This is a genomic window from Microbulbifer sp. SH-1 (genome assembly GCF_011326135.1).
Lineage (GTDB): Bacteria > Pseudomonadota > Gammaproteobacteria > Pseudomonadales > Cellvibrionaceae > Microbulbifer > Microbulbifer harenosus.
Window position 1 is genome coordinate 2412778 of record NZ_CP046948.1, and the last position, 57671, is coordinate 2470448.

The 57671-nt window shown below is 59.1% G+C and carries 37 protein-coding genes (1 of these 37 running past the window's edge); 17 read left to right on the top strand and 20 right to left on the bottom strand.

The genetic code is table 11. The features are described from left to right. Positions 1-141: 141 nt before the first annotated feature. From GNX18_RS10215 to GNX18_RS10225, 3 genes are all read left to right on the top strand, one after another. Positions 142-1656: an ethylbenzene dehydrogenase-related protein gene (locus tag GNX18_RS10215; RefSeq protein WP_205827851.1), complete on the top strand. Its 1515-nt coding sequence runs from the start codon at positions 142-144 to the stop codon at positions 1654-1656. Next, complete coding sequence (locus GNX18_RS10220) at positions 1653-2342, top strand: DUF1566 domain-containing protein (protein WP_166217675.1); 690 nt, start codon at positions 1653-1655, stop codon at positions 2340-2342. The genes GNX18_RS10215 and GNX18_RS10220 overlap by 4 nt, the downstream gene beginning before the upstream one ends. A gap of 78 nt (positions 2343-2420) precedes the next feature. Beyond that, a complete protein-coding gene (locus GNX18_RS10225; RefSeq protein ID WP_166217678.1) occupies positions 2421-4337 on the top strand; it encodes a DNRLRE domain-containing protein in 1917 nt (638 codons plus the stop codon). 76 nt (positions 4338-4413) lie between these two features. Here the strand turns inward: GNX18_RS10225 and GNX18_RS10230 are convergent, their stop codons facing one another. The 5 genes from GNX18_RS10230 to GNX18_RS10250 form a co-directional block, all read right to left on the bottom strand. Further along, positions 4414-6621: a S9 family peptidase gene (locus GNX18_RS10230; RefSeq protein ID WP_166217681.1), complete on the bottom strand. Its 2208-nt coding sequence runs from the start codon at positions 6619-6621 to the stop codon at positions 4414-4416. 117 nt (positions 6622-6738) lie between these two features. Continuing rightward, the gene (locus tag GNX18_RS10235) at positions 6739-8136 is read right to left on the bottom strand and encodes a sodium:solute symporter (RefSeq protein ID WP_166217684.1); all 1398 of its coding nucleotides are present in this window, start codon (positions 8134-8136) and stop codon (positions 6739-6741) included. A gap of 171 nt (positions 8137-8307) precedes the next feature. Beyond that, positions 8308-8691, bottom strand: a complete 384-nt coding sequence (locus tag GNX18_RS10240; RefSeq protein ID WP_240913959.1) for a RidA family protein — start codon at positions 8689-8691, stop codon at positions 8308-8310. 401 nt (positions 8692-9092) lie between these two features. After that, a complete protein-coding gene (locus GNX18_RS10245) occupies positions 9093-10532 on the bottom strand; it encodes an amidohydrolase family protein (protein ID WP_166217687.1) in 1440 nt (479 codons plus the stop codon). 23 nt (positions 10533-10555) lie between these two features. Beyond that, positions 10556-11422 carry a MurR/RpiR family transcriptional regulator gene (locus GNX18_RS10250; RefSeq protein WP_138237040.1) on the bottom strand — a complete coding sequence of 289 codons (867 nt, stop codon included), beginning with the start codon at positions 11420-11422 and terminating at the stop codon, positions 10556-10558. A gap of 199 nt (positions 11423-11621) precedes the next feature. Between GNX18_RS10250 and GNX18_RS10255 the strand changes: the two genes are divergently transcribed. The 3 genes from GNX18_RS10255 to GNX18_RS10265 are packed head-to-tail and all read left to right on the top strand — an operon-like array spanning position 11622 to position 16241. Further along, on the top strand, positions 11622-12836 hold the full coding sequence (locus GNX18_RS10255; protein WP_166217690.1) for an amino acid deaminase: 1215 nt from the start codon (positions 11622-11624) through the stop codon (positions 12834-12836). 56 nt (positions 12837-12892) lie between these two features. Continuing rightward, the gene (locus GNX18_RS10260; RefSeq protein WP_166217693.1) at positions 12893-15400 is read left to right on the top strand and encodes a beta-N-acetylhexosaminidase; all 2508 of its coding nucleotides are present in this window, start codon (positions 12893-12895) and stop codon (positions 15398-15400) included. Beyond that, entirely contained in the window at positions 15393-16241 is an 849-nt protein-coding gene (locus GNX18_RS10265; protein ID WP_166217696.1) for an SMP-30/gluconolactonase/LRE family protein, read from the top strand. Before GNX18_RS10260 ends, GNX18_RS10265 begins: the two co-directional genes overlap by 8 nt. A 229-nt stretch (positions 16242-16470) precedes the next feature. On the opposite strand, the gene GNX18_RS10270 is transcribed toward GNX18_RS10265, so the two are convergent. Continuing rightward, positions 16471-16671, bottom strand: a complete 201-nt coding sequence (locus tag GNX18_RS10270; protein WP_166217699.1) for a hypothetical protein — start codon at positions 16669-16671, stop codon at positions 16471-16473. 5 nt (positions 16672-16676) lie between these two features. Next, positions 16677-17231 (bottom strand): hypothetical protein, encoded by a 555-nt coding sequence (locus tag GNX18_RS10275; protein ID WP_166217702.1) that lies wholly within the window; start codon positions 17229-17231, stop codon positions 16677-16679. A 511-nt stretch (positions 17232-17742) separates the two neighbouring features. Between GNX18_RS10275 and GNX18_RS10280 the strand changes: the two genes are divergently transcribed. Continuing rightward, on the top strand, positions 17743-20370 hold the full coding sequence (locus GNX18_RS10280) for a glycoside hydrolase family 9 protein (RefSeq protein ID WP_240913960.1): 2628 nt from the start codon (positions 17743-17745) through the stop codon (positions 20368-20370). Between the two features lie 114 nt (positions 20371-20484). On the opposite strand, the gene GNX18_RS10285 is transcribed toward GNX18_RS10280, so the two are convergent. Next, entirely contained in the window at positions 20485-23643 is a 3159-nt protein-coding gene (locus GNX18_RS10285) for a TonB-dependent receptor (RefSeq protein WP_166217705.1), read from the bottom strand. 575 nt (positions 23644-24218) lie between these two features. Here GNX18_RS10285 and GNX18_RS10290 point away from each other — a divergent pair. Beyond that, entirely contained in the window at positions 24219-24875 is a 657-nt protein-coding gene (locus tag GNX18_RS10290; protein ID WP_166217708.1) for a DsbA family oxidoreductase, read from the top strand. A 60-nt stretch (positions 24876-24935) separates the two neighbouring features. Here the strand turns inward: GNX18_RS10290 and GNX18_RS10295 are convergent, their stop codons facing one another. The 3 genes from GNX18_RS10295 to GNX18_RS10305 are packed head-to-tail and all read right to left on the bottom strand — an operon-like array spanning position 24936 to position 38090. Beyond that, positions 24936-29090 carry a DUF11 domain-containing protein gene (locus tag GNX18_RS10295; RefSeq protein WP_166217711.1) on the bottom strand — a complete coding sequence of 1385 codons (4155 nt, stop codon included), beginning with the start codon at positions 29088-29090 and terminating at the stop codon, positions 24936-24938. A gap of 46 nt (positions 29091-29136) precedes the next feature. Then, positions 29137-32715 carry a hypothetical protein gene (locus GNX18_RS10300; protein WP_166217714.1) on the bottom strand — a complete coding sequence of 1193 codons (3579 nt, stop codon included), beginning with the start codon at positions 32713-32715 and terminating at the stop codon, positions 29137-29139. Next, entirely contained in the window at positions 32712-38090 is a 5379-nt protein-coding gene (locus tag GNX18_RS10305; protein ID WP_166217718.1) for an isopeptide-forming domain-containing fimbrial protein, read from the bottom strand. Before GNX18_RS10305 ends, GNX18_RS10300 begins: the two co-directional genes overlap by 4 nt. Positions 38091-38505: 415 nt before the next feature. Here GNX18_RS10305 and GNX18_RS19440 point away from each other — a divergent pair, with 415 nt between their 5' ends. Further along, positions 38506-38985, top strand: coding sequence for a hypothetical protein (locus GNX18_RS19440; protein ID WP_205827853.1), 480 nt, complete (start codon positions 38506-38508; stop codon positions 38983-38985). Between the two features lie 207 nt (positions 38986-39192). Here GNX18_RS19440 and fghA read toward each other — a convergent pair whose 3' ends face one another. Further along, on the bottom strand, positions 39193-40038 hold the full coding sequence (fghA, locus tag GNX18_RS10315; RefSeq protein WP_166217721.1) for an S-formylglutathione hydrolase: 846 nt from the start codon (positions 40036-40038) through the stop codon (positions 39193-39195). Positions 40039-40049: 11 nt separating this feature from the next. Beyond that, positions 40050-41177, bottom strand: a complete 1128-nt coding sequence (locus tag GNX18_RS10320; protein WP_166217724.1) for an S-(hydroxymethyl)glutathione dehydrogenase/class III alcohol dehydrogenase — start codon at positions 41175-41177, stop codon at positions 40050-40052. A 237-nt stretch (positions 41178-41414) separates the two neighbouring features. Here GNX18_RS10320 and GNX18_RS10325 point away from each other — a divergent pair, with 237 nt between their 5' ends. Continuing rightward, the gene (locus tag GNX18_RS10325) at positions 41415-41795 is read left to right on the top strand and encodes a hypothetical protein (protein ID WP_166217727.1); all 381 of its coding nucleotides are present in this window, start codon (positions 41415-41417) and stop codon (positions 41793-41795) included. Between the two features lie 31 nt (positions 41796-41826). Here GNX18_RS10325 and GNX18_RS10330 read toward each other — a convergent pair whose 3' ends face one another. After that, entirely contained in the window at positions 41827-42546 is a 720-nt protein-coding gene (locus GNX18_RS10330; protein ID WP_166217730.1) for a hypothetical protein, read from the bottom strand. A gap of 334 nt (positions 42547-42880) precedes the next feature. Between GNX18_RS10330 and GNX18_RS19635 the strand changes: the two genes are divergently transcribed. After that, complete coding sequence (locus GNX18_RS19635) at positions 42881-44914, top strand: hypothetical protein (protein WP_240913961.1); 2034 nt, start codon at positions 42881-42883, stop codon at positions 44912-44914. Continuing rightward, positions 44915-45466 (top strand): hypothetical protein, encoded by a 552-nt coding sequence (locus GNX18_RS10340; RefSeq protein ID WP_166217732.1) that lies wholly within the window; start codon positions 44915-44917, stop codon positions 45464-45466. A 328-nt stretch (positions 45467-45794) separates the two neighbouring features. Here GNX18_RS10340 and GNX18_RS10345 read toward each other — a convergent pair whose 3' ends face one another. The 5 genes from GNX18_RS10345 to GNX18_RS10365 all read right to left on the bottom strand — a co-directional run bounded on the left by GNX18_RS10345 (position 45795) and on the right by GNX18_RS10365 (position 52534). Then, a complete protein-coding gene (locus GNX18_RS10345; protein WP_166217735.1) occupies positions 45795-46730 on the bottom strand; it encodes a tyrosine-protein phosphatase in 936 nt (311 codons plus the stop codon). Positions 46731-46756: 26 nt separating this feature from the next. Further along, complete coding sequence (locus GNX18_RS10350; protein WP_166217738.1) at positions 46757-49273, bottom strand: TonB-dependent receptor; 2517 nt, start codon at positions 49271-49273, stop codon at positions 46757-46759. Positions 49274-49513: 240 nt separating this feature from the next. Then, positions 49514-50527: a hypothetical protein gene (locus tag GNX18_RS10355; RefSeq protein ID WP_205827855.1), complete on the bottom strand. Its 1014-nt coding sequence runs from the start codon at positions 50525-50527 to the stop codon at positions 49514-49516. Positions 50528-50579: 52 nt separating this feature from the next. After that, on the bottom strand, positions 50580-51428 hold the full coding sequence (locus GNX18_RS10360) for a hypothetical protein (RefSeq protein ID WP_166217744.1): 849 nt from the start codon (positions 51426-51428) through the stop codon (positions 50580-50582). 83 nt (positions 51429-51511) lie between these two features. Next, positions 51512-52534: an AraC family transcriptional regulator gene (locus GNX18_RS10365; RefSeq protein WP_166217747.1), complete on the bottom strand. Its 1023-nt coding sequence runs from the start codon at positions 52532-52534 to the stop codon at positions 51512-51514. Between the two features lie 504 nt (positions 52535-53038). On the opposite strand from GNX18_RS10365, the gene GNX18_RS10370 reads away from it, so the two are divergent. The 5 genes from GNX18_RS10370 (at position 53039) to GNX18_RS10390 (ending at position 56749) form a co-directional block, all read left to right on the top strand. After that, the gene (locus GNX18_RS10370) at positions 53039-53476 is read left to right on the top strand and encodes a host attachment protein (RefSeq protein ID WP_166217750.1); all 438 of its coding nucleotides are present in this window, start codon (positions 53039-53041) and stop codon (positions 53474-53476) included. Positions 53477-53617: 141 nt separating this feature from the next. Continuing rightward, complete coding sequence (corA, locus tag GNX18_RS10375; RefSeq protein ID WP_138237021.1) at positions 53618-54571, top strand: magnesium/cobalt transporter CorA; 954 nt, start codon at positions 53618-53620, stop codon at positions 54569-54571. A 133-nt stretch (positions 54572-54704) separates the two neighbouring features. Beyond that, positions 54705-55352: a hypothetical protein gene (locus GNX18_RS10380; protein ID WP_240913962.1), complete on the top strand. Its 648-nt coding sequence runs from the start codon at positions 54705-54707 to the stop codon at positions 55350-55352. Positions 55353-55533: 181 nt separating this feature from the next. Next, positions 55534-56097 carry a cytochrome b gene (locus GNX18_RS10385; protein ID WP_166217753.1) on the top strand — a complete coding sequence of 188 codons (564 nt, stop codon included), beginning with the start codon at positions 55534-55536 and terminating at the stop codon, positions 56095-56097. A gap of 85 nt (positions 56098-56182) precedes the next feature. Further along, positions 56183-56749, top strand: a complete 567-nt coding sequence (locus tag GNX18_RS10390) for a YceI family protein (protein WP_138237018.1) — start codon at positions 56183-56185, stop codon at positions 56747-56749. Positions 56750-57280: 531 nt separating this feature from the next. Here the strand turns inward: GNX18_RS10390 and GNX18_RS10395 are convergent. Further along, positions 57281-57671 carry the final stretch of a sodium/proline symporter gene (locus GNX18_RS10395; RefSeq protein WP_166217756.1) on the bottom strand. Its footprint extends 1028 nt past the window's final position, so the window shows 391 of its 1419 coding nt (coding positions 1029-1419); the start codon falls outside the window, past its right edge; its stop codon occupies positions 57281-57283.

The following is a 57671-nucleotide window of genomic DNA, read 5'->3' on the forward strand; positions in this document are numbered from 1 at the left end:
CCATTTATCCGGTCATCAAACTGCCACTCGCGCCATTTACCCTGCCCTATTTTTGAGGCCACCACCTTGCCCCCTAGTCATTCCAGCCGGCAGAAGAGCCCTCTCTGGGTACTGACCCACTGCGCTGCGGTGTTCGCTGTCTTGATTTGCCTGCTTACTGGACTGCGCATCGCCACTCTGTCGCAGCCTGCGTTGATACAAATCGAAGAACTGCTTCCCCAAGGCAAGGTACATCAGCTCCATTTTTTCAGCGCGCTGCTGCTTTCCTTTATTGCTCTCGGCTTTGTCGTGCACCGTCTGCGCATCCCATCGGCGACTGGCACTCCTTTCCGCCGTTGGCCAGGCTGGCATCGAGCGATCATTCGTGCCGGCTACCCGCTGCTCGCCGTCGCCATCATCAGTGGCTGGCTGCTGTTCAGCGGTACCAACCTGCGGCAGGTGCATCTGGCCTGCGCCTTCGGCGTGCTGCTGTACCTATTCCTTCACGGCGGCCTTTACGGTATCCGCTGGGGTAGGCAGGCACTCGTCGCTACACTCGTGCCGCAACTCTCGCGCACCTCTTTAGTAGCAGGCGTTGTCGTGATCGGACTCGGCTCGTTGTTGGTGTCCCTGGGCTGGGTAAACCTCCGCCAGCAGAGCCATTTCACCCTCACCGTCAACGCCATACCTTTGCGTATTCCTATACATATCGATGGCGAAGGCAGCGAACCACCATGGCAGAGCGCCCGCACCCTGTATGTTTTTACAGATGGCGGTGCCAACTTCGACAACGGCGCGACCGAGGTGGAACTGCGCGCGCTGCATAACCGCGAGGAGTTTTACCTGCAGGCACGCTGGCGCGATGCCGATGAGAGCCTGGCACACCTGCCCCTTGTGAAAAGCGCCCACGGCTGGGAGGTTCAACAACACGGCTTCCATCAGTTCAACGAAACCCGTCATTACGAGGACAAGTTCGCGGTGCTGCTCTCTCCCGATTGCGACTTTGCCGCAGCCGGCACCGCGCACCTTGGCAGGAAGCCCTTGAAAAACGCACCAGCCAACTGGCACGGCAAAGGTTATCACTACAGCGACGACGGCCAACTGCACGACCTCTGGCACTGGAAGGTGGTGCGCACCAACGACATGTATCTGGCCGATGACAACTACATCTCCAGCCCGGATATTCCGCGCCCCGGTGCGCGGCGCTACACCGCCGGATACCAGCAGGACGGCAAGGAGTCCGGTGCCTATGTGATGAACTGGCAGTGGTATCGCCCGGGCGCAATCACGCCCAAACGCCTGCCGTTGGATCCGGCGCAACTCGCCGTATACCAACAAGCGCAAACAGACCGGGAAAGCCGCCCGCAGTGGGTTGCCTCCTGGTTTGACTACCAGCCCTACTCTGCGGAAGCAGACAACAATTATGCCGAAGGGACCGCGATGCCCTCGGTCATCTACAACTCCAACCGCTTCGAGGGCGACCGCGCCGACGTGCGCGCGCGCGCGCAGTGGCGCGACGGTTACTGGACACTGGAAATGGCGCGCAAGCTGGTCACTGGTTCTTCACTGGACGTCCCCATTCACGACGGGATCTGCTTGTGGGTATCGGCGTTTGATCGCGCGCAGATCGCTCACACGCGCCACACCCGCGCGATCAGGCTGGAGCTGCAACAATGAACCTCTGGCAACGCACCCTGTTAATCGTCGGCGTGCCGCTCGCGGCCATCACCGCGGCCGTGTTACATCAGCCGTCCATACCGGAACCTGCGCCCTATCACCTCACCAAGATCGCTGCCGATGGTAAACCCCTACCGCCGTGGGCGGGGCCCTGGTCCTGCGTGTGCGACCGCAACACTAGCCTGCTGTGGGAAGTCAAAACCGACAATGAGGGCATTCACGATGGCCTGTGGACTTACTCCTGGTACCGTGCGGGAGCCGCAGGATTTCACACCGCGGCAAGAACAAATCTGGCAGAACCTTTGCCGGGAGCTGGTGTTCCCGATAACGGTGACTGTTATTTTGAAAAGACACGCTGCGATACCGAGGACCTGATCCGCCGCACCAACCGGCAAACCCTGTGCGGCGAAAACAACTGGCGGCTGCCGACGAGCACCGAGCTCGCCACCCTGATCTACCCCCTGGCCAAGGCGGGCCAGGCAAAAATTGATACGGACTATTTCCCGCATACCAAGCGCGGTGATTACTGGACCGCCGATGAGGGTGATACATTGCAAAATGTTTACCGGCATCTGCAAACCGGAGCTGAGGCCATCAGTTTTATCGAAGGGGAAAAGTTCACAATTCCGCATCGAAATGCCGCTTTTGTGCGCCTGGTCAGTGCCGATTCAAAAAGCTGTCATTAACCCCTCTCACACTGCCCTCGCTGTAACGATTCTCCTGGTTATTTTCCGTTAACAATAAACACGCACAAGGAATTCCCAATGAAATCCTCTCTGGGCAGCCTGGCACTGGCAACGGGCGCGGCGGGACTGATCTCCGTCCTCGCGGCAACCGGCGCAAATGCAGCCACCAAACACTACCGGCTGGTGTGGGACAAGGACGGCAGCAACAGCGCGGTCATCGGCTTTTCTCCCGACGGCAGCAGTAGCAACCCCTACGTCAGCTACGGTTATTCCACCAACGAAAGCAATTGGAGTAATGTCGCAGTCAATGCCACCCGCAGTTTCGGCGGCAGCATCACCAGCCACTTTGTACGACTGGAAAATCTCACCCCGGATTCAGCGATCTATTTCCGCGTATGCGATCAGAGCGGTTGCGGCGAGCGCTTCTGGTTCAAAACAGCGCCGGACACCGCCGACCCCTTCGTACTCGTTGCCGGCGGCGACACCCGCACCGGCCACACTACCCGTCGTCAGGGCAATCAGCTGCTGGCAAAAATCCGCCCGCTTGCCGTCATGCACGGCGGTGATTTCACCGATGCCAACAGCGCAACGCAGATGAGCGCGTTTCTCGACGACTGGACGCTCACCTATTCCAGCGACCAGATCGACGGCATCAGTTACAAGCGCATTTATCCGTTGATCCCAACCCACGGCAATCACGAAGACAACAACTACTCCACCCTGTGCCAGGTGTTCGGTGTGGACTTCAATGAAGACGGCAACTGCAACCCGAACGATACCTACGGCGCGGTGCAGATTTCTCCGCTGCTGCGGGTGTACACCCTCAACAGCCAGTTCCAGAACAGCGGTTGGTCCTCTTACGCCGCCAGCATGAACACCTGGCTGCAGAGCGATCTCTCCGCCTATGGCAACAACAGCGACTGGCGCTTCGCGCAGTATCACAAGCCGATATTCCCCCACTACTCTGGCAAGTCGGACAACCCCACCCTGTTCAACTGGTGGGCGCAGGCGTTTTACGACTACAGCATGAACCTGGTAGTGGAGTCCGACACGCACCTCACCAAACTGACCCAGGCACTGGTTCCCAGCGGCAATAATTTTTCCGCAACCAGCAACGGCGGCACCGTGTATGTGGGTGAAGGCAGCTGGGGCGCGCCGGCGCGTTCCGCCAATGACCCGAAATCCTGGACCATCGACCTCGCCAGTATCCAGCAATTCAAGGTGATTCAGGTCAGTGCAAACGAGCTAGCGGTACGCACCGCAGAGTTTGATAGTAGTGCTGCCACACTTTCGCACGCTCAGCGGGAAGCCGACGCGTTGCTGCTGCCAGCAAACGTCAACTGGTGGTCCGCCAACGGTATTGGTGAAACCCTGACATTGAACCGCAACGGCGCCAATCGCAGTGTGATCGCCAGTTCTTCCGGTGGATCGTCGAGCAGTTCGTCCGGCGGCTCTTCCGGCTCAGGCTCATCCGGTGGCGGTAGTGTGCAGCAGTTTACCCAGGCAGCCAGTGACGATGTGTTTATCGCGTCTGCTCGCGCCGGCAGTAATTATGACGGGCACAACGACGGATTGCTGGCGGATGGCAGCGACAGCTACTTTGGCAAGCTGTACACGCTGATCCGTTTCGATCTCTCCGGCCTGGAAAATTGCGGTAATTTCACCAGCGCAATGTTGGAGCTGAACATTACCGATCGCTCCAGCAATACTTATGGTGTTTACCAGGCCAATGGCAACTGGCAGGAAAACACGGCGAGCTGGAACGCGGTCGGCGGTAACAATGTTCTGGGCAGCCTCGCCGCAACGTTCGTGCCCTCCTCCACCGGTACCCGGCAGATCGACCTGCTCGCATCGGGCATTGTGGAATCCTGGATATCCGGCGGCAACACCGGACTGGTCATCGCGCCGCAGAGTGGCAGCAACGGCGTTGACATGACCTCCAAGGAAACCGGGCAGGGCCCGCTGCTGAAACTAGAGGCAGCCTGCGCGAACTGAAGTTTCACGGAACTTCAGGCAAAAAAATGGGGCTTCATTATGAAGCCCCATTTTCCCGCTTACTTATTCGACGAGATTACTCACCGCCTTTTAACGTGCGATCAAAAAAGTTCTTCATCATCTGATGCCAGTGCTTGCCGGTTTCCTTGCCGCGCAGGCTGTGCTTCTTGCCCGGGTAGGTCATCAGTTCGAACTGCTGGTCGTTGTCCTGCAGTTGCTTGATGAGCTTGGTGGTGTTGGTAAACAGCACATTGTCGTCCGCCATGCCGTGGTAGATCAGCAATTCGCCTTTCAGATCCTTGGCATAGGGGAATACCGAGGACGCCTCGTAGGCCTCCGGTACTTCATTGGGGTTGCCCATATAGCGCTCGGTGTAGTGGGTATCATACAGGCCCCAGTCGGTTACCGGCGCACCGGAAATACCCGCCTTGAAATAATCGCCGGCCTTAAACATGGTCATCAGCGCCATATAGCCGCCGTAGCTGTGGCCGTAAACACCAATGCGCTCAGGGTCGACAAACGGCAGGCTGCGCAGGAATTTCACCCCGGTCACCTGATCGTCTACTTCCACACTACCCATTTTCTTGAAGATCGGGTCCTCAAATTTTTTGCCGCGATTGGCGGAGCCGCGGTTATCCAGGGTGAACACCACATAGCCCTGCTGGGCCATGAACTGGTTGAAGGGGCGGTCCCAGCTGTTGGTCACCAGCTGCGCGTGGGGGCCACCGTACAGGAATACCATCACCGGATAGGTTTTCTTCGGGTCGAAACCAGCCGGTTTGTACATGCGGTAGTAGAGGGTGTGACCTTCCGGCGCCTTGATCTGGCCGAATTCAGGTTTGATCCAATCGCTCATATAGGGGTACAGCGGGTGGCCTTTCTCCACCTTGTTCTCCTGCAGCCAGGTCACGCGCTTGCCATCCACACCGTGCAGGCTCACCTGGGCCGGAGTCGTGGGATTGGAATAGGTGTCGATATAACCGGACGCGTCGTCGGCAAACTCGATGCTGTGCATACCGGAGCGGGAGGAAATCTTGTCGATCTTGCCGCTGCCGTTCAGATCGGTGACGTACAGGTGGCGCTCAAGCGGCGTGTCCTTGCGGCCGGAAAAATAGACCTTGCCGGCCTTCTCATCCAGCGCTTCCAACTCATCTATGGCCCAGTCGCCACGAGTCAGCTGTGCCAGTTGTTTGCCGTTGAAATCATACAGGTACAGGTGCTTGAAGCCGTCCTTCTCCGATGCCCAGATAAAACGGTCGCTGTCGTTCAGGAAACGCAGGTCGTGGAACAGGTTGACCCAGGTATCACTGGTTTCCACCACTGCATTGCGGGTTTTGCCGCTGGGGATATCCACAAAACGCAGCTCCAGCTTTTGCTGGCTGCGGTTCTGCCATTGATAGGAGAGCAGGTTGTCGCGCGCCCACTGCACCCGAGGAATGTAGATGTCCTGCTCCTTGCCCAGATCCAGCCACTGGGTTTTGCCACTGGCCAGATCCAGCACACCGAGTTTGATCTTCACGTTGGGGCGACCGGCAGCGGGATAGCGCTGCTGGATCAGGTCGATACGGTCCGCGTAGATCTCGCTGCGGGTCACTTCGTCTACCGGGCTCTCGTCCACCTGCAGGAAGGCGATGCGCTTTTCGTCAGGCGACCACCAGTAGCCGGTCATGCGGTCCATTTCTTCCTGGGCCACGAACTCGGCCATGCCGTTTTTGATCGGGCCTTTGCCGTCGGTGGTGAGCTGGCGCTCTTTGCCGGTGGCCAGGTCCACGACGAAAATATTCTGGTCGCGAATGAAGGAAACCCAATTTCCCTTCGGGGAAACCCGCACATCGGTTTCGAAGGCTTCGGTTTCGGTGAGGCGCTTGGACTTGCCGTTTGCCAGCTCGTAATAGAACACATCGCCGGCCAGCGGGAACAGCAGGGACTTGCCGTCTTTGGACCAGCTGTACTCCATGATGCCGCTACCGAAAATGCGCTGGCGCTCACGGCGGGCCTTCTCTTCGTCGGAGAGATTTTCCTCACCGGCGTGGAGTTTGTCGGAATTCACCAGCATGCGGGTCTCGCCGTCTTGCAGGCGGTATTCCCACAGGTCGTAGCGGTTGTAGTCTTCCTCGCGGCCCTTCAGGAAGGTGACCCGGCTGCCGTCCGGGGAGTACTGCAGCGCACGCGGGCTGGTGCCGGTAAGAGCGGGATCGGAGAATATTCTGTCGATGGCCAGCTGTTCAGCAGAAGAATGGCCGGCAAAAGCACAGCCCAGCAGGAAAAACAGTTTGCGTTTCATGCAGTCACTCGCATTTAGAAATTTTATGGTGCGGAAACTGCAGCACAGCTCCCCGAAATGATCGGGAGATAATAGGGGGATGGTCAATTGAGCGCCAGAATTTGCGGCGATATGACCTTATCCGGCGTCGAATACCGAGGCGGAATCCGTGTCGGATTGCGCGGCCGGTTGCGGTGAAACAAGACTGCCCAGTATTCCCGCCAGCAGTGCCATGGATACCGCCGGGATAATGGGATTCCCCCAAAATTCTTCCACCGTCGCCATGACCAGTAGCGAGGTGACTGACCCGGCCAGCAGCGACGCCAGCGCACCCTGCCAGCGGTAGCGCGGCCAGAACCGGCCGAGCAATCCACAGGCAAACAGCCCCGCCATCACGGTGGAAATCATTTTGCTGATATAGCCGATCAGGTCATCGGACAGCAGCGCCATACCCAGCGCCACACTGATCACCAACAGCAGGCCGATACGCGACTGGGCAAGGCTTTCGCGTTTAGTCGGTTTACTGAGATCCCGCACCAGCACGGAGACACCGGCAATGGCATCGGAGCTGGCGCTGGACATGGTGGCGGAGAGGCCGGCCAGCAGCACCAGCACGCCGATACCGAGCGGCAGTACTTCGATCGCGAGATAGGGGAATGCGTAATTGCGGTTTTCCAGTTGCGGGTTTAGAACAAACGCACAAATGCCAATAACCGCCGGCACTAGCGAGAAAAACAGGTAGAGACCGCCGGAAATATAAAACGACCTGCGCGCAGAACGGACACTGCGTGTCGAATAAATACGCTGACGGAAAGACGGGGTAGCGAGTACCCCCACCGCAATCACGGCAGCCAGGGAAATGGCCGGCAGCACGTCTATGGACTGCGCACGCTCGGCGGATTGCGAAACGTCGACAACCACTTCCCAACCACCGACGGTGTGGACGGCGAACACGGCCATCAACAAAAATCCGACAAACAGCACCAGTGCCTGTAGGGTATCTGTCCACACCACGGCGTGATAACCACCTACAATTACAAAAATACCGAAGCCGGTTGCCACCAGCAGTTTTGCCAGCTGCAAATCTATTCCGGCAATCCATGCGAGATACAGACTGCCGCCGAGAATATGCGCGCCGAGCCAGCCGAGGCTCGCAATCAGGATCAGCACTGCGACGACTTTTTTCACCAGCGGGTGATCGCCCACGTAGGACGCAAGCTCTTCACTCATGGTGGCAAAGCCCTGCGCCCGCGCGGGGGCAAACAGCAACCCCAACAGCAGTATCCCCACTGCGCCGCCAATCCCGTACAGGGCCCCGGCCCAGCCGTTGGCGTAACCAAATCCGACCGCACCCATGGATGAGCCGGTGCCCACCATGGTGGCGACGGTGGTGCCGATGGTGAGAAAAATGGGCAGGCTGCGGCCGGCGAGCAGGAAGTCGTCTTCGCTGCGGGTACGACGGGATGCGAACCAGCCGACGGCGATCAGGAATACGATGTAGAGGCCGAAGGCCCCGAGAAAAATACTGGCATTCATATGGAAATTTATTTTTATTGAACGCGTGTTATTGGATTATTTTTTTATTTCAGCGGCGACCTGTATAGACCTCAGGTTTCTGGACTTCTCTAAAAATCGTAGCGAGCGGGTGGCTGGTGGTGGCCGCCGGACGCCGCCAGGCGCACGCGCAGTAGATTTTTAGAGATGTCCTTATGGTTGCTTGTAACACACTACGCCAACTTCTACTTTGCAGTCCACCACCAGGTCGCACACGGAGCAGATTCTGGCTGGAGGGTGGTCTCCGAAATTTTGTTTGAAGACTTTGTTGAAAGACTGAAAGTATCGCGCATCGGTCAAAATGACGGTGACATGCACGACGTCTTCCACACCGTAACCTGCCTTGTCCATGATGGCGAAACAGTTGTCAATGGCGAGCTGGGACTGCTCCACAATCCCCCCTTCCACCACTTCGCCATCGCGCATCGGGGTCTGGCCCGATACATAGAGAAAACCACCGGCCTCTACTGCACTGGAAAATGGCAGGTGTTGACCACCTGTACCTGTGCCACCTTCGGCACCGAATCTCTGAATCATGATTACTACTCTTGTTGCAAGTTTAGTGGTACTGCTTTGTTCTCGGTCCTGTGGCGGCGGAGCACCGGGTAAAGCCTTTCGGGACCGCTGTGAATACGTCCCTGTACGCTGCGTCGGCAACATCCCTGTTGCCGACGCTCCCGAAAGGCTTTACCCGGCGCTCCGCCTTCGCATTGAATTTTCTTACTCCGTAAGTGGCATGAGCGATCGAGCTTACGAAGTACAGAAATTCGAAGCTAAGGTAAAGCACTGGGCGGGCACTTTCAGAAGCGTCGCAAACAGGATGTTTGCGCCGCAGCTCCCAGGGATGGGTTCACAGCGGTTCTGAAAGTGCCCGCCCAGTGATTTGCCGCCCCGAACCCCGAACAGAGCACCACGGAGCCCGAAAAGAACCACAGAACCTAGCCGCGAAACAAAAACGCTCCACTCCGGCTATCCAACACAACACCACCGGAATAAGCACAAACCCCATTCACCCAGACACGGGAAATCCCCCGCGCCGCCCTTTGCGGTTGCGAATAACTTGCCAGTGATTCCAACCCAGCGTAATCAAACAACACCAGATCCGCAGAGTAACCCTCGCGAATAAACCCGCGATTCGCCAAGCCGAAATTGGTCGCCGAAAGCCCACTCATCTTGTGCACCGCCTGCGGCAGATCAAACAATCCAAGGTCCCGCCCATAGTGCGCCAGTACCCGGGGAAAGGCGCCCCACAATCTCGGGTGCGGGTGTGGATCGTTCGGCAGGCCATCGGAACCAACCATGGTCAGTGGATGCGAGAGAATATTTTTTACATCCTCATCACTCATGCAGTGATACACCGCGCCCGCCGGCTGTAATTTTTCCGCGGCCTCATAACTGGAGAGATTCCACTCCCGCGCAATCTCCGCCAAAGGCCGGCCGCCCTGCTCCGGAAACGCCTCGGACCAGGTAATGAAAATTTCGATATCGTCCGTCACCTGTGCCAGGTCCAGCGTGCTGGAGCTCGCGTTATAGGGATAACAGTCACAGGCCACCTGCTGATGCTGCCCGGCAGTTTCCAGCGCGCCGAGCACCTCGCCACTGCGCCCCCAGTTACCGCGCCCGGCACATTTCAGGTGGGAGACGATCAGCGGTACGCGGTGTTCACGCGCGGTGAGCAGTGCTTCGTCGATGGCCTCGAGAATGCGATCAAACTCCGTGCGCAGATGTGTGGTGTACACCCCGCCCTGCTCTGCCAGCTCCGCAACCATTTCCAGAATTTCGGCGGTGTCCGCGCATTTCGCGCTGCCGTAGGCAAGGCCGGAACTGAGGCCGATGGCGCCCTGTTGCAGTGCCTCGCGCAGTTGCGCGCGCATCGCCGCGAGTTCGGTATCGCTGGCGGTGCGCTGCAGGTCGTCCATGTGGTTATTGCGCAGTGAGGTGTGGCCAACCAGCGCCGCCACGTTGACATTGGGGCGGGCGTCCTGCACCGCGCGGGCATAAGCGGAAAATTGCGGATAGGCGAAACGCGTGCGATCGCCGAGCAGGTTCAGCGGATCGGGCGGATCGCTTTTCAGAGAAACGGGGCTGGCGCTGATACCGCAGTTGCCGACAATGACAGTGGTCACGCCCTGGCTGATTTTGGCGGGTACCAGGGGCTTGTGGATAACTTCGAGATCGTCGTGGGTATGTACGTCGATAAATCCCGGGGCGAGGTGCAGACCTTCGGCCTCGATGATTTCGCGCGCCGGCTCAGTGATGCTACCGGGCGCGGCGATACATTGGATACGGCCTTCGGCAAGGGCGATGTCGGCGGTAAAAATGGCAGCGCCGCTGCCGTCGACAACCGAGCCTTTGCGAATCACCGTATCGTACGTCATTCCATTTCCTTGGTTTACTCTATTCAGTCTCCCAGCGGCAAGCGGTCCTCGCCATGCTTGTGACTGTCCAGAGTGTGCTTGAGGCGCCTGAGCGCCTCCCGGCTTTTGCGTTTCTGTTTTACCGCCAGCTCCGTGGCCAGCACGTCGATGGCGGCGAGCATGACGTAGCGGGCGGCGGTGGGTTTGAAGATGTAGTCCGTCTCCAGCGGCTCCATCGGCACCAGGTGGTGCAGCACCCGCGCCAATGGCGAATCCGCCACCGTCACACCCAGTGTGGTTGCGCCGTATTCCCGCGCGATTTCCGCCGCTTCCTGCACATCCGGGCTGTAGCCGCCCATGGACAGGCACAGCACCACATCGTTGCTGTCGATGGTGGAGGCAGCCATGCGCATCAGCATGGGATCCGAATAGGACGTGGCCGGAAAGCCGAGCCGGAAGAACCGATGCTGGCACTCCTGCGCAAATACCGTGGAACCGCCACCCACTCCGAAAATCAAAATCTGTCGCGCGCGCGCCAGCGCTTCCACCGCGGGCTCAATCACGGCTTCGGTAATCAGCCGCGCATTGTGATCCAGCGCCGCTTTGATCTCGTCGTAAACCCCGTAATTGGCTCCCGGCTCCACTTTGACTTCGGTGTAGAACCGCTGCCCGATGGCCACCGCCTGCGCCAGCCGCAGTTTGAGATCGCGCACATTCTTGCAACCCACCGCCTTGGCAAAGCGGGTAATGGTGGCCTCGCTGACGCCGGCTTTGCTCGCCAGCTCGCTGATACTGGCGTGAGCGGCAAAGCTGATATCGTCCGTCACCAGGCGGGCAATCTTCTGTTCTGCATCGCGCAACTGGCCGTAATGGGCGTTAATTTTCGAGACAATATCCGGTTCGTGACTCACGGCAGCTTTCCTGTTTTGCTGGAGTTTCGAATCCCGCACGCCGTCGGCGGACGGCCAGAGGGCGGGCTTCAGAAGCGGATATGGATGTTACTCAAGTCGGTGCAGTATAGGTATCGTGTTTGTTACTTTCAACACCATAATTATTTATGTGATACTTTCTACCAAATTATATTCTGACAACTGGGATGGAGCCGGCCCGATGAACCTTTCTCACATGACGGAAAACCCGCGCCCTACACCCAACCTGCTGCGCGAGGACATTCCACTGCCGGCAGCGGTGGTGTACCGCACGCGCCTGCAACACAACCTGCAGTGGATGCAGGCCTTTGCCGATCAACATGACGTGAAGCTAGCGCCCCACGGCAAGACCAGCATGACCCCGGCGTTCTTCCGCCTCCAGCTGGCCGCAGGCGCCTGGGGCATGACCGTCGCCAACCCGCAACAGGCGCGGGTGGCCGCGGAGGCCGGCACGACACGGGTGCTGATGGCCAATCAGCTTGTCGGCCTCGGCAATATGCAGCTGGCCAGCGCATTGCTGGCGGATTACCCGCAGCTGGAGTTTTACTGCCTGATCGACTCTGTGGAAAACGCGCGGCAGCTGGGGACTTTTTTCGCGGAAAGGCAACAGACGCTGAAACTGCTGCTCGAAGTCGGCGTACGCGGCGGTCGCACCGGTTGCCGCGATTCTACACAGGCCCACACCCTGTGCGACGAAATCCAACGCTGGCCACAGCTACAGCTGGCCGGGGTGGAAACCTATGAGGGCCTGATTCAGGGCGAGCGCGCCGAGACGCGGGTGATCGAGCACCTGCAGGAGGTGCGCGACCTGTGCCTGGAACTGCTGGCGCAAGAGAAAATCGGCATCGAAACGGCGATACTGAGCGGCGCCGGCTCCGCCTGGTATGACCTGGTTGCACGGTTTTTTACCGATCACCGCGAACCGCGCCTCCTGCCGGTGTTGCGCCCCGGCTGCTATCTCACCCACGACCGCGGCATCTACCAAAAGGCGCAGGCAGGAGTAATGCAAAGGATGGAGGGGCGCTGCTGCCCACCGGGAGATCTGCACTCGGCGCTGGAGGTCTGGGCCTATGTGCAGTCGCTGCCAGAACCCGGTATGGCTATTCTGAATTTCGGCAAACGGGACGCGGCCTATGATGCGGGACTGCCGCGCCCGGAACGGCATTTTCGCCCGGGCCGGGATGCCGCACCGCGCGCGGCGGACGAAAGCTGGCAACTCACCGGCATCATGGACCAGCACGCGATGATGAAAATCCCCGAGGACGCGGATCTTCAAGTGGGCGATATGCTCGCGCTTTCCACCTCGCATCCGTGCCTGACCTTCGACAAGTGGCGACAGCTGCTGGTGATCGACGACGACTTCAATGTGCTGGAAACCGTCGATACCTGTTTTTAGGCCAAGACTTTTAGACCTCAGTTTTTAAACGCGGAAAATCCAACGAAAATGCGAGCATGAAAACAATAAAGAATATATTTTTCAGCAGTTGGTGCGCACTGCTACCTCTGGTGGTGTTCGCGGCTGATGGCGAATCCGATATGGATTCCCTGCCGGCGCTCATGCCCTACCCGCAGCAGCTCACCCCACATTCCGCCGCCCCAGAATTTATCCTGAATGGGAATAGCGCACTCTGTTTCCGCAACTCACCGAGCAACCGATTGCGCGCTGCGGAAGCCCGTTTTCGACGGCGCACCGAGCGCCAGACCGGGATTTCCCTGAATGCGGCAACGCTCTGCGATACACCCGGTGTTGCCGGCAATATTTCTGTTGTCGAACTCGCCGTCACCAGCGAAGACGCACCGAGCACGCTGGGCGAGTTGAGCCGCGCCGGGGACGCCTACCAGCTCGAAATCAATCCGCAGAGAATCACCCTGAGTGCGGACTTTGACGTAGGCATACTCCGCGGACTGCAAACACTGTCGCAGCTGCTCGGCATACAAAGGGCCAACGCGGCTTCACTGCAGCCCATGACCATCAACGACCGGCCACGCTTCCGCTGGCGCGGCCTGATGCTGGATTCAGCGCGCCACTTTTTTTTCGTGGACACGATCAAGCGCCAGCTGGATGGTATGGCCGCCGCCAAACTGAATGTCTTGCACTGGCACCTCACCGATGACCAGGGCTGGCGACTGCAAAGCCGCGCCTATCCTCGGTTGCATGAAACCGCGCCCGGCGGAAACTTCTATACCCGCGAGCAGGTGGCAGACATCGTCGCCTACGCGTTCGACCGCGGCATTGTGGTGGTGCCGGAAATCGACATGCCCGGCCACGCCAGCGCCATCGGTGTCGCCTACCCGGAACTCATGTCCGCACCCGGCCCTTATACACCCGAACACCGCTGGGGAGTGCACAAGCCGCTACTGAACCCGGCCAACCCGGCGGTCTATACCTTCGCGGAAAAAATCTTCGCAGAGGTCGCTGAACTGTTTCCATTCGAATACGTGCATATCGGCGGCGACGAGGTAAACCCCGAGCACTGGGAGGCCAACGCGGAGATCCAGCGGTTCATGCAGACGCGGCAACTGCCAGACAGCCGCGCACTGCACAATTTTTTCAACCGTCGGCTGTCGGAGATCCTCGCAGGGCTCGACCGCAAGATGATCGGTTGGGACGAAATACTACATCCGGGACTCGCGCCCGATGCCGCAGTGCAGTCCTGGCGCGGCCCCGACGCGCTCGGTGATATTGCGCGCGCGGGACACAACGCGATTCTCTCCACCGGTTTCTATCTGGACCAACCCCAGTACACCGGCTATCACTATCGCAACGCCATCATTCCCGAACCGCTGGAGTTTACGGATGTTCAGCCCGGCGAGCAGTGGCAGACCTGGCAATTCAGCGCCCCACGCAAACGGGGCAGCCCGGTCAGCGGTACGTTTACCCTGATTGAATCCCGCGAGGGAGAGCTGCGCGGTGTGATGCAATTTTCTGGCAAAGCCCCGCAGCGGCTGCGCGGGGTTGAGCGCGCTGGCCCATACACCCGTTTCAGCCTGGATACCTGGATGGGCCCGCTGCGGGCGCGGCTGCGTTTAAACAACAAAACACTCAGCGGTGAGTTTGTTGTGGGGAATGCACCCTATCACCCCGTTGGTGAACAGATCGGCGGCACGCAGGCGGAACACGAGGCACCGGTATTTTCCAGCGCTCAACACGGGCTTACGGATGTGCAGGTAGAAAATATCCTCGGCGGAGAAGCCGCACTCTGGGCGGAAATGGTGGACGAGCACACCATCGATCTGCGCCTGTGGCCGCGCACCTTCGCCGTGGCGGAGCGCCTGTGGTCAGGCGAAGACCTGCAGGATGAGGCCTTTCTGTACCGGCGCTTGCCAGTAATCGACCGGTGGGCGGAAACCGCCCTCGGCCTGCAGCATCGTTCACAGCAGGCCACCGCGCTGCACCACCTATTTCCGAAAAGCCTGCAGTCGCAGGCCCTGGCATTTTCCGCGGTGCTGGAGCCCGCCCACTACTATCACCGCCACCACGAAAAATCCGTGCACGAAACCTATTCCAGGCGCGACCCGCTGAACCGCTTCGCCGACAGTCTGCCGGTGGAGAGTATCGTGCTGCGGGAGCTGCGCGCACTCGCGGAAAGCCTGCCGCGAGATCCCACTTCAGCCATAGACGTAGAATCGCTGCAGCCCGGCCTGCTGCATCTGTGGCGCGCAGGCGTAGCCGCACAATCCCTTCGGCAGCACGCGGAGGCGCTTCCCGCGGATATTCGGAAACTGGCGGACCTGGTAGATCAGCAAATGGAACTCGGCTTTCTGATTACCGCGCGGTTTGTCGAACGGCAACCGTTCACCCCCGATGAAGAGGTGGCTGTCCGCGCACAAATTGCCTCGCTCAAGGGTATGCACGGCGAAGTTGTGCTTCCGGCTGTTTATGTGCTGGAACGTTTTATGGATCGGCTGCAGTATTCCGGACCCGGTGTGAACAACAATACGGACAAGCAACATGATTAATTTTTTCGGCGCTTCAATTCTGGCACTGGCAATCGCTGGCAGCGCGGCGGATACGCAAACCACAGACTGGATGCCGGAGAGCAGCTTTACCAGCGGTGTGGAAGGCCCGGTGGTGGGGCCGGATGGCAGCCTGTACGCGGTGAATTTTTCCCATCAGGGCACCATTGGCCGTGTTACTGAAAAGGGCCGCGGAGAAGTCTGGCTGCAACTGCCGGAAGGCAGCACCGGCAACAGTCTGCGCTTCCACAATGGACTGATGTACGTCGCCGACTACACCGGCCACAATGTGTTGCAGATCGACCCCGCCACCAGAAAAATCCTGCGCAAATTCCACAATCCGAAAATGCACCAACCCAACGATATCGCCATCGCCCAAGACGGCACCATTTATGCCAGCGATCCGGACTGGGCCAACAACAGTGGCCAGCTGTGGCGTATTTCTCCCGAGGGTGCATTCACTCTGCTGGAAAGAAATATGGGCACCACCAATGGCATTGAGCTGAGCCCCGACGGCAGGAAACTGTATCTCAATGAAAGCGTGCAGCGTCGGGTGTGGGTGTATGACGTGTTGGACAACGGCGATGTGGCCAACAAAAAACTGCTGTTGGAATTCGATGACTTCGGACTGGATGGAATGCAGACAGACGTCGAAGGCAATCTCTACATCACCCGCTACGGCGCAGGTGTGGTACTCAAGGTTTCCCCCGCTGGCGATGTGCTTTCCATCGTTCACCTGAAGGGCCAACACCCCACCAATATCGCTCTGAGTGATGATGAAAAAACCGGCTATGTAACCATGCAGAAGCGCGGCACGATTGAGCGGTTTTCTACGGCGCGCTGAGGGAGGCCGATAGCCGATGTAGCGGACTCCATTGATTAGGTGGCGGATCCGCTCGACGGCTCATTGGATCGGTGGTGATGACTCAGGGGGTGGTCACCCACTGTGCGCTCGACGTTACTTCCGCTCAACCTTCCTCTTAATCAAAGCTTTCTGGGTGTTACCCATGAACTGAGGCTCTTTCTTATCCACGCGTTGCATGGCTTCCCTTAGCTCTTTTTCCATATCGGCTTTATTTTTTGGGGAGTGGCTCATTTTTCTGCTCCTTTATCGCTCTCAGGATTTCCAGGTCATCTACTGCGCCTTCCTTCAGATGCTCCGGTTCGTCAGGGCTGTTTTCAACTGCTTCCCGATGGCGCTTTTCGATCCCGGGCAAACGCTCTTCCAAGCGCCTTTCTGCGTCTTCGAGAGCCTTTTTTATCTCGTCTTTCACGGCATTTACCTAAGTTTCAAAACACAATAATCAGGCAGGGATGGCTTGTGTGCCTGGCTCACGTAGTGGTAACCCTGCGCTTCGTAATAGGAGCGGGTTTTTATTGAGGTTGGCCGCATGATTCTGATTTCATCGGCTCCCAGCATGGCGGCATAGACCTGTGCCGCATAGGAAATCAGCTCAAACCCTTTGAACCCTAGCTTGTCGTCTTTGAATGGCGTGGATTCAATAAGGTTGATCTTTAGGCCACTACTGTGAGCGGTGGGCATACCGTATGACAGGCTCACCAGTTTCTGTCCCTGTTTGAAGGCTATATCAAAGCGTTTGAAAGCCTTTTGGTAACCGGAGTGCTCTGCCGTCCAGTGCCAATCGTTACGCCTTTTTGGCTCTTCCTGTGCCCATGAATCGGCCTGAATACAGTCCCTGTAGCTAATAGGAGTGGCGATGAATGGAGAGAATTTTTGACTTGCTCTTTTGTATAGACGGCGTCTTAGCTCACTGTAGAATTGTGCAACCTCTCCGAAATCACCAGAGAAGATAGTGTCTCTTGCAGTTGTCATACTCCCTGACTCCTCATTTCTTCCTTTATTTGGCGGAGGTTATCATATCTATCTTTGAGGAGAAGGCTCTGGCGGTCTTTATCACAAGTTGCTGTGAGAGACGTTGGGTAATAACGAAGTTGAGACTGAAGTCCCAAGAGCAATCAATACTCCGATGCTTCTAGTTAAATATTCACTCAGTACGACCTCCCAGCCAAAGCTGCAGCCCAGCCACGCGCCTTGTTTCCTTGTCCTCCAAACCTATAGCTCAGGTGTGCTTTCCGTTGTTCGCCTGACTGGCCAACACCCAACCAACGTTGCTCTAAGCGATGATGAAAAAACCGGCTATGTAACCATGCAGAAGCGCGGGGCGATTGAACGGTTTTCTACGGGGCGCTGAGGGAGGCCGATAGCTGCCGAGATTTTTGATTAAAAATTGGCCGACCCGAATCTCGGGAAACACTTTGACAAGATCGATTTCAAGCATTTATGGTAGCGGTACCATTTCGATAATAAATACGGAATACGTACCGTGAAAAGTAAGAATCTCGTGTTGCTGTCCCTGCCGTTGATCGCGCTGGGACTCTCTGCCTGCGATGGTGAATCCCCCGTTGTCGATTCCAATTCAAAGGTTTTCACCGAAGCTGGAACAGCCAGCGCGATAACGCCGGACCTGCGCCTCAACGATCGCGAATATTTCCAGGCCCCGGGGGTCAACATTCTCGCCTTCAGCAACCCGCCAGGTGGCCTCTTCTACGATGCCAAGACCAGCGGTATCGAAATCATCCAGCGCGGCGAGCGGATCGCCACCAACGGCGACCTGCGCCTGTTGCACACCCCGGAACAGTGGGATGGGATGGGTCAGTTAATTGAGCGCAGCGTTGAGCGCGAGGCAAGTCGCATCGAGGCGCGGCTGGAATATCCCGAACTCGGTTTCTCCTATCGCGTCGTCGCGCAGGCCGAGGGCGGGAAAATGGAAATCAGCGTGCAGCTGGATGAGCCTCTGCCGCAAAAGCTTGCAGGCAAAGCCGGCTTCAATATGGAATTCCTGCCGGCCAGCTATTTCGGCAAGGCGTACCTGATGGACGGCCGCGGCGGCCTGTTTCCGCGGCACCCCGGCGGTGGTATGCAGTTCGACGAGACTGGGCGCACCGAACCACTGCCACTCGCCACGGGTCACAAGCTGGTACTGTCTCCGGAAGATCCCATCAACCGCGTTGCCATCCGCAATCTCGGCGGCGACAACCCGCTGATGCTGTTCGACGGCCGCAACAAGGCGCAGAACGGCTGGTTCGTGGTGCGCAGCCTGATCCCCGCGGGGCGCTCGGGCGAGGTGGTCCGCTGGGAGCTGGATGTGCAGGCGGACCCCGACTGGATACGCAAGCCAGTGATCGGTTTTTCCCAGGCGGGCTACCACCCGGCACAGCCGAAACGGGCGGTGATCGAACTCGACAGCAATGACAAGCCGCATGACCACGCGCGGCTGTTGAAAATCGAACCGGATGGCAACAAATCCACAGTGCTGGATGCCGCGGTGGATTCGTGGGGGGAATACCTGCGCTATAGGTACGTCACCTTCGACTTTTCCACGGTCGCGCAGCCGGGGCTGTACCAGATCGAATACGGCGATCAGCTGAGTGCGCCCTTCCCCATCGATACCGCGGCACATGCCGACATCTGGCAGCCGACGCTGGATGTTTTCCTGCCGGTACAGATGGACCATATGGAAGTGCGCGAGGCCTACCGGGTGTGGCACGGCCGCTCACACCTGGACGATGCGCTACAGGCGCCAGCCGACTATGAGCATTTCGATCTCTACGCACACAATGCGCAGACCGATACAAAGTTCAAACCCTTTGAGCATATTCCCGGGCTGGATGTCGGCGGCTGGTATGATGCGGGTGACTACGATATTCGCACCCAGTCGCAATACCATACGGTGCGCGACCTGGTGCACGCCTGGGAAGAATTCGGTATAGACCGGGACAACACCACCATCAGCCAGCAGAAGCGCAGTGTGCAGATGCATCGGCCGGACGGTGTGCCGGATATCATCCAGCAGATAGAGCACGGCACCCTGGCTCTGATCGCGCAGCACCGCGCTCTCGGCCACGCCATCCCCGGTATCGTGGCCGCGCATCTGTACCAGTATCCGCATCTGGGCGACGGTTCCACCAAAACCGACAACCGCGTTTACGCCCGGGCGCTGGACCCATTCGCCGACGAGCGACGAGTCGGGAAAATGTACCTGCCTTCCACGGTTGCGCCGCCACCGGAGCGTCGGGTAATGAATACCGATGGCGAGAGGAGCGGCGAGTTCGACGACCGCTGGGCGTTTACCAGCAATACCTCAGCACTCAACTACGGCTCCGCCGCAGCGCTCGCCGCCGCCAGCCGCGCACTACGTAATTACAATGAAAAACTCGCCGATGAATGCCTCGCCACCGCAGTGCGTGTGTGGCAGTACGAACAGCAGCGCGAGCCCAATCTGTACCACTACGGCAACACCACCGGCGGACGCTTGGAGGAGGAGCAACTGGCCGCAGCCGTGGAACTGCTGATCAGCACGGAAGACGCCCAGTACGCCGCGTCCGTACACGCATTGCTGCCCCAGGTACGCGAGCGGTTTGCTTTCAACGCCGTCACGCTGGCGCAGGCGATTCCGTTGATGGATGAGGACTTCCGGGATAACATGCAGCAGCTTGCGCGCGACTACCGCGAGCAGATCCGAGCCTTCGAGCGCGAGACCCCCTACGGTGTTCCCGTTACCCGCGGCGGCTGGGCCGGTGCCGGCAGCGTAGTCGGATTCGGCAATACCAACTACTGGCTGCACAAGCACTTTCCGCACATCGTCGAAAATGATCTGGTGTTCCGCAGCCTCGACTATATTCTTGGCCGCCACCCCGGTTCGAACCTTTCTCTGGTATCGGGCGTGGGTGCGGAATCCAAACTGGTGGCCTACGGCTCCAACCGCGCGGACTTCTCGTTTATTCCCGGCGGCGTCGTGCCCGGTGTGCTGATACTTCCGCCGGATTTTCCGGAAAACAAGGAAAACTGGCCATTTTTCTGGGGGCAGAACGAGTATGTGATCACCGTCGGTGCCAGTTATATTTTCCTGGCCAATGCGGTGCAGGCGTTATTGCAGCGCGAGGATGTTTGATAGCCGATACTGGTCGGGGCGGTTGTTCGACCGGCCATGACCATACCCCAAAAAAACAAAAGCCCGGCCGCCTGTTGGCGGCCGGGCTTTTTTTAACAAACAGCGCACGCCGCATCAGAACTTCGCACGAAGCCCCAACGCGTACCGACGGTCGGTGACGAAATTCAGAGAGTCCGTACGTGTCCCTTCCTGATCCAGCTGCAACTCAGTGCGAGTCTCCGTATTCAGGATATTGCTCGCCTCCAGACCAATCTGAATATTGTCGGTGATGTTGTAGTACGCGGAACCATCGAGGAAGCCCGCCGCCTTCGCATACACCGGCGCAAACTCGTTGGAATCGCGGCGGGTTACCAGGTAATCGGAGCGCCAGTTGTACGCCAGGCGCACCGACAAATCCGCATACTCGTACATCCCCACGATGTTGTAGCTCTCATCTGAATAGCCCGGCAGCGGCAGATCTGTGAAAGCGCGGAAGCTGTTGCGGCCGTCGTAGATTGGATTGCCGTTGGTATCAAAGCGCACCGCACCCATTTGCTCGTCACTCATCGGATCATTCAGATCCTTCTGGTCAATATAGGTGTAGTTCAGCTGTACACCGAGGCCACTCCAGGCACCGGGCAGATTGTCGAAGAACTGGCTATAGGAAATCTCGAAGCCCTGTATCGAACCCTCGCCGTCGTTCGCCGGGCCGTTGAAGGAAACCGACTCGGTCACGCCGGTGCGCGGGTTGGTTACATCCGCCAGGAAGGGACGCTCGCGGAACAGGTTATCGATATCCTTGCGGAACAGCGCCAGTGCCAGAGAACCGGTATCTGAAAAATACCATTCTGTGGTCAGGTCGAGATTGAGGGCTTCTTCCGGCTCCAGGAACGGGTTGCGCGCGGTACCGTTGATCTGCACACTGCCGGGTGTGATGCCGGTAATGGGGCCGTTCTCGCCGTCGCGCTGTACTTCGTACTCCAAGGTCACGATGCGCGAGTTGCGGGTGTCCTGCAGGTTCGGGAAGTACAGACTCTGCGACGCCCCGACGCGCACAATCACATCTTCCTTTACATTCACCGCCAGGTTGAAGCTTGGCAGCACGGTACTGTAGTCGGTGCCGTCGACGGTACTCACCGCACCCTGTCCGTCGGCAAACGCCTGCAGGTTTTCACTCAGGAAGTCTGCACCTTCACCACCGGCCAGCGGCATCACCACATAACCGCTGGACGCCAACTGGTAGCTCACATAGCGCAGGCCAAAGTTACCGCGGTATGGCATTTCCAGGGTGTCGTCTGCGAAGTCGAAGCGCACATAAGCTTCCTGGCGCTTCTCGTTGGTGGAGGTGATATCGTGCGGTGCAAAGGGGCTGCCCGGTGCTACGCGACCAGCCATGTCGACCATGGCCTGGTAGCAGTTCGGGTTGCTCTGCCCAACCGGCGAAGCGCCGCCCGGGTTGGTCTCGCCGTAGGGAGCAGTGTTGAAACCTTCCTCGCAGGCGCGGCGCATGAAACTGGCGAAATCCTGCGCGGACGCCATCTTGATAAACAGAAAGTCGTCGCGACCGTCGAGAATGCCACCCTGGTAAAAGTCGCTCCAGTTCTGGCGCTCGAATTCATCGCTGATCGCGTTGTAATCACCGTTCATGGAGATGGCGGTATTCCATGGGGTATTTACCGCCCCCCAGTTGGAGTACTCGCTATCGCGCACGGTGAGATCCTTGTCGGAACGGTACACGCCGCCGCTCAGAGTACGCGCCCAGCCGTCGCCCAGTTCGTATTCCAGATCCAGCTTCACTGCGTTCATACTCGCATCGGAATCCACCGCGGTGTCCAGGGCGGTAGCCAGCAACACATCCGGGCGTGGACCATCCCAGTTGGGTGTGTAGTCGGGCTCGAACAGGCGATCGCTCAGGAACTCGATGCTCGGGCGGCTGCCGCGCAGATCCAGATACACGTCGGACACAGAGTGCTGCGCGCGGGCATTGATGCCGTTGTTGATCATTTCTTCGGTGGCGTCCACACGCTGGATATCCAGACCTACATTGAGTCGCTCGGTGGCCTGCCATTCGATATTGAAGGAGAGATCTTCAACAGAGGTTTCGGTTTCGTTGTAGCGGGAGGACAGGTGCATCGGCATTTCCGGGCCGAAGCTGATCACACCGCTGGTGAACATGTTGTTCTCATCCCAGGTTGGCATCATGTCTTCCGACACATCGGTGCGCACACGGGAATCCCACCACTGCCCCTGCGCAAAGCCCTGCGCCTGCGGGCCGATCACGTTTTCACGCCACACCAGCGACGCCTCGGAACGCAGGTATTCCAGCGTGGTGATAACGCTGTCATTCGGGCTCCGCCATTGGAGGGAGGTTGCGAAACCGGTGCGCTCGCGATCGTTCTCGGCGCTGCGCAGGGAATACTGACCAGGGGTGTAATAGACCGAGCCCGCGGGCTGATCCGGGAAGGCGACCGGACCTTCCAGCGGGGAGTCTGGTGCAGTACCTCCGATCACAGTGCCGGTAGAGTCCCAGCCAGGTGGCACATTGATATGCGCATCACCGCGGGAATAAAAGTTGGCCACGCCGATCCCATCGCCGCGGGTGGCGAGTTCGGAGTGTGAGGCAGAGACCAGGAAGCCGAAATCACCGGCGTCGGTTTCCCACACGTCACTGAACAGGCCGGAGGCCGTAGGCGTGCTCTCTTCGCGGAAGTCGCCGTAGTTGGTTTTTACGGTGCCGGCGATCAGCTGTTCATTGGTGTCAAACGGCTTGCGAGTAACCAGATTGACGGTACCGGCGATGCCACCGGCGATCATATCCGCGGTCTGGTTCTTCACTACCTCTACCGCACCCAATAATTCCGGGGAAATATCTTCGAAATTGAGGCCGCCGCTGGGGGTAGCACTGAAAGAGTCGCGACCGTTGATCTCACTGCGCACACGATCAAGGCCGCGCACCAGCACACCGGTGCCCTCGTCGGCGTAGTGGTTGGGGTCGTCGGAGGCGGCAAAGCGCTCGATACTCACGCCGGGTACCCGCTGCAGGGCCTCGGTAACAGATTTGTCCGGTAGCGCGCCGATATCCGACGCGGTGATCACGTCCTTGACGGTGTCGGCATCGCGCTTGAGGTCTTGGGCGGACTGCAGTGTTGCACGCATATCCCCGTAGACCACGACTTCCTCGACGAGCGCGTCGTCCGTGTGTGATGCCTGCGCGGCGAGTTGCCCCGGCAGCAGGCCGCAGACTGCACCACATACGGCGATGCTGAGCAGTTTCTGGTTGAATTTCCTTGGCATGGCTAACCCTCGGTGGTGTTTATCTTTTTATTCGTACGATGGCACTACCCCTGGCACTCCTTGCCCAGTACCCTCTTTTATTGTTGCGTCCTCAAAAGCCCCGCGCGGCCTCCAGTTCTGTTCCACATTTGCTTATCCACATCCGGAGGAGTGCAAAAAAAGCTCCGGGATCTCCCATAACCGGCAATTCCAACGGGAGTCCCGACTGCGAGCGATACAAGGTGAACATCAAATATGGACTGGTGATGCCAGCGCATGGAGGAAACATACCAACCGGGAAAATAACTTTCAACAAATATAATTTTAAATGTTAGATATTTTCACAGCCTGGTGTGTGGGCACCTATCGCCTGGCATCTACCGCGAAAGGTTCGCAATCTGACGCAAAAGCTCGCGGACGATGAGGCATATGCACCCTCAGCGCTTAGACTGAAGGAGCGGGTTCGGGACTGCGCCACCGGTGCACAAAACACGCCAACCAGTCGATATAGTGACGAGAGTCTCCCAAAGAACATTTACACGCCATTCGGATGGCGCCATTATGCGTAAAAGAGCGGAAAGTCTGGTGGGAATCCGATGCCAAATACCTATCTGAGAATCGATATAGTTTCCGACGTTGTCTGCCCCTGGTGCGCCATCGGCTACTACCGGCTCGCGCGCGCGCTGGAGAAATTCGGCGATCGGTTTACCGTAAATACGGTGTGGCACCCCTTCGAGCTGAACCCCGACATGCCGGAAGCCGGCGAGAACCTGCGCGATCACCTGGCGCGTAAATACCGGATTTCGGAGCAGCAGAGCAGAGAGAATCGTCAACGCCTGCAGACGCTGGCAGCAGCGGTAGGATTCGAGATCAATTTCACCGACGACCTGCGTATCTACAATACGCGCCAAGCCCACAAGCTCCTGCACTGGTCAGAGAACAGCGGCCGGCAAACGGACCTGCAGCTCCGGCTTTTCAGTGATTACTTCACCCACGGAAAAAATCTCAATCACGAGAGCGTTCTGCTGGATGCCGCTGAATCGGTAGGGTTGGATCGCGCGGAAGCCTCTCAGGCGCTACAGGATACCGCCATCGCCCGCCAGACTCTGGCGCGGGAGGAGCAGTTAGTGCTTCAGGGAATTCAGGGGGTGCCGCTGTTCATGTTCAATCACGACTACGCCATCAGCGGCGCGGAAGAAGTGGCAGCGTTTGAACATCAGCTCGAGATCATTCTGAGTAAGACGACCGCGTGATCACCGCCCCCTGAACACACACCAACTCATCCTCTCCATATCCCCGGAGGCCCTGCGGTCTCACGGCGCTGCGCCCGCATTCACTTGACACACCAGGGTAAACACCACCTCGCTGTTGGCGGGCAGGACGGGGATTACCAGACCGCCACCCACCAGCTGCGCGGGATCGATCGGCGCCACCGGACACTGGGCGCCGCCCGTGGCGCTGCAGGAGATCGTCGCCGGAGTAATGCAATCCAGGTTCGCGTCTGGGGTGTCGGTCAGTATGGCATTGGTGGTGTCCCGCGGTCCCAGGTTGTCGACGGTAATGGTGTAAGTCACGTTATCACCGGCGACGACGGTAGTGGGCTGTGCACTCTTGGTAACGGCCAGGTCCGTCGACAGTCGCTCGTTGGTAAAACGACAGGTGATCTCACTGCCCGCTGCGGTGGCAGCCGCATCCAACGTGACGGTCGCGGTGTTGATATCGACAACCGCACTACCCGCTTGCAGACCTCGGCAGGTGATGTCCGTAAGTTCAAACGTTGCGGGAATACCGGACTCGGTAATAGGGGTCGCGGTATTGGCACTGGACAGATAAAAGCTGTTGCCCCGCTGCACCTGTCCGGGGCTGGTGGTGGTAATACTCTGCTCCGGCACACCGTTGCCGCCGCTGAAAGAAAAGGTCCCTACATCCCCCTCGGATACTTTTTCAATCGTCACTTCCGGCGCGCGCCTATTCGTGTCGGTTGCGGAGTTATTACCGGGATCGGGATCGATCACGCCATCCGGTACATCCGCGCGGGCGGTATTGATGAGATCTCCGGTGTAGTCCTCCGGCACCGTAATTGTAAACAGATAGGTAATGCTGCCGCCCGCCGGCAGGTCTACTGTCTCGTTGATAGCGCCGGTGCCGGAAAGTGCGCCACAACTGGCACCGCCATTGGCGGAGCAGGTCCAGCTGGCACTGCTCACACCCGCGGGCAGCGCGTCGCTGACCGTTGCCCCCGTCACATCATCCGGGCCATTGTTGTTCACGACAATGGTGTAGGTCAGATCGGAGCCCGGCACATACAGGTCGCTATTGTCGGTTTTGGTAACCGCCAGATCCGCCTGCAATTCCCGCAGCGTATTCACGAAGGTACAGGCGAGTTGATCGCCCTGGTTCAGGGTAAAAGAAAAGTTGGTACCGCTGCCGCTGGGTGTCTGGCCACCCGCCAACCCGTTGGTGCAGGAGTAGGTCGTGGTGTAGTTGGCTAGATTGGTGGACCCGCTGCCGGCTTCCGAAAGCGTGTAGCTGCTACCCACCACCGGCTGTGATGCGGTAATGGTCGGCGACACCGCGGTGCCGGAGCCCGTGGTAGTGGCGCTGGTGCCGCCGGCACCGTTGATACTCAACTGGAACTGATCCCCCTCGGCGAACCGCCCATCCGGCAGGGATTTTTGCAAGCTGATACTGGCCTGTGGTTCCGCATTATTGGTAAAGGTGCAGACGATGTCTGCGCCCGGCAGGGTGCCGCTGCCGTCGATGGAGACCTGACGCTCATTGAGGTCCACCGTGTAATTGCCGCCCTCGGAAAGACCGGTACAGGTGATATCGGTGAGGGTAAAGCCCGGCGCAAGCGTGGGTTCCCTGACCACCACCTGCTGCCCCGCATTGACGATACTCTGCGCCGGCGCCTGTACCGCAACGCCCTCCTCCACGGTGGTGATATTCGGCGAGCCGCCGGCATTCTGCACACTGAAGAAAAAGGTGCCCACACCACCGAATGAAATCTTTTCAATCGTCAGCAATGGCTGGCGCTGGTTGGTGTCGGTGGCGGTGTTGTTGTCGGGGTTTGAATCCGTCACGCCCGCAGGTGGCGTGACCGTGGCTGTGTTAACCAGATCGCCGGGAAAGTCCCGCGGGACATTCAACGTGAAGTTGTACGTTACGCTGCCGAACACCGGGATATCCGGGGTGTCGTTCAGCGCGCCGTTGCCGTTTGCCGCGCCACAGGTGCCGCCGTTATTGCCGCTGCAGGTCCAGCTCGCTTCGGTGATTCCCGCCGGCAGTGGATCGCTCACCACCGCCTTCTCGACCGCCGCGGGGCCATTGTTGGTCACGGTGATGAAGTAGGTAACCGATTGCCCCGGTGTGTAGAGGGTTTGGAAATCGTCCTTGGTAATGGCGAGATCCGTGCTCAGTTCAAACGGCGCCGTGAAACAGTGGGAGCCATCACTGACCGAGGACGTCGGCGCATTGCCGATGTTCGATGCGCGACCGCTGTTGATGTCGAACTGGTACACATTGCCGAAGTCATCGGCACCAAACACACCGTTGCTTGCGCCCCACATGGCGGTAATCGGCGAGAAGGTGTTGGTATCACCGACGACGGTGACTGGCAGCACCGCACCCTGGGGCTCGCCCACCACATTAAAGGTGCGCAATTGACGGGTCGCGGTATCTACGGTGTACATAAGTCCGTTGTAGAACGCGAGATCGCCGGGGCTGGTGACCTGAGAGGTATCAAACAACAGCGCCTGGGTCGGGAAAGGATCCTGCAGAGTCACATCAATGCGGAAGATATTCTGCTGGGCGCCACCGGTGGTCACATACATGAAACCGTCGCTGGCGAACGTCCCTGCGACCCACTCCGCCGCGGGCAGAATATTGATGGCGACCACCTCGGAGGAACCGTCTGCACTGATCCGGATCAGAGACAGGTCACTGGAAATCGCATAGATAAAATTGTCCGCCGGATTATAGGCCGCGGCGTTGTACTGCACATTGGGCGTGTTGCCGAGGGTGGTGTAACTGAATGGACTGGTGCCGGTGTCCATCAGGATCAGATCCGTGGTGCCCGCCCCCTGATGCAGGTACATGCGGCTGTCGCAACTGCCAAAATCTTCGCGCACCACCGGGCGCAGGGTCACACTGTCGCTGTTATTGTCGAGCCTTGCCTCAAGTATGTTCGCCGGCGGTGCAGCAGACAGCCTCACCGTTTGCGGCCCCCGCGCCGTCGTCGCGGTGTCAGCCACCACGTCGAAAAAAATCTCGCCGCCATCCAGGCTTACCAGCGTGTCTATGGGGCCGAATCCCCGAGGCTCGCCGCACCGGGAGTCGCCGTCGGCGCGACAGATCCAGCGCGCACTTGCCAGCGCCGCGGGCAACTGGAACTGCACGCGCACGCCGTCCAGCAGAATGTCACTTTCTGTTCCCACCACCAGGCGGAAACTCACCGGCTCGCCGGGTACAAAACTGCGGCTGCGCAACTCTATGCGCGTGTAGATTTCTACCTGTACCGTGACGCCCCGCAGTTCGTCACCGACGCCGCTGCCGGTCAGATGTGGCAGCCCCATGCGGTAGCGGGCGGCGGCAAAATCCGGCAACGCCAACGGCGCCTCTGCGCAGCGCAGCACCTCACCGCGGACGGCATCCCAATATCCGAAAGCTTCGGGAGCCCCGGAATTCAGGTCGTAGCGGTAAACCCGGCCGCTGTCGTCATACGCAAACACCCCGTTGGCGGCGGCGGCCATACCGCGCACCGCGGGCGGGTTGTCCGTCGCGCGCCAGCGCTCAACCGGCACCTGTGCGGCGCTGCCCGAGAGATAGGACTGCACGTCAATGCGCAGCAAACCCGCGGTGCGGTCTACCGCGTACAGATAGCCGTCGAACCAGCTGAGTCCGGTGATGGCGACTGGCTCGGACAGGGTGAGGACCTGAACCGTCCCGCTCTGAGGATCGACCCGATGGATCTCCGCCACACCCTTCTCTGCGACCGGTACTACGTAATAAAAACCCCGATGATCGAAAGCGCCTCGTGCGACGGTGACGTGATGCCGCTCTCCACCCCCACCGGTAAAATGTATTTCCGAAACGCTCTGCGCCACGCCGCGACGGTCGATGCGCAATACCTCGCCGCGCGCGCCATCGCCCGCGGGGGATATTGCGTAGATGAACTGATCACCGGCGTTGTAGGCCACCGCACTCAGGCTGCCGGGCGCAACTCCGGTGCCGGCACGGTGGATTGACTGTGGAGGGGTGTTGCTATCGCCGGAATACAGCACAGGTTGGCCATTCGTATCCTCGGCGTAAAACCACAGGCGGCTGTCGCACTGGCCAAAATCTTCCTGTGCCGCGGCATGGCCGGCGAACCCGAGCGATGCCGCCGACAGCAGCAACACCCGCACGAGCCTGAGCGCGATGCACCGGCTGTGCCGGAAAATGTCTGCTGTTATCTGTTGCGCGCTCATCGTTGCCTGCAATCACTCATTGGTTCAGATTTGGTTCTGTCTGTATTCAATATGCGCCGACAAAGTTCACGTACCAGCCATTGTGGTCGTAATCAAAATCGGTAAGGTCGTCGCTGAAATCTGTGAAGTTGTAGCCGACCCCCATGCGAAAATACTGCGCGATATCCCAGTCGTAGCCGACCAGAAAACCGTCGCGACTGCCGCCGGATTCCACATCCAGCCAGCGGTACTCCACCAGCGCGTGAAACAGACCAAAGTCGTAGCGCAGTTGCGAGGCACTGAAACTGGAGGCACTGTCTACCCATGGGCCGCTGCCCCGTCCAAGGCGCACATCGCCTTCCCGCCGCGCCAGTTTGAGCGACAGCTCCCAGTCCGAACCGAGCTGGCGGATTCCCTCGAACGACATCACTCTGGTGCGTTGGTCATAATCCGCACCACCGCGTTGGCCCAGGGTTGCCAGGTCGTACAGATACGTGAGACGACCGAACGCCGCCCAGCGGGTGTTGTCCCACGGGCGCCAGGCGAACCCCATGTTGCCCTCCACAAAACGCGCGCCGCCAACGCCGAGGGTCAGGTCGTCGGTATCCGAGACATTCACCCGCCCGGCGATGCGCCAGCTTTCGTTGATCTTGTGACTGATGCTGTTGGTGCTGACCCACTGCTCGCGCCGTTCAAAGCCGCGGTCTTGTCGCCATTCAATCTTGCTCTGCCAATCGCTTGCCGGGCTGCGACGGCCGCCGGCGATACTCACCGCACGCCGCTCCACATCCCCGCTGAAAATATCCACCAGGGTCCCGGACTGCACGGTGACGCCGAGATTCCAGCCGGCGGAGGGGAAGAAATCGAGCCCCACGGTGTGGGCAATGCCGGAGCGGTTGGGCTCTTTCAAAAAAGTATTTTCGTTGAACAGATTGACCTGGTTCGACAACCGCCAGCGCTGGCCGACGGTCCAGCCGCCATTCACCCTGGGATTGAAGATGGTGTTGCGTTCGGTGCTGTCGGTGGAATAGTTGTAGCCGGCGTATATGCTGTAATCCGCATTGACACGGTAATCACCGTCCACAGTGAGCCCCTCACCGCGATCGCCGTGGGTGTATTCCGCACCCACCGAGACACTGTTGCCATACAGCCAGCGTCCACCGATACCCATCAGGTTGTTGCTGTCGTAACCCTCGCTTTCATCAAACGAACCCTGCACCAACCCGTACACGTCGAGGAAAGTATTCATCCGGTGGGTGTACTGCAGCGCGGCCAAAATGGCGCTGCCATCGCTGTACATACTCTGTTCGTCGACGTAGCGCAGCTCACTGCTGAGACTGTTGGTGTCGTCGACTCCCCAGCTGACGGTCGCCTGTGCCTGCTCGAAACTCTCCTCCCCGCTCTCGGCCTCGCTGTAACGGAGGTAGAGATTCAGGTTGGTATAGATATCCCCCAACAGTTCGCCGCCGTATTCGGTCATGGCGCGACCACTGTTGTAGCGATTGGCGGAATAACCAGGATCCATGTCGCGCCACCAGGCGGCGGCGGTCCAAGGGCTTTGGCTCCAGCCCAGTTCCTGTAGATTGATGCGCCCCTCCACCAGTCGCGCATCGCCGGAGGTATAGTCGTCGTCGACCAGATCGGCGTTGGTCAGCGCAAAATTGAAACCGCCGTTGTCGGAAAAATATGAGGGCGCGCTGTAGGAATCGCTGCTGGCGTACTCCAGCTTGAGATAAGTGCCCTCGCCACCCTGCAGCGTGAGGTCGCCAGCGGCGAGCCGGTAATCGTCTCCGGAGCGGGACTCGTCCGCATAGGTGCCCCCCAGGCCGACGTAATCGCCCATCCACTGTTTTACGCGAGCACCGGAGGTGAGGTTGTCGTCGTCCCAGTCTGTGGGCACCCACTCGTAATCGACGATCAGGCGCTGCTCGTAGCCATCCAGCGGTACATCGCGGGACAGGGTGGGCACATTGGCGCGGGTGATCTGCGTCAGCGGGCGGGTGAGAATGATCCGCCCCTGTAACTCGTCGATCTCATAGTCCACCCCGCGCTGCAGGTCGATGCGCGCTTCCACCCGACCGGTGGTGATATCGCGGATTTCCAGCGCCACTCGGTCGGAGCCGGGCAGGATATCGGTCTCACGCAGATAGTAGAGACTGCCACCAGTGCCGAGAAATTCGTTGTGCCCGGGCGCGGTCTCCGCCTGGGAGCCGAAAATCCGCACCTCACTCAAAGGTTCTCCCCACAGATTGATACTGCGCGAATACCAGCTGCCCGCGGCGCCATACAGCGAGCGCACAAACATCGCCAGATCGGTGCCCGTCAATCCGGTGGTGTAATTGCCCCACAGCACCTGGTTTTTATCCCAGTCCGCGCGCAGATAGAAACGCCCCTGGGTATCCACGTCGCGGAAAGTGGTGGAGTCGTCGCCATAGGTGGGGTAGTAATAATCCGGATCGAGACGACGGAAAATATCCGATGGGTAGGCCTCGCTGAAATCACTGAACAGGTTGTCGAGCGCTTTTTCCGTCGTGTCCATCTGCGCGGTGAGCAGATATTTTCCCTGCGCCTTGCCCTTGAGATAAAACGCGAGCCGCCCCTCCTGCAGAATGTCGTCGTCATCATCGAAACGATCATCGCCTTCAAAGGTTGCGCGGCTGCCGTCGATATCCGATTTCGCGATGGTGATATCGGCCATGGCAACGCCAAAGAAATAGCGTCCACTCACCGGTATATCCAGAGTGTATCGCTCGTAACCGCCCGGGCCCTGCAGGCCAATATCAAACTGGTGATGGCCGATGGGCAATAAAAATTCCGCGGCAAACTGATTGTTCATGTCTACCGGGTAGGGCTGGTGGTTGATCAGCAAACTTCTGTCGGGCGGAATATCACTGCCGAGAATACGCACACGTGAACCGTACACAGGAATATTCTGCAGGCGCAGGCCACTGCCCCGGAACACCTCATTCAGCATGCTCTGGGTCTGTGCCTGTTGCCCGCTCAACTGGCGGGCGAGATCGAATTCTCCCTGGCGGCGCACGCGCTGGCGCTGGCGTTCGGCTTCGTTGCTGCGCACCAGCTGGATACTTTCTGGCACGGTTTCATCGTAAATGCTCTGCAGTTGCGCGTAGTGCTGCGACAAGGTCCCGCCATACTGGGCCGCGTAGGCCTCGGGAGCGGCGTAGGCGCGCAACACATAGATCAGTTCATCGCCGTAGCGCAACGGTACTTCCGAGGGCAGGTCGCCATCCCATGTCACCTCGCTCACCGGTACCACAGGCACCGGCAACACCACCAGCGGCAACACGCGATCGCCGTCGCTGGCGCGATAGATCCGCACCTCCATACGCGACATGAACGCGGTGTAATTGGACCGCACCATAAAACGCACCGGTTCGGCGATGGCGCGACCATCGAAGGCCACCATGCCAGGGCTGGTAATCGCCAATTGCGGTACCCCCAGCGTGGGATCTTCGGTGGCCCAGATCACGCCGCCGCGGGGCAGTTCCAGGCGCCCGGGTATGCGTTCGCCCGCGATGCGGTCCATTGCCGTGGCGGACTGCGCGCGGCACCAGGACGCTCCGGTCAGCACCTGCGCAAGTGCAAGCGCGAACAATACCGCACGGACAGACAACGTCGGGTTCATTCGGCACCCCCATGTAACGGCCGGGCAGCACTCGCGGGCTGGTCAGGGTACAGCGGCGGCAACAGCACGCCGAAGTCAAAACGCACCGGCACCCCGGGGGTAACACGCCGGATCAACGGGTTGCTGGTGGTAAAGCGGGTTCCTTCCGGCAGGGTCGCGGTATCCACCTTGAGAATGAAGTTGCGCCCGCGCTCCCAGTGGCCGCCGTCGATACCCACCAGGTGGTAGCGCCCGTAGCGATCGGTTTCCACCAGCAGTCCGTCCACCGACGCGATACGCACCCCGGGAATACCGCGTTCATCCAGGCCGCGATTGACGATGATGTAGTCCACAAATACCCCATCGCCGGTGATTTCCAGGCGGCGCTCGATCTGGACCGCCGCCGCGGAATTGCCCTGGCGCACGCGCGCCACACCGGCGGCATCGAGGCGCAGGGTGTATCCCTGATGGCTGCTGAGTTTGAAGTCGTCGGTAAACGCGGCCCGTGTAAGCTTCTGGCGAATAACAATGCGCGCCTGCCCGCTACCCTCGCCCGATACACCGGGCAGTTCTCCCAGTTCGAGCCCGCGCAGCAGCGGCGCGCTGGCATCGGCGACGGCTACACCGTTGATCGAAGTAGTACCGGGCACGTAAAACGCGGGGTCGAATCCACCGCGCACACGTACCCCGGTAAGGCTCGCACTGTCCTGAATACTGTTGCCGTTGCGGTCGTGGAAGACGGTGCCGATGATCAGGGATTCCTGGGTAAGCGGGTCCACGGCGAGCACCACTTCCGCGGTGGCGCGGTTGGACACGCTATCGCCGTCTGCGTCCTGCACCTCCGCTTCGTTGACGTAGCTGCCCGGGCGCACGCCGGCGCCGACACGCAGGGCGTAGGAAATGATGGCGGTGTCACCGGCGGGAATGTCGATATCACCCACGGTCAGCGGATAGGTGTTGAGCAGGATTCCGCTCTGGTCCACATCGTCCACCACCAGGGAACCCTCCACATAGGTGAACCCGGCCGGCGGGGTGTCCACAACGATGCCATTGATCAGGTCGCGACTGCTGATGTTCTCTGCGGTGAGGGTGTAGAACACGATGTCGCCCACCTGCGCTTCCCGCACGCTCGCGGTTTTTTGCAGGCGGATGCTCACCGGTTCCACCGGGTGTCGGGTTTCGCACACCGCGCACTCGGGATTGGCATCACCGCCGCCCGCCGGCACCACCAGATTGGTCACCTCTGCGCCGGCACCGTTGTTGACCACGGCGGTATACATCAATTCATATTCGCCAACCGGTGAGCCCGCGGGCAGGGTGCACTGGAATTCATTGCCGTTCTGTACACAGTCCGGCGGTATTGAGGTGATGGTCAACCCGGTGTCGGCGATGTCGGTCAACAGCAGGTCTTCCGGCAGCGCGGAGTTTTCGATGCCCACCAGCAAGGTGTAAACAATGGTCTGCCCCACAACCACTTCCGTGCCGGAAACGGGGTTGGCCGATTTGCTCACGGTAATCTGCGGGTCGACCAGCGGGATGTGGATGTCGCACTGCTCCGCACAGGCCGGTGTGCTGCCGCCACCACCGCTGGCCACCACCGCGTTATCCACGGTGCCACTGGCCTCGGCAGTTACCCGGGCGGTGTACTGCAGGCTGTAGGTGCCAGGCGCGGTGCCCGCCGGCAGGCTGCACACCAGCGGCGAGGCATCGTTACAGCTGAAGCCTCCGCTGTCGGTGACGGCAATAAAAGACAGCCCCACTCCCGGTGTGTCCGTGAGTACAACCGGCTCAGAAAGCGCCGCCGCAGTTACGGTCACACTCAGGCCGTAGGTCACCACGTCACCCGGGCGCACCTGGCTGACGCTGGCGCTTTTCTCATAGGTCACCGCGGGCCGTTTAACCGGCGTGGTCACTGCGCATTCACCGTCGCACTCCGGCTGAGTTCCGCCTCCGCTGGCGACCACCGAGTTGCTGACAGAATCCCCGGCATCCTCGGTAACCAGCGCGGTATAGGTCAGCTGGTAATCCCCCGGCGCGGTGCCCGCGGGCAACACGCAGGTAAGCGGATTCTGCCCGCTGCAACGGAAGTTACCGGCATCCGTGACCTGCTCAATGGCAAGCCCCGTTGCGGTGGTGTCGGTCAGTGTCAGGTCTTCACTGAGATCCGCATCGCGCACCATGACGTCGACGGTGTAGGTGATGGTGTCGCCCACCTGGGCTTCGGCCGGCACTGCAGTTTTGTGATAGGTCACCTGCGGTGCCAGGGGGATGATGATGGCGCATTCCGCACTGCACACCGGATCGCCGCCGCCGCCACTTGCGGTCACCTGGTTGCGCACGCTCTGACCCGCATCCTCGGTCACCGTTGCGGTATAGCTGAATGCGTAAGTACCGGGCTGGGTGCCGTTCGGCAACACGCACTGGAGTGGTTTGCCCGGGTTACAGCTGAATGGATCGACCGGTTGTATCAGGGTGCCGAAGATCAGACCGGTGTCGAGACTGTCCTCCAGGTTCAGATCGCTGGACAACGCAGCATCGGTAATCTCCACCTCGACGGTGTAGGTGATGGTGTCGCCCACCGCCGTGCGGTCTTTGTCCGCCGTTTTACTGTAGGTAATATGCGGCCCCACCACGGGAATCACCGGTGCGCAGTCGCCATCGCATTCCGGTGGATTGCCGCCACCTTCGTTCGATGCCGTTACCCGGTTGCTGACACTGGTACCCGCCTCCGGCGTTACCAGCGCGGTGTAGCTGAATGTGTAGGTACCCGGTGCGGTGCCCGCGGGCAGCGTGCAGATAAGAGGGCCTGAACCAGTACAACTGAACGGATCGGTGGGCTGGTCGAACGCCTGGAACTGCAGACCACTGCCGAGCGCATCCTGCAACACCACGTCACCGTCGAGCGCGGTATCGGCCACGGTTACCGACACGGTATAGGTCACCACATCGCCGATTTCCACCTGAGTCACATCGGGGACTTTGCGGTAGGTAACCGCCGGGCGGATGACCGGCGTCACCGTTGCGCAGTCCACACAATCGGGCGGAGTCTCGCTGCCGCCAGTGGCTTCCACACTGTTTTCCACCGATTCCCCAGCGGAGACATTGACCGTCGCCATATAGGTAACGACATAAGTGCCTGGAGCTGTGCCCACCGGCAGGGCGCAGTAAAGCGGATCACCCAGGGCACACTGGTAGGCGGGATCGGTATTGGCACTGTCGAGCCCGGCAAAGGTCAGCCCGGTACCGAGGGTGTCGGTGAGCTGCAGGTCCGAGGTGAGCGGGGCACTGGCAATGGTGGTGGTCACGGTGAATGTGATGGTATCGCCCACCGCCACTGGTGACGGTGAGGCCGCCTTGCTGACGGTGATACCCGCGTCCGCCAGCGGTGTTACCGGCGCGCAGTCACCACTGCAGGTGGGGTTGTCGGCACCGGCTGCAGTCACCGTGTTCTGCACCTGAGCCAGCGCCTGGTCATTCACCCGCGCCGTAAAGGTAAGGGCGAAGCTACCGGGGCCCGCGCCGGCGGGCAGTGTGCAATCGAAACTGTTGCCGCTGGAGCAGGTAAAGGGGGCGGTGGCACCGCCAAAGCCCACAAAGTCCAGGCCGGTGCCAAGAGTGTCAGTGAGCTGCAGATCCGCGGTCAGCCTTGCATCCGCCACATCCACCGCGATGGTGTAGGTGATGAGATCACCCACCTGCACCGGCCCTGCCGGACTCGCGGTTTTTTCGTAGGTCACCACGGGGCGCAGAATATCTGTGGTCACAGTGCAACTGCCCACACAGTCCGGGCCGGCACCGCCGCCACCGGTTTCCACCAGCGCGTTGCTGACGCTGTCACCGGCATCCGCGGTAATGGTGGCAGTGTAAGTCAGTACATAGGTGCCCGGTGCCGTGTTGGCCGGGATGGTGCAGGGCAGCGTATTGCCGGGGCAGGTATAGGCACTGTCTGCACTGACAAGCTGGTTAAACACGAGGCCGGCGCCAAGGGTATCCGCGACGAGTATTTCCGCGGTGGTGCTTGAGTTGCTTACCGTCGTGGACACCTGATAAGTCACCGTATCGCCGATCTGTGCCAGCGCGGGCGCACCGGTTTTGCTGTAGGTGATATAGGTATCGGTAATCGGAACGTGCGGATCACAATCGGGGTTACACACCGGCGGTTGGTTACCGCCGCCGCCATCGGCGGTAACCGAGTTGATCACCGAGCCGGTGGCCGTGGCGTTGACGGTTGCGGTGAGGTCAAAACTGTACACACCGGGCACCGTGCCTGCCGGCAGGGTGCAATCAAACGAGATGCCACTGCCGCAACTGAACGCGGGATTTGCGTTGGTGACAGCCACAAAATCCAGCCCCGGTCCCAGGGTGTCACTCAATATCAGATCCGCGTTCAGCGGCGCATCCGCAATTTCAACGGTAATGGTGTAGGTAATGTTTTCGCCGCTGCTGACAGGCCCCGCGGTATCCGCCACTTTGTTGTAAACAATTGACGGAAAGACGACATCCACTACCACGCTGCACTCGGCATCGCATACCGGAGGTTCGCCGCCACCGCTGGCACTCACGTTGTTGGTCACCGTGGCGCCCGCGTCCGGAGTAATCTGCGCGGTATAACTCACCGTGAAGCTGCCGGGCCCAGTGCCCGCGGGCAGCGTACATTGCGGTGAGGCCCCGCCGCTGCACACGAACGGCGCCACAGGATCAATAAAATCAACGAAGGCGAGACCCGTGCCGAAGTTGTCCTGCAGCAACAGGTCCTGCGGCAACGGCGCATTGGATATCTCCACCGTTACCGTATAGGTGACGATATCGCCAACCGGCGCTGAGGTAACATCCGCCACCTTGTGATAGGTAACCGCCGGGTTGATCGGAATCACGATGTCGCAATCCCCATCGCAGCTGGGTGTGGGATCGCCGCCACCCTCGCCGGTCACCGCGTTTTCCACCTGGGTGTCCGCGCTGTCGGTAACGATCGCGGTGTAGCTGAAGCTGTAGCTGCCGGGTGCGGTTCCAGCGGGCAAGGTACAACGCAGGGGATTGGCACCGTTGCATGAAAAACTCCCGGAACTGGTGACAGCGCCAAAGGCAAGTCCCGGTCCCAGAGTGTCCGTCGCCACAAAATCCTGTGTCAGTGGCGCATCGGCCACGGTGACGGTAACGGTGTAGGTAATGGTGTCGTCCACGGAGGCGACATCCAGATCTGCGCTCTTGTGGAAGGAGATATCCGGCGGCGGTTCGACATTGATCACCGCCGTGTCTTCGTTGTTGCTGGGGTTGCTGTCGATCAGATCGGACGATGGATCAAGGGCGATGGTCGCGCTATTGCTGGTCTGCGTGGTTTGCGCCCCAGCCGTGCCGGCAGCCACAGCAACAACGATGACAAGTACGAGACCAAGCACTCTCGCCCAACCGCCGCCGACTGCCGGATAATTCTTCCTTGAATTGCGCAACCTCGCCCCGCCACACGCCGAGAAATCCGCTGCTCCCTGCGCGCACGGTTGCACCAATGGCATCCAGCCATACCGGTGCTCTCCGCTCTCTGACGCACTGCACATGCAGCGAATTTCCAGAAGAGACGGACCCGTGCGCGATTACTCTTATGAAGAGCCGGATCTGTTTAGAATCAGTTTTTCCTGACTCTGTTTAGCACCGTCAACGGAGCCGGTGACTGAATCGCCGACAAAATTGTTGTTACGTCACCCGCCTCCGGATAACCAAGTCGCCTTAACACTCGTTAACCAATCTTTACCCGCCAGCGCTCAACACCACTACACCGCTGTGGTCTCATGATGTTCACCACACACAGGAGTCACCATGAAAGCGCTATGTTCTGCCGCGGTCGCTGCCGCCATCGCTACCGTCGCCGGGTGTGCCAGCGCCCCCAAGGCACCGCCGGTATTTTCTGAATCCTTCATCGCCAATATCACCGAACAGGGCAACCGTATGTTCACCTACACCGCCACGATCAACAGCGGTGGTGAACGCGGCGGCCCGGATGGCGGCATGGGCGGCGGCGGACGCGGTCCCAGCGGAGGGAAAGGCGGCGGTCCCGGTGGCGCAGGTATGGGGGGCGGACCGGGCGGCGGTATGGGCGGCGGTCCTGGAGGCGTGGGCGGTGGCCCCGGTGGTGGCGGCATGAGCAGCAAGATGCGGGAAAACCCGGAAAAAGCCGCGCAGGAACGCCTGCAGGAAGTCCTCGCCAAAACCAGCTACTGCCCCCACGGCTGGTTTGTGATTGAGAAAAGTAACTTGCAGGGATCAGTGGAAATCCGTGGCGAGTGCCGCGCGGGCTGACCAACGCATGGAATAACGGAAACCATCGAATAACGGAAACCAAAGTACAAGGCGTAGAAAATGAATAACACACCTGAAAATGATTCAGTTGAGCTCCAAATCGCGAATCGCCCGACGTGTAAATCCCGATGTGACGTCGCTACCGGGACCGTCACAATACAGTTCCCGGTAGCGGCTTCGCGTAAGGTTCGGCTACACCACTAACCTTTATCCCGCATGCAGTAAATAATCCGCATGGAAGCGCAGGTGTTGTTCGATAAATGTGGCAATGAAAAAGTAACTGTGATCGTAGCCCGCGTGGTACTCGATCTTTACCGGATAACGCGCCGCCTTGGCTGCGGCCTCCAGCGCATTTGGTTTCAGCTGCTGCTCCAGGAACTGGTCTTCCTCGCCCTGGGAAATCAGCATCGGTAATTGTTCGGTCGCTCGGCTCAACAGTACGGTCGCGTCGTGCTCCTCCCAGGCCGCGCGGTTTTCACCGAGATAGGCGGCAAACGCTTTCTCCCCCCAGGGACAAGCAATGGGATTGCAGATAGGGCTGAACGCAGACACCGACAGGTAACGCGCGGGATTCTTGAGCGCAATGGTCAGTGCACCGTGCCCCCCCATAGAGTGACCGGAGATGGCACGGCGCTCGCTCACCGGAAAGTTCGCCTCAATCAGTGCAGGCAATTCCTCCACGATGTAATCGTACATGCGGTAGTGCGGCTTCCATGGCAATTGCGTCGCATTGACATAGAATCCCGCCCCCTTGCCCAGGTCGTAACCGTCCGCGTCCGCCACCGCCTCACCGCGCGGGCTGGTATCCGGAATCACCAGTACAATCCCAAGCTCCGCCGCCATGCGTTGTGCGCCGGCTTTCTGCGAGAAATTTTCATCCGTGCAAGTCAGCCCGGAGAGCCAGTAGAGTACGGGAAAACGCTGGTCTTTCTCCGCCTGGGAGGGCAGGTAAATGGAAAATCGCATCTCGCAGTCGAGCGCGCTGGAGCGGTGGCTGTACTGGCACTGAGCACCGTCAAAACACTGGGTTCTGCTGACAAGTTGTAAAGTCATTCCCGCCCCTCTTACTGGTAGTGAATTACGCTGCGGATACTCTTGCCTTCGTGCATCAGATCAAAGGCTTCGTTGATTTTCTCCAGCGGCATGGTATGGGTAATAAAATCGTCCAGTTGGAATTCCCCCGCCATGTAACGGTCCACATAACCCGGGAGCTGCGAGCGGCCTTTCACACCGCCAAACGCGGAACCCCGCCACACGCGACCGGTCACCAGCTGGAAGGGGCGGGTGGATATTTCCTGGGCGGCGCCGGCCACGCCGATGATAACGGATTCACCCCACCCCTTGTGGCAGCACTCCAGCGCCGAGCGCATCACATTCACATTGCCGATACACTCGAAGGAATAATCCACACCGCCATCGGTCAGTTCGACGATGACTTCCTGGATTGGCTTGTCGTAATCCTTCGGGTTGATGCAATCGGTCGCGCCTAGCTTCTTCGCCAGCGCAAATTTGCCTTCATTGATGTCGATGCCAATGATGCGCCCGGCCTTCGCCAGACGCGCACCGATAATGGTGGCAAGGCCGATACCGCCGAGGCCGAACACGGCGACGGTCGCGCCCTCTTCCACCTTTGCCGTATTCGCCACCGCGCCCAGGCCGGTGGTTACTCCGCAGCCAAGCAGACAGATTTCTTCCAGCGGTGCGTCTTTATTCACCTTGGCCACAGAAATTTCCGGAAGCACGGTGTATTCGGAGAAGGTGGAAGTACCCATATAGTGATAGATGGGCTCACCATTGATGGAAAACCGCGTGGTGCCATCGGGCATCAGGCCCTTGCCCTGGGTGGCACGGATCTTCTGGCACAAATTGGTCTTGCCGGAAGTGCAGAATTTGCACTCGCCGCACTCGGGTGTATACAGCGGAATCACATGGTCCCCCACCGCCACGCTGGTGACGCCCTCCCCTACCGATTCCACAATACCGCCCCCCTCGTGACCGAGAATCGCCGGGAACACGCCCTCCGGGTCGTCACCAGACAGGGTGAATGCGTCCGTGTGGCAGACGCCGGTCGCCATCAGCTTTATCCGGACTTCACCCGCCTTCGGCGGTGCAACTTCCACTTCCTCAATCGTTAACGGTGCACCCGCCTTCCAGGCCACCGCCGCTTTACACTTGATGGGTTCCGCTGCCATAAAAATCTCCTGTCTGGTCTCGCTTGGCAAATGCCACAGATGGCACAAAGCTTAACAGATCAGACTACCACTGCCTGTCTCAATTGCACCTTCGCTGGGCAACTGTCGCCCCCTTATACACCCGGTGCGCCCCCACTTGGTGCGACAGTGCCCACGAGCCAACCCCAGGTGCTCTACATAACTTGGCCCGTTCTTTGCTCCACTAAAACGTAAAAGACAACAGCGGGTTCAACGACGATGACCGACCACCAATGGCTGATGACCTCCCAGGCGCTCAACACCCTGCGCAAACTCCGCAAACGTATCCAGGCCGAATTCGGCATCAATCTGCGTTTTTCCGACTTCGACTTTGAATCCCAGCTCGCCGAGCTCAAACATCGCACCAAGGACAGCGACACCCGCACGCTCATCGCCAACCTGGAAGTACTGCGCGGCAGTCCCTTCCTGACCGGTGAAGAAGCGCCCGAGCGCTTATATCGCGGACATAAGGTTCTCGAAGAAACCAGGCGGAAAGATATCTACGAAATGATTTACGGCGAGGAGCTGGCATTACACGATGGTAGAGGTCGGCCTGCGCTTCCGCACAAAATGTACCGCGGTTTGCCGGTGCTGAATTAGCGGCACCGCCAGTGCGCCCGGTAGGAAACCGTCACCGCCGGGTCAGCTCCAGCAGGGCATCGGCCTCCAGCACATCCTCGATCTGATCGAGAACTTCCTCGGCAATGTCCTCCAGCAACCGCTCGGTGGCCTGCCGGGTGGTATCTTCAACCACACCGCCATCCGTCGGCGCCCGCGTGAGGTAGCGAGCCTCCAGATTCAGCCGCGCAATATCCACCGAGCCCTCGCGCAGCGCATGGGCCCCCAGCGCAGTACCCTGTACGCGGTAGCGAAACTCGCCGTAGGCCGTCATGATGCCTTTTTCGAGGTCGTAGTCTTTGCCACTGACAATGTCGATAATTTTCTGGCGAATGGTCACGCTGAAGTTGGTGTGCAACGTGAGCGCCGCACCTGCATCGACTAGGCGCACCCGTTCATCGTCAAAAAATTCACCAAAGCGCTGCTGCACCTGTTGATTCAGGTAGTCACTGAATTCCTGGCTGGCCTTTTTTCGCATGTCCCCCAGGCCGCCATCGCCGCCTGAGAGCGCGAGCAGCAACTGCAGATTGTTACCTGTCAGCGGAGTTGGCGCGTCTATACGAATTTCCACCGGCGTAGCCGCCAGAGAGAGCACCGGATCACTGCCGGTATATCCGGACCAGCCGGATGAGGCGCTGGCGCCTGTCACAGAAAACAGGCACACGGACGCCGCGAGAATCAGAAGCGGTGTTACCGCGGGGAAATTGGAGGAAAAACGTCGTTTCAGTGGCATGGCTTCGCTCCCGAGCGCTTCAGATAAGATGAACTGGCCAGTTAAGCCGGAACCCTCACCCTTGCAACCAACGGGCCACATCTCGACAGATCGCGAATTCCGCACAGGAGTCAACCCGGCAGCTATTAACCCGACAATCAGATATTTCGTCATGAACTAACGGAACTTCTTATCGGGTCGACTCAAGTAGTAGTAAATCCGGTTTAGCATGTCTATTGCGCAGCTGTTACAAAAGTTCAGAATGTGATGGATCTTTACGTATCTTTTTCTCTAATTTCAAATGTGTTAATTTTCCGCGCTCAAAATTTATCGTTTCACGGAATATGACACGGATATGTCGTTCTGCACCCTTACGGATAATTTGGGAAATACGTACCAACTCACCTCTGGTAACCAAATAGCATCCCTGGCCACTGCTGATTATTTCACGGCACTGGAGGCGCTCGGGCGCATTGATTTTCTTCAGTTGGCGGCGGCGGAAGATGAACTGTTCAGCCTCTATGGTGGAGACCTCGAGCGAGTTCTCTTCAGCCAACCGGGATCAGGCTGGCAGGACATGAACTCCGTCAGCATTTTCAGTACCCAAGCGCACCATCCCCATATCGGCATCGGGTTTTTACCCGGCCGCTGGCCGAGGATTCTCGATGCCATACATCAGGGAAGCCTCCGGTTTATCCATACCGGCAGCGCGAAAAAAACCAAGGAAGAACAGCCGCACGATACCCGCAATCTGCTGCGAGTGAAGATTCGCCAGGCGCTGCTTGCGATTGTTGCGGCCGAAAAAGCCGAAGCCGCGCAACACACCAGACAACTGCGGCAGGAAACGTCGGTAAATCGCGGGCTGATTTATACCGGCGCCTTCCTCACCGGCCTATGGCAGGCGGGTTCGGGCCTTGCGCAGTGGCTGAAAGACGTCAACGATGTAGTGAGCCCACTGCAACGCAGCCTGCGGGGCGTACAAGCCGCCTACCGGGCAACGCAGCGCAGCGACAACGGCGAAAACCTGATGGCTGCCTATCGGGATGAAATTCTAACCGCGGAAAAGCGTGAGATCGTACAGGTACTCGGCTTCGATCCCACCGCCATTACCCGCGAACAGTTCCAACACGCCACGGAACTCGCCGATCTGATCTGGGAAGACCCAGCCCTGCAGGCTGACCTCCGGCGCTTTGTCAAAGACTATGTCAAAGCCCAGCACGCCATTGAAATCACAGAATTCTCCGGTGCCGCGGCGTTTGAAGTCCTGTTCACCATACTCCTCGCGGCAGTAACCGGCGGCGCCGGCCTAGCCGCCAGCGCCGCAAACCTGGCCCAGCACTTTGCCAAGTTCCGCAAGGTCGGGCAGTTGCTGTTGGCGTTTGGAGAACAGATCAAAAAAGCCAGAATGCTCAGGGATCGCCATGCTCCGGCCAAACAAACACCCAGCTTCGAGGACTTTGAAAGTCTCGGCGAGGTGGAGGTTGCCAGGCCAGCCGACATCGCCCCCGATACCCGGAAGAAGAAGCCGAAACCCCGTGAGAAAACCGATTTCAGCCAACGCAAAGGCATCCCGCCCACGTCTCTCGAGGATGCCGTTAGCCGCCTGAACTCTATGGCGGACGAAATTGCCCGCAACGGCTACCACCCCAAATACACAGACGCCGAGCTGAAAGCCCTGGCCGAAACCGGCGATATCTCGAAGGAACGTTATCAGGTCCGCTTTATGGAAAGCCGATATCTGACAAACAACGGCGCACCGGGCATGCTTGGGGCGCCCATGCGAGGCGTCAGCGGCAACGGCGCCAAGTACTGGTCCACCAGCTTCGATCAGTTGGAAGACGCGGATACCAATGCGCGCCTGATTTCGGAAAAGCTTGGCCTCGACTACGACCCCGACGCCGAGTACACACTGATCGTCATCGACACCGAAAAGGCCGCGCCTCTCACCGGTGTGAAAAGCGTGCCGGCCACCTTCGACAAGGTCAGTGAGTTTGCCAACCGGGAGTTGCCGAAGGAATTCCCTAAGGAATTTACCGACACGGTCATGATACCCGAGTTTCAGGATCAGTATGGCTGGCACTACCAGGAGGCGGTGGATAAAGAATTCCTGGCGAACAAGTGGTCTACAAACATAGACAACTTTGAGGACTATCTGGACACCACCGATCTTTCTGAAACTGAGAAAAAGTTACTGAAACAACGCATGCAAATGCAGGACAAGGTGGGCAACAACCAGTACTACGAAGGCAATGGTCTGACCCGAGACAAGATCGCTGGGTCCGGCAACCACTACGGCGCGGTGGAAACGCTGAACTTTGAGCGGCAACCGGTCAACCTGCAACAACTGGAGGAGGCCGGCGCAATTGCCTATGTCTCCAAGGGGTTTTAAATGGAATGGTTTCAAAAACCGGAATACCCGATAAAAGAACAACTACCGAGAATCGAGCACCATGAAAAACTGCCGGAGGGCGCCGTGGAGTTGGCGAGGACAACAGATCCGAATGAGGGAGATACGGTTTTATTTGTGCGACAGGGCGGGCACCTGAGTCTGTTGCGGGCTGTTAGCAGGCTAAGGATGGGAAAGATCCCCTATTACCGGTGTTCACAAGCGGATTTCCCCCTCGGCGTATTGCCCTGGTTCGCCGATGCACTTACCGAGTTTCGCAAGCCACCGGCACAGGGCGGCCTGCATGCCGGTGCTATGACCAGCGCGGACGAGGATGTGGAGGGCGAGATGCTCTGCATTCAACGTTCTATGAATGCTGGTCGCGGTGTGGGCGGCTACGCAATCGTCAATCGCTCGAGAAGCGACCATGGCAAATTGTGGAAGAACGATTATCACCCGCAGGAAATCACCTTCGCCGACAACTTCCTCTACGACGCCGGCCTGCTGGATCTGATCAAAGACCTGGGAGAAAAGTATCGCCGTGGTGAATTGTAAAGTCAGTCAAACGAAGCTCCAGTAGCGAAACGAAAACGAGAAATCGTGCAGTGTTCCGCTTCAACCCAACCGGACATTACCCGGGAGCGGTTCCAGCGCGCCACGAAACTCGCCGATCTGATCTGGGAAGATCCAGTCTTGCAGGCCGACTTTCGGCGCTTCGTCAGAGCCTATGTGCACGCGCAACACGCGATAGAAATGACCGAATTTTCCGGCGCTGCGGCGTTGAAAGTCCTGCTCTCCATATTCCTAACGGTGATAACCGGTATCGCGAATTCCGCACATGGACAACCCGGCCGTCAACATGGCCGGGTTACCGCGGACGGCGCTACTGCAGGTAGCGGCTTCTCAACAGCGCCAGCTCCCGGGCATCCACATCCAGCGCATGCTGGATATACCCGTCAACGGAGCCGTGCTCGCGCTCCATTTCGGCGAAGGCGGAGTCCAGCCAGGATGCTTCGACTCCGGCCAGCACACCGCGCACATCTTCCGGCAGCTGGAAAAAGAACGCGAACATGCGTTTTTCTTTCTCACTCGCATCCACCGGCAATTTGAACATGTCGGAATTCTTCAGATAGTCATTGGACAGCAGATAATCCTTTTTCACCGTCTCGCGATCCACTCCCAGCGCCGTCAGAATCAGTGCTGCGCCGATGCCGGTGCGGTCCTTGCCCGCGGTGCAGTGGAACAAGAGAGGCTCATCTTGATTGATCATCTGCTGGAACATGGCCCGGTAGTGGGGCGTCTGCTGCTGAACCAGCCCCACATAACCCTGGTCCATTAGTTTCACCAGGTCTTCCTTGCCAAAACCGGGCTTGGACAACACTTTGGCAAATTCCTGCTCCCAGTTGCCCATCTCGTAATCCCAGTTCATCGCGATGACATTACCTGCAGCCCAGCGGGTCGGTTCGGTTTCACGCTCATTTGACGAGCGGAAATCCACGATGGTGGCAATTTCGCGCTCGCGCAGGTAATCGTAGTCGCCGCTGGTCAGATTGGTCAGAACACCGGAACGGTACAACTTGCCCCACTTCACTTCCCTGCCATCAGTGGTTTTATAGCCACCCAGATCGCGAAAATTGCGGCCGCCTTGCAGTGGCAACAAACGGGTGTGGGAAACTTCAGTTTCGGCGGCCACCTTCGCCGGTACCGGTGCCATATTCGCACTGAGTGCATTGCCACCCGTGGAGTGGGAAGAAGTACAGCCGCCCAGAGCGAGGACCGCGATCGCAGCCATCAATGTGTTGGATACAAATTTATACATAATTCACCTCGTTATTTAACTGGATATCAGAAGTTCACCCGGAAGCCCGCCAGGTAGCGACGACCGTAGCCTTCTACCTGGTTCGGTGTGCGCTCGTCCCCCACATAGCGCACGTCGCGTTCATCGGTCAGGTTGTTGGCATTGGCATAAACGGATACGTCGGCACCGAAGACCGGTGTGGGCAGGGTGTAGCTCACCTGCAGATCCATGCGTTTCTGTGCAGCCCAGTATTCCGCCATGCTGTCGTTCTCGGTCGTGGAGAGCCAGTCGTCACGGTACTGATGGTTCAGACGGATGGAGAAGCTGTCCATTTCATAGAAGACGGAGGTGTTGAAAATCAGATCAGACGTACCTGGCAGGCCGAACCTAGTACCGTTGCGGGTTTCAAATTCGCTGTCCAGTGCCGTCAGGTTGGCGCTGACACCGAAGCCGGAAAGCGTCGGCAGCAGGTCATCGGCCTGGGCAATCACGTTCAGCTCCACACCGCTCAACTTGCCGTTATCGCCGTTGACGTAACCGGTGTAGGTCCACTCTTCGCCGTCGGCGGAAGGCAGATAGACGCCGCCGTCAATGGTAGCGCTGTCCGCATAGATCACGTTGTCGATGTTGCGGGCAAAGGCACCGACAGACATCAGGCTCGCCTCTCCCAGGTACCACTCCAGCGCCACATCGCCACCCCAGGCTTCTTCCGCTTCCAGGGTCGGGTTGCCACCCACTACGATCTTGTCGGTTATGTTGACAGCGGCGGACGCGCGCCACTCGTTGTAGGTCGGGCGGCTAACGCCTGTAGAAGTGGACACTCGCAGTTTCACGTCGTCGGTAAGATCGACGTTCAGGTGCGCGCTGGGCAGTACATTGGTGAAGGAATCGGAATAATCACCTTCCGGACCGGCGCTGCTGTAGTCGGTATTTTCAAAGCGGGAGCCCAGTACCAGGTTGCCCCAGCTGAATTCGGTGGTGACCATGGCGTAACCCGCCATTACCTGCTCTTCCAGCTTGATCAGCTGGTCCGATGTCGGCTCCACGCTGAGTCCGCCCGCGGCCCGCTCCCAGGCCGCGCGCAGGCCCTGGTTATCGTAGTAGGTACCGTTGATACTGTTGGTGAAGTCGGTATCCCAGACCTTGTCGGTGGCGAAGCTACCGATGTCAATGCTGCCGGGAAAGGCACCGTAGCCCTGGGCGACGCCAAAGCCGTCGGCTTCGCGATCATCCAGTTCCACACCGAGTTTCAGGGTGGCCGGTTTGCCAGCCAGAGTAAGGTCACGCTCACCGTCGAGCTTGAATTTGGTCGCGTCGATGGCAAGCTCCGAGCCGATCAGGTAGCCGAGAGTCGTGTAGTAATCGACCTGGCTGAGGTCAGCGGTTTCTTCTGTTCCCAACCGGGTAACTTCCACCAGCGGATTTTCCAGATCGCTGAGATCGTAGCTGCCAGACACCACACCCGCGCGGCTCATGGCTATCGGCAGGAACATGCTGTTTTCGGTTTCCGTCAGGTTCAGGCGCGCCTCCACAAACCACTCATCCAATGCGAAATCGCCGCCCAGGGTATTGGTGAAGGTGGAGTTTTCATACACGCCGTCTTGCAGCATGCGGTTGGCCATTATCAGGGGTTGCGTCCCGTGAACCCCGGCCTCGTGAGGCGCGCCGCTTGCTGCCGCACCGCCGGCGAAGTCAAGAATGTACTGGTTGCGCTCTTCGAAATCCTGGAATTCGTTGTATAGGCTGCTGACGAACAGACGCTCGATGGCGCTGTTTTGCGGCCGCAGTTCGAAACGGCCACCGTAGGCGCGATCTTCGCGAGTCACCTTGTAGCTGCGGAAATCCAGTTCGTTCACCAGCACTTCGCCATCCACCAGTTCCAGGTCGTACTCGCGGTTGTCGGTGATCTGTTCGCGGCTGTTTTCAGAGGCAAAAAGGGTGAAGCCGACGGTCTCGTTGGACCAGGAGGTACGCAGGGCAAGCTTTTCGATATCGCCATCGCCCAGTTGCTGGTTCCCCATGCCCAGATCGCTGGAGAAAGCCCAGCCTTCTTTCGCAAAAGGATCGAAGGTGGAGATATTGATGTAACCGGAAACAGCATCGCCAGGCATGTTCGGCATGATCGCCTTGTTGGCATCGATGCGGCTGGTGATCACGGACGGGAAGCTGTCGAAGCGCGGCACGCGACCGTTCTCGGCACCGGGAATACTGAGACCGTCGATGGCAAGGGAGGTATAGCGGAAGGGGGCACCGCGGAAGTTGATGTAGCGCGCCTGGCCCTGGTCGCGTTCGATGGCCAGCCCCGGTACCCGGCCCAGGGAGTCGGCCAGGTTCTGGTCGGGGAAGCGGCCAATGGTGTCAGCGGAGATGATGTCTACGTTGTTGTCGGCATCGCGCTTGGCGTCGATGGCGGCCTTTTGGCTGTCGCGGATTGGCGATGCCATTACCGTGACCTCTTCCAGGGCACGGGCGTCGACGGCCTGCTGCGCCACCGCCGGGCCGGCACCACCGGTCACACTGAGTGCCACCAGCAGCGACAGTCGGTTGCGGGGGATTGCGATCATAGTTCTGCTCCAATTAACGCCGTTTTTTAACGGGGTTAGGTTTGTTAGAGATGGCCAGGCCTGTGTCCTGACCGCTTGGCGCAGATGATCAAAATTGCGTGTGACAACGGGGTTAAAAAGAGACTTGTGTGCGGAAAGGAGATATCTCCAAAAAGAAAATATCCGTAAATCAAAGGGTTGCGGACTTGCAGATTTGGAGGCAGTGCCGCTAACGGGCCCCCTCGCAGCGGGTGGCTGACATCAGAGGACGTTTATCTGCCCGGCGGACAATGACAACCTATAGCGATAGCGGCCGCTTTTGAGATCTCTTTCAGACTCAAACAGATAGGCGCTGGCAAGCTCTTCACCGAGGGCGGAAACCAGTTCATCGCGGATCTTGTTGCGGTTCTGGTCCAGGTTTTTTGCCCGCAGACCGTGCTCCCGCAGGTCATTGATCGACTTGGCGTGACCTCCGTGAGTTTCCATCAGCGCAATCAGTGATTCCGCGCCGGCGCGGTCCGGGCGGTTAACCGGCGGATTCAGCAGCCAGCCCTCGCCCTGCTGCCGCAACCGCGCGTACCAGAGGTAGTAAAAGAACGGGGTCTTCGCCAGCTTGATTGCCACACCGTGAATCTGTACCTGCTGTGAAGCGGTATCCAACACCAGCTGCTGCTGCGCACTCGCGGCAACCAGAGCCGCGTCGCAATCCCCGCCGTTGAGACTCAGTGCGCGAACGAACCACGCGATCTGCGCGTCACACAACTGCGAGGCGAGGCGACGTGCCCGGGATGCGGGCAGCCCCATGGCAATCAGCCTGGCAATGCGCGCCCGCTGCGGTTTTGACAGGGGATATGGCAAGCGCGACGCGATGATGACCAGCAGTAGCGCCAGCAGCGATTGACTCAACAGGAGCACCGGCCAGTTGTAGTGACATTCAAGCATCAGCGACGTCGCGCGCGGTTCACTGCCAATGTTCCAGGCGATATTGATGCTTCGGGCAGCGGCCCCGGCCATCGGCGCGTGACCATCTTCCATCAGCTGCGTTACCCGGGCCGAACAGCTGTGCACCAGCGGCAGGCCACCCTCGGCATTTAATGTTTGGAGATCCTGCTCCAGCCGGTTCACCAGCCACTGCCGCAGCGGCTCGTCACTGAGACGTGTCTGCAGGGCCAGCGCGAGTTTGTCCGGCAATTGCTGGTTCAGTTGCCGTGTCAGATCGAGCGACAGACTGCGCTGCACCTGCCAACCGGCGAGGGAACAGAGCAACAGGCTCAACGTCCCCCAGGCCAGCAGCAGAACACGCGGATTCGGCGCGCTCCGCATACCATCAGGGAACACAGTGTTCAGCCCCGGCAAAAACACGCCGCCCCCGCAGGTAGGCATCGGCCAGCCCGTCAAAGGCCTCCGCCACTGCGCAATCGGTTGCACCCGCGCGCGTTTTGCGCACAAACAGGGTCGCCGCATTGGCGTCGCCGGAAATCAACGTGCGGCTGAGGGGAATATCCAGATCGGTGCGCACATAATCCCCCCCACTGACCAGATCCAGTTCGTCGCGGGCAAAGGCCTGGTACAGGCTCACGGCATCGTCAAAGTAGCGCAGGTTCTCCTCGCTGAAATTGACTCCGGCCTCTTTCAATGAGGCGAGTGGCAGCAGGTAAAGCGTGTGGCTGAGTTTGTCATTCAGCAGGCCGACGCGCTTGCCGTGAAAGTAATCTGCCGTGAGCTGCGGCGCACCGCCACGGCTGTACCAGTAGACCCGGTAGTGGTCGTAGTGCAACAGTGGCTCGTAGTGGTCGCCGTATTCCGGAACCAATCCCGCCATGCTGTGAGAGCGGCTCCAGATCACGTCGTACTCCTCGCTGAGGATCTCCTCCGCGGTGAGGAGCGCGCGAGGCTTCCACGACACCTGTACCCCGCGATAGGTCCGCTGCACCGAGGGCGCCGCGCACAGGCGCTCGGCGATTTCACGTGCGCGCACAGAAGTTACCAGTTGAAGCTTGAATACCGGGGAGCCCGCCGCTCCGCCGGTATCGCACTGATAGAGGTGGTAGTCGCCGAGTACCGGTGGCGTTACCCGCTGCCCGGCACTCCATATACACAGCGCCACGCCCGCGGCCAGTAGCAGTCCGAGCGCGGTGAAATATATCTTGCGGCTGGCGAGAAATAGCGGGGTCATGGGCCGTGATGGTCTGTCGGTCTTACTGGCCAGTCTATGTCCGTTTCATGACAAACCGATGACCCCGCGGCGCCGGTACGGCCTCAGCCCGGTTCGAATTTCCTCGACCGCCGGTGACTGCGCACCAGTTGCGCCGGCGTCACCTGAAAGGCTTTTTTAAACGCCGCAACAAAATTGGACGCGTGATTGTAACCGGCCAGATAGGCGGCCTCGCCGATGCTCAGCCCCTCCATAATGAGTGCGGCGCGGGCGATTTCCAGACGGCGACGGCGCACATAATCGATCACCGTGGTGCCGTAAAGCACTTTGAACTTGCGCTGCAGCGTACTGACGCTGACCCCGAGTGCGCTCGCAATCTCATCCAGACCACGGCAATCGCGCAGTTTTTCATCCACCCATTGTTTCAGCAAAAAATCACTGGCTCCCGGCAGCGCCGCCGGGCGGGCATCGCCGGCGAGCAGCTGCTCGTCAAACGCATCAACACAGCGGGACAGAAGTTCAATCGCGAGCTGTTCCTGCTGCAGTTGTTCACTGAAACTCTGCGCGGCGTCAAGCGCCATCAGTCGCCGGGCGAGAGACTCGGTTTCGGCGTCGGCAGCCCAGAAGTGGGGAATGGCGTGGCGGGCAAACAGGCGTTGCACCTGCACCCTACCCGCTTCCGACTGGCAGCGCTGCTGCAACCAGCTCTGCTGTACAAAAATATTCAGCTTGTCGACATAGGCACCGCTGCGGGTAAATCGGGTCATCATTTCCGGGCGTGAGAGCGCGAAACCGGAACACTCTATGGGCGACAGATCGCGAGCACCGAGGCGATGCCTGCGGCCACCAAGCGAAAAATCCACACTGCCACGAAACAGCAGATTGAAACTCAGACCGGGAGGCAGCTCCGCCACGCTACTGAGGCTGCGGGTTTCGACACCGTGACCGCAGTGCACACTGAGCCCGCCGTGGTTGTGAAATGAGAAGCGCCCGCGCATCACCACATTGCGGGAGTTCTCCACACTTCCCGAGGGAAAAATACGGTGGCGCACACCCGTGACTTCCAGCATGTCTTCCAGTGTCTGCTGCCGAAGCGGCGACCGTTCAGCGGCCCCATCTTTGTTCATTATTGGCCGCTCCTTCAGCGCCGATTTTTTCGCGTTTTCCATATCCCAATCCGTTCCATCTCCGATAACTGACCAGCCTGGCGATTCCGCATAGCAATTTGCCGATTGCGCACACCGGAAAACCAGGAAAGCGGAGCGAAAAAATTTTACTATAAATGATAAGTATTCGCATTTATTTTTTGCACATCACGGTGCTCGCGGCGAATACCAAGGAGTTCTGATGCGCAGGGGCCTGTTCACAGGCGGGACCCAAGGCGCGCTTCAAGCACGCAGTGCACGGATGCACTGTCCCGGGATTTCTCCGCATCTTGCAATTTCGGGGCGAGCCGGCGTTATACGCCCGCCGGCTGGCGTTATGAGTGCAGGGACGCACTTTTTTTGACCGGAATCCTCCCACCTCCTCCCCGGCACCAGCGTGTCCCGGCCGTATCTCCATTAGGAAGCCCACCCCCACCGGCCTACCATTGGGCAGTAAGACTCAGCAATAAACAGAGGTATACGGCCATGTCAAAAGCCTGGGTTCTGGTAGCCAACCATACTCATGCCCGCGTATTTGAAGCGGAAAAACGTGCGGGTTCCCTCACAGAAATAGAATCTCTGGTTTATCCGGAAGGACGCATGAAAGGCCGTGAGCTGCTCAGCGACGCCCCGGGGCGCGCCTTCGACAGCAAAGGCCAGGGCCGCCACGCCATGGAGGAACCCACCAGCCTCCGTAAACAGGGCGCGCGCAAGTTCGCCCGCGATATCGCCCATGCCCTGGAGCGCGGCCGCCAGCAGGGGCGCTTTGACCGTCTCTACATCGTTGCCGACCCCGCCATGGCCGGCAGCCTGCGTATGTCCATGAGCACGCCCTGCCTGGCCACCATCGCCGGCGAATCACGCAAGAATCTCACCACCTGCGACAGCGACGAAATCCGCGCGCAACTGCCCATGTGGCTCTAACAGCCGTAAGGCTCTACCGCACGCCACCCGCACACCGCCGCGGGTGGCGGCAATTGATTTGTGGTCGACAGGCTGACACCATGCCCCACACTACCCGGGGCCCCGTGCCGCGGCACAACCCTGACCACCAAGGAAGCGGTAATGCTGAGACTGTTTCAAATCCTCCGCGGCAAGATCAAAGAAACCTACGCCGGCAGCGACTACCACACCCAGCCGTTGTCCGACGCCGCCTGGATCGACTTACAAGATCCGGAGGACGACGAGCGCGACCTGCTGGAGCAGTTGCTGCGCACTGAACTGCCGGAGTCTGAGGACGTGGACGAGATCGAATCGTCCGCGCGCTACTTCGTGGATACCGCTGGCATTCACGTACACTCCCTGTACCTGACCCAGAGCGAAGGCCGCCACGATACCGCCACCGTCGCCTTCATCCTGCAGCCGCAGCGTCTGATCACCGTGCGCGAGAGCGAACTCGCGGACTTCCGCCTGCTGCGCATGCGCGCCCGCCGCAACCAGGTGGAGGCGCACAATGCGCAGGAGCTGTTAATCCTGCTATTTGAACAGAAGGTGGAAAACCTCGCCGACGCGCTGGAAGACAACTACCTGAAACTCGGTGAAGTCAGCCACCTGGTGCTCGAAGAGGAGGAGGCGGACCTGGAAGACGCCATCGACCACCTCGCCAAGCTTGAGGACTCCAACGGAAAAATCCGCCTGTGCCTGATGGACACCCAGCGCTCCATCGCTTTCCTGCAGCGCCACCTGAAAGACGACCCGGAACTGCGCGAAGACTGCTGGGGCATCCTGCGCGATATCGACACCCTGATGTCACACACCACCTTCCTGTTCGAGAAGATCAACTTCCTGATGGACTCCACCCAGGGTTTCATCAATATCGAACAGAACAAGATCATCAAGATCTTCTCCATCGCCGCGGTGGTCTTCCTGCCGCCCACCATGGTGGCGAGCATCTACGGCATGAACTTCGAGCACATGCCGGAGCTACAGTGGCTGCTGGGCTACCCCTGGGCGCTGTTGTTGATGTTGATGGCGGGCATGGCGCCGTATCTCTACTTCAAGAAGAAGGGGTGGTTGTAGCATCAAAACTCCGATGCGAAGATAGCGATGCCCCACCAAATCCACCGCCAACTGCTAACCTTAAATGGGTAAAAAATCGCAGGGAAACGGGGCGAGCATGGCGGCGGGAAATTCAAACGACAGGCCATTCCACATGCGGCGCTGGCTCAGTATCCAGCAGGCCGTCGATCATCTGAGCGCCCTGTCGGAAGAACCGTTGACCAGCGACGACCTCGCCCGTCTCGCTGAAGACCACCTGCTGGATCTTTACTGGTACCGCCCCGGACAGATGCTCAGCTATATCGACCTGCCGGAAAAGCCCCGCACCACCCTCAAACACCCCCTGCGCCTCAGCCCCGAGCACAGCAGCGATTGGCGTGCCATCGTCGGTGTCCTGCGCCAGCGCCCCGCACTGCCCGCGGAAGAAAACGACACCCCGACGCTTCAGGATACCGACGGCAACCGCCTGCGGATCGCCTTCGATTTCAGCAACCGCCCCGAGCCCTTTAGTAGCCACTGGTATCCCAACTACAGTGAGCTGGTGGTAAAGCGCCGGGATCTGGATCGGCTGGAGCGCGAACTGTTCTCCAGCGACGATGAGCAACCATTAGCACCCGACCTGCTGCTCGACGTGATCTGGCAGCTGGAACAGATGGCGATGCAAAATGGCCAGGAAGGAGGCGCACCCGCGCATGACCTCGACTGGCTCACCCATGAACTCTGCGACCGCTCCCATTTGGATCCGGTTCTGTTGGGCAGAGTACTGAACGCCGCAGAACGCCAGCACAGCGCTCACCACTGACCCAATCTCCCGCTCCGCTACCCGTCCTGATCTGCCATAGGCTGAGCCAATGGCAGGCCATAGCCAACCGCAATTGGCACACGTGCGAATTTTTCGAAAAATAGTTCCGGCTTTTTGCGCTATTCCAGCGCTCGAGAATTTTTATAATGCGAGCCTTCTCAGAAAAGGGGTGGAATTACCAATGCAGACCCGCAACAGTCCGACGCATTATGGCTGGGTGGCCGTCGCCTTCCACTGGCTGATGGCGCCGGCGATCATCGGTATGTTTGCACTGGGCTGGTGGATGCGCGGATTGTCTTACTACGACCCCTGGTATCGCCAGGGCCCGGATATCCACAAGTCCGTCGGTATTCTGCTGCTGATTCTGCTGACGGCGCGCCTGCTGTGGCGCTGGGCCAATGTGAGCCCTGCACCGGAGCCCGCGCCGCGCTGGCAGCAGCGTGCGGCGGGTTTCGCGCATTGGGTAATTTATGGCCTGTTGCTGGCGATTTTTGTCTCCGGCTATCTGATTAGTACGGCGGATGGCCGCGCGATTGAGGTTTTCGGCTGGTTTCAGGTACCGGCCACTCTGCAGGGGCTGGAGAATCAGGAGGATATCGCGGGGGCGATCCACAAGTATCTGGCGTGGACGCTGATGGGGCTGGTACTGCTGCACGGACTTGCGGCCTTCAAGCATCATTTCGTCAATAAAGATGGCACACTCAGAAAGATGTTCGGGCTGGCGCCGCGCAATAATGCCGCCTGAGATAAGTTTTGACCTTGAGAGTGATCACTCACTTTCGATTTTTCTCGAATCCAATGATTTGAACCCAACCACAGGAAACTGAACCATGAAGAAACTTGCTGTTCTGTTGTTCGCTGCGCTGGTCGGCACTTCTGCCCAGGCGGCCATTTACAAAGTCGACACCCAGGGTGCGCATGCATTTGTGCAGTTCCGCATCAAGCATCTCGGTTACAGCTGGCTGTACGGCCGCTTTGACAAGTTTGACGGCAGCTTTTCCTATGACGAAGCCAAGCCGGAAGCGTCTTCCATTGAGATGACGGTGGACACCACCAGCCTGAACAGCAACCATGCGGAGCGCGATAAGCACCTGCGCGGCAAGGATTTCCTGAACGTAGACAAGTTCCCCTCTGCCACCTTCAAGAGCACCAGTTTTGAGCCGAAGGGCGATGGCAAGGCGGTCCTGAAGGGCGACCTGACCCTGCACGGTGTGACCAAGCCGATCGCGATTGATGTGACCGAGATCGGTGGCGGCAAGGACCCCTGGGGTGGCTACCGTCAGGGCTTCACCGGCAAGACTGAGTTCAAACTGAAAGACTTCGGCATTGACTACGACCTGGGCCCGGCGTCCCAGACCGTTGAGCTGATTCTGGATGTGGAAGGTGTCCGCCAGTAAGCCTTCGTTGAAACGACTTCCGTCTCACAGGATGGACAGGAAACCCGGCCTCAGTGCCGGGTTTCTTGTTTTTGGGGTTTGGGGTTTGGGGTTTGGGGTTTGGGGTACGGTGCTGGTGGTTCGAGCCCTGTTCTCGCTCCTGTGGCGGAAAATCACCGGGTAGCCCCTTTCGGAACCGCTGTGAATACATCCATGTACGCTGCGTCGGCGACGTCCCTGTCGCCGACGCTTCCGAAAGGGGCTACCCGGTGCTTTACCTTCAATTCGGGTACTGCACTTCGTCAGCTTTTTCGAACAGTGGATAACTGGAAAGTTGTCACTTCGTAATTATTCACGCTAAGGAGTTTTTCTTTTTTACTAACGAAGTACAGGAACCGATGCGAAGGCAGAGCGGTGGGGATTCGTTTTTGAAAGCGTCGGAAACAGGGATGTTTCCGACGCAGCCTACAGGGACGTATTCATGGCGGTTTCAAAAACGAATACCCACCGATCTGCCGCCACTAAACCTAAACAAAGCGGACCACTACACCATCACGCATTTACAGCGCGGCCTACAGAGTCCCGAACCACCAATCGCCCAATGACAAACACGAGCAGCCCAACCAAAATTCCGGGCATGCCCTCGTACACATGTGCGTGCCACCCAGCCCAACGCCATACCAGCGCGGTCGAAAGGCCCAAAAGACTCATTGCAATAGCCAGTTTCTGCGAAGGCTTCCCACCCGCAGCCAACACCATCAACAATGGCGCAAAGGCCGAAGCCAGCGCCGACCAGCTCATTACTACCAGACTGAACACACTCTGCTTGTTCAATAGCGCCCAAGCCACCGCCGCGGTGGCAATTCCCAAGGTGGCCAGTTTCAATAGGCGGGTATTCTCCGTGCGCTGTGGCAACAGATCGTGAGTGAGTGCGGCGGAACAG

Excerpts from the sequence above, each read along its gene's own strand:
- GNX18_RS10220 (WP_166217675.1), top strand. The coding sequence starts at position 1,653 with ATGAACCTCTGGCAACGCACCCTGTTAATCGTCGGCGTGCCGCTCGCG.
- GNX18_RS10225 (WP_166217678.1), top strand. The coding sequence starts at position 2,421 with ATGAAATCCTCTCTGGGCAGCCTGGCACTGGCAACGGGCGCGGCGGGA.
- GNX18_RS10230 (WP_166217681.1), bottom strand. The coding sequence starts at position 6,621 with ATGAAACGCAAACTGTTTTTCCTGCTGGGCTGTGCTTTTGCCGGCCAT.
- GNX18_RS10235 (WP_166217684.1), bottom strand. The coding sequence starts at position 8,136 with ATGAATGCCAGTATTTTTCTCGGGGCCTTCGGCCTCTACATCGTATTC.
- GNX18_RS10240 (WP_240913959.1), bottom strand. The coding sequence starts at position 8,691 with ATGATTCAGAGATTCGGTGCCGAAGGTGGCACAGGTACAGGTGGTCAA.
- GNX18_RS10245 (WP_166217687.1), bottom strand. The coding sequence starts at position 10,532 with ATGACGTACGATACGGTGATTCGCAAAGGCTCGGTTGTCGACGGCAGC.
- GNX18_RS10255 (WP_166217690.1), top strand. The coding sequence starts at position 11,622 with ATGAACCTTTCTCACATGACGGAAAACCCGCGCCCTACACCCAACCTG.
- GNX18_RS10260 (WP_166217693.1), top strand. The coding sequence starts at position 12,893 with ATGAAAACAATAAAGAATATATTTTTCAGCAGTTGGTGCGCACTGCTA.
- GNX18_RS10265 (WP_166217696.1), top strand. The coding sequence starts at position 15,393 with ATGATTAATTTTTTCGGCGCTTCAATTCTGGCACTGGCAATCGCTGGC.
- GNX18_RS10275 (WP_166217702.1), bottom strand. The coding sequence starts at position 17,231 with ATGACAACTGCAAGAGACACTATCTTCTCTGGTGATTTCGGAGAGGTT.
- GNX18_RS10285 (WP_166217705.1), bottom strand. The coding sequence starts at position 23,643 with ATGCCAAGGAAATTCAACCAGAAACTGCTCAGCATCGCCGTATGTGGT.
- GNX18_RS10290 (WP_166217708.1), top strand. The coding sequence starts at position 24,219 with ATGCCAAATACCTATCTGAGAATCGATATAGTTTCCGACGTTGTCTGC.
- GNX18_RS10295 (WP_166217711.1), bottom strand. The coding sequence starts at position 29,090 with ATGAGCGCGCAACAGATAACAGCAGACATTTTCCGGCACAGCCGGTGC.
- GNX18_RS10300 (WP_166217714.1), bottom strand. The coding sequence starts at position 32,715 with ATGAACCCGACGTTGTCTGTCCGTGCGGTATTGTTCGCGCTTGCACTT.
- GNX18_RS19440 (WP_205827853.1), top strand. The coding sequence starts at position 38,506 with ATGAAAGCGCTATGTTCTGCCGCGGTCGCTGCCGCCATCGCTACCGTC.
- fghA (WP_166217721.1), bottom strand. The coding sequence starts at position 40,038 with ATGACTTTACAACTTGTCAGCAGAACCCAGTGTTTTGACGGTGCTCAG.
- GNX18_RS10320 (WP_166217724.1), bottom strand. The coding sequence starts at position 41,177 with ATGGCAGCGGAACCCATCAAGTGTAAAGCGGCGGTGGCCTGGAAGGCG.
- GNX18_RS10325 (WP_166217727.1), top strand. The coding sequence starts at position 41,415 with ATGACCGACCACCAATGGCTGATGACCTCCCAGGCGCTCAACACCCTG.
- GNX18_RS10330 (WP_166217730.1), bottom strand. The coding sequence starts at position 42,546 with ATGCCACTGAAACGACGTTTTTCCTCCAATTTCCCCGCGGTAACACCG.
- GNX18_RS19635 (WP_240913961.1), top strand. The coding sequence starts at position 42,881 with ATGTCGTTCTGCACCCTTACGGATAATTTGGGAAATACGTACCAACTC.
- GNX18_RS10340 (WP_166217732.1), top strand. The coding sequence starts at position 44,915 with ATGGAATGGTTTCAAAAACCGGAATACCCGATAAAAGAACAACTACCG.
- GNX18_RS10345 (WP_166217735.1), bottom strand. The coding sequence starts at position 46,730 with ATGTATAAATTTGTATCCAACACATTGATGGCTGCGATCGCGGTCCTC.
- GNX18_RS10350 (WP_166217738.1), bottom strand. The coding sequence starts at position 49,273 with ATGATCGCAATCCCCCGCAACCGACTGTCGCTGCTGGTGGCACTCAGT.
- GNX18_RS10360 (WP_166217744.1), bottom strand. The coding sequence starts at position 51,428 with ATGACCCCGCTATTTCTCGCCAGCCGCAAGATATATTTCACCGCGCTC.
- GNX18_RS10365 (WP_166217747.1), bottom strand. The coding sequence starts at position 52,534 with ATGAACAAAGATGGGGCCGCTGAACGGTCGCCGCTTCGGCAGCAGACA.
- GNX18_RS10370 (WP_166217750.1), top strand. The coding sequence starts at position 53,039 with ATGTCAAAAGCCTGGGTTCTGGTAGCCAACCATACTCATGCCCGCGTA.
- corA (WP_138237021.1), top strand. The coding sequence starts at position 53,618 with ATGCTGAGACTGTTTCAAATCCTCCGCGGCAAGATCAAAGAAACCTAC.
- GNX18_RS10380 (WP_240913962.1), top strand. The coding sequence starts at position 54,705 with ATGCGGCGCTGGCTCAGTATCCAGCAGGCCGTCGATCATCTGAGCGCC.
- GNX18_RS10385 (WP_166217753.1), top strand. The coding sequence starts at position 55,534 with ATGCAGACCCGCAACAGTCCGACGCATTATGGCTGGGTGGCCGTCGCC.
- GNX18_RS10390 (WP_138237018.1), top strand. The coding sequence starts at position 56,183 with ATGAAGAAACTTGCTGTTCTGTTGTTCGCTGCGCTGGTCGGCACTTCT.